At 37.8% G+C, this 55,248-nt stretch carries 70 protein-coding genes and 1 pseudogene (2 of these 71 cut by a window edge); 26 read left to right on the forward strand and 45 right to left on the reverse strand.

What is annotated here, in order from left to right; all coding sequences use genetic code 11:
• From TOL5_RS14415 to TOL5_RS14570, 32 genes are all read right to left on the reverse strand, one after another.
• Nucleotides 1-1,238, reverse strand: the beginning of a protein-coding gene (locus TOL5_RS14415; protein WP_221260431.1) for a tape measure protein. 2,710 nt of this gene lie to the left of the window's left edge; the window shows 1,238 of its 3,948 coding nt (coding positions 1-1,238); it begins with the start codon at nucleotides 1,236-1,238; its stop codon lies off the left edge, out of view.
• 80 nt (nucleotides 1,239-1,318) lie between these two features.
• Nucleotides 1,319-1,969, reverse strand: a complete 651-nt coding sequence (locus TOL5_RS14420) for a hypothetical protein (RefSeq protein WP_221260432.1) — start codon at nucleotides 1,967-1,969, stop codon at nucleotides 1,319-1,321.
• A 38-nt stretch (nucleotides 1,970-2,007) separates the two neighbouring features.
• On the reverse strand, nucleotides 2,008-2,292 hold the full coding sequence (locus TOL5_RS14425) for a hypothetical protein (protein WP_151797378.1): 285 nt from the start codon (nucleotides 2,290-2,292) through the stop codon (nucleotides 2,008-2,010).
• Nucleotides 2,293-2,352: 60 nt separating this feature from the next.
• Nucleotides 2,353-2,910, reverse strand: coding sequence for a hypothetical protein (locus TOL5_RS14430; protein WP_049044629.1), 558 nt, complete (start codon nucleotides 2,908-2,910; stop codon nucleotides 2,353-2,355).
• A gap of 65 nt (nucleotides 2,911-2,975) precedes the next feature.
• On the reverse strand, nucleotides 2,976-3,710 hold the full coding sequence (locus TOL5_RS14435; protein ID WP_221260433.1) for a hypothetical protein: 735 nt from the start codon (nucleotides 3,708-3,710) through the stop codon (nucleotides 2,976-2,978).
• A complete protein-coding gene (locus TOL5_RS14440) occupies nucleotides 3,703-3,873 on the reverse strand; it encodes a hypothetical protein (RefSeq protein ID WP_167387350.1) in 171 nt (56 codons plus the stop codon). The genes TOL5_RS14435 and TOL5_RS14440 overlap by 8 nt, the downstream gene beginning before the upstream one ends.
• A gap of 8 nt (nucleotides 3,874-3,881) precedes the next feature.
• Entirely contained in the window at nucleotides 3,882-4,304 is a 423-nt protein-coding gene (locus tag TOL5_RS14445; RefSeq protein ID WP_198114820.1) for a hypothetical protein, read from the reverse strand.
• Entirely contained in the window at nucleotides 4,279-4,776 is a 498-nt protein-coding gene (locus tag TOL5_RS14450; RefSeq protein WP_221260434.1) for a phage virion morphogenesis protein, read from the reverse strand. Before TOL5_RS14450 ends, TOL5_RS14445 begins: the two co-directional genes overlap by 26 nt.
• Nucleotides 4,777-5,217 carry a gp436 family protein gene (locus TOL5_RS14455; RefSeq protein WP_221260435.1) on the reverse strand — a complete coding sequence of 147 codons (441 nt, stop codon included), beginning with the start codon at nucleotides 5,215-5,217 and terminating at the stop codon, nucleotides 4,777-4,779.
• A gap of 8 nt (nucleotides 5,218-5,225) precedes the next feature.
• Nucleotides 5,226-5,594 carry a hypothetical protein gene (locus tag TOL5_RS14460; RefSeq protein WP_221260436.1) on the reverse strand — a complete coding sequence of 123 codons (369 nt, stop codon included), beginning with the start codon at nucleotides 5,592-5,594 and terminating at the stop codon, nucleotides 5,226-5,228.
• A gap of 10 nt (nucleotides 5,595-5,604) precedes the next feature.
• Entirely contained in the window at nucleotides 5,605-6,681 is a 1,077-nt protein-coding gene (locus TOL5_RS14465) for a major capsid protein (protein ID WP_004824736.1), read from the reverse strand.
• 11 nt (nucleotides 6,682-6,692) lie between these two features.
• Nucleotides 6,693-7,070: a hypothetical protein gene (locus tag TOL5_RS14470; protein WP_009584029.1), complete on the reverse strand. Its 378-nt coding sequence runs from the start codon at nucleotides 7,068-7,070 to the stop codon at nucleotides 6,693-6,695.
• A gap of 3 nt (nucleotides 7,071-7,073) precedes the next feature.
• Entirely contained in the window at nucleotides 7,074-8,033 is a 960-nt protein-coding gene (locus TOL5_RS14475; protein ID WP_151776201.1) for a hypothetical protein, read from the reverse strand.
• Nucleotides 8,034-8,089: 56 nt separating this feature from the next.
• Nucleotides 8,090-8,425 (reverse strand): hypothetical protein, encoded by a 336-nt coding sequence (locus tag TOL5_RS14480; protein WP_004824739.1) that lies wholly within the window; start codon nucleotides 8,423-8,425, stop codon nucleotides 8,090-8,092.
• Complete coding sequence (locus tag TOL5_RS14485) at nucleotides 8,426-9,628, reverse strand: phage minor head protein (protein WP_151776200.1); 1,203 nt, start codon at nucleotides 9,626-9,628, stop codon at nucleotides 8,426-8,428. It abuts the gene before it with no gap.
• A gap of 7 nt (nucleotides 9,629-9,635) precedes the next feature.
• Nucleotides 9,636-11,084, reverse strand: coding sequence for a phage portal protein family protein (locus TOL5_RS14490; protein ID WP_221260437.1), 1,449 nt, complete (start codon nucleotides 11,082-11,084; stop codon nucleotides 9,636-9,638).
• Nucleotides 11,085-11,094: 10 nt separating this feature from the next.
• The gene (terL, locus tag TOL5_RS14495; protein ID WP_174761507.1) at nucleotides 11,095-12,498 is read right to left on the reverse strand and encodes a phage terminase large subunit; all 1,404 of its coding nucleotides are present in this window, start codon (nucleotides 12,496-12,498) and stop codon (nucleotides 11,095-11,097) included.
• Complete coding sequence (locus TOL5_RS14500; RefSeq protein WP_042085261.1) at nucleotides 12,488-12,952, reverse strand: DUF2280 domain-containing protein; 465 nt, start codon at nucleotides 12,950-12,952, stop codon at nucleotides 12,488-12,490. The genes terL and TOL5_RS14500 overlap by 11 nt, the downstream gene beginning before the upstream one ends.
• 58 nt (nucleotides 12,953-13,010) lie before the next feature.
• On the reverse strand, nucleotides 13,011-13,652 hold the full coding sequence (locus TOL5_RS14505) for a putative metallopeptidase (protein WP_221260438.1): 642 nt from the start codon (nucleotides 13,650-13,652) through the stop codon (nucleotides 13,011-13,013).
• A complete protein-coding gene (locus tag TOL5_RS14510; RefSeq protein ID WP_151776196.1) occupies nucleotides 13,603-14,088 on the reverse strand; it encodes a hypothetical protein in 486 nt (161 codons plus the stop codon). Before TOL5_RS14510 ends, TOL5_RS14505 begins: the two co-directional genes overlap by 50 nt.
• A 58-nt stretch (nucleotides 14,089-14,146) precedes the next feature.
• The gene (locus TOL5_RS14515; RefSeq protein WP_058972097.1) at nucleotides 14,147-14,971 is read right to left on the reverse strand and encodes an NPP1 family protein; all 825 of its coding nucleotides are present in this window, start codon (nucleotides 14,969-14,971) and stop codon (nucleotides 14,147-14,149) included.
• Between the two features lie 723 nt (nucleotides 14,972-15,694).
• Nucleotides 15,695-16,384 (reverse strand): hypothetical protein, encoded by a 690-nt coding sequence (locus TOL5_RS14520; protein WP_221260439.1) that lies wholly within the window; start codon nucleotides 16,382-16,384, stop codon nucleotides 15,695-15,697.
• Nucleotides 16,385-16,388: 4 nt separating this feature from the next.
• Nucleotides 16,389-16,787, reverse strand: coding sequence for an endonuclease domain-containing protein (locus TOL5_RS14525; protein WP_221260440.1), 399 nt, complete (start codon nucleotides 16,785-16,787; stop codon nucleotides 16,389-16,391).
• A gap of 2 nt (nucleotides 16,788-16,789) precedes the next feature.
• A complete protein-coding gene (locus tag TOL5_RS14530; RefSeq protein ID WP_221260441.1) occupies nucleotides 16,790-16,957 on the reverse strand; it encodes a hypothetical protein in 168 nt (55 codons plus the stop codon).
• Nucleotides 16,954-18,417: a DNA cytosine methyltransferase gene (locus TOL5_RS14535; RefSeq protein WP_221260442.1), complete on the reverse strand. Its 1,464-nt coding sequence runs from the start codon at nucleotides 18,415-18,417 to the stop codon at nucleotides 16,954-16,956. Before TOL5_RS14535 ends, TOL5_RS14530 begins: the two co-directional genes overlap by 4 nt.
• Nucleotides 18,414-19,361 carry a helix-turn-helix domain-containing protein gene (locus TOL5_RS14540; RefSeq protein ID WP_221260443.1) on the reverse strand — a complete coding sequence of 316 codons (948 nt, stop codon included), beginning with the start codon at nucleotides 19,359-19,361 and terminating at the stop codon, nucleotides 18,414-18,416. Before TOL5_RS14540 ends, TOL5_RS14535 begins: the two co-directional genes overlap by 4 nt.
• The gene (locus tag TOL5_RS14545) at nucleotides 19,358-19,759 is read right to left on the reverse strand and encodes an HNH endonuclease (protein WP_221260444.1); all 402 of its coding nucleotides are present in this window, start codon (nucleotides 19,757-19,759) and stop codon (nucleotides 19,358-19,360) included. The genes TOL5_RS14540 and TOL5_RS14545 overlap by 4 nt, the downstream gene beginning before the upstream one ends.
• Nucleotides 19,752-20,033, reverse strand: a complete 282-nt coding sequence (locus TOL5_RS14550) for a hypothetical protein (RefSeq protein ID WP_221260445.1) — start codon at nucleotides 20,031-20,033, stop codon at nucleotides 19,752-19,754. The genes TOL5_RS14545 and TOL5_RS14550 overlap by 8 nt, the downstream gene beginning before the upstream one ends.
• Nucleotides 20,030-20,338, reverse strand: a complete 309-nt coding sequence (locus TOL5_RS14555; RefSeq protein ID WP_221260446.1) for a hypothetical protein — start codon at nucleotides 20,336-20,338, stop codon at nucleotides 20,030-20,032. The genes TOL5_RS14550 and TOL5_RS14555 overlap by 4 nt, the downstream gene beginning before the upstream one ends.
• Nucleotides 20,335-20,610 (reverse strand): hypothetical protein, encoded by a 276-nt coding sequence (locus TOL5_RS14560; RefSeq protein ID WP_042085224.1) that lies wholly within the window; start codon nucleotides 20,608-20,610, stop codon nucleotides 20,335-20,337. Before TOL5_RS14560 ends, TOL5_RS14555 begins: the two co-directional genes overlap by 4 nt.
• Before the next feature lie 48 nt (nucleotides 20,611-20,658).
• Nucleotides 20,659-21,156, reverse strand: a complete 498-nt coding sequence (locus tag TOL5_RS14565) for a phage regulatory CII family protein (protein ID WP_004824772.1) — start codon at nucleotides 21,154-21,156, stop codon at nucleotides 20,659-20,661.
• Nucleotides 21,157-21,226: 70 nt separating this feature from the next.
• A complete protein-coding gene (locus tag TOL5_RS14570) occupies nucleotides 21,227-21,448 on the reverse strand; it encodes a transcriptional regulator (RefSeq protein ID WP_100884739.1) in 222 nt (73 codons plus the stop codon).
• Between the two features lie 128 nt (nucleotides 21,449-21,576).
• Here TOL5_RS14570 and TOL5_RS14575 point away from each other — a divergent pair, with 128 nt between their 5' ends.
• The 12 genes from TOL5_RS14575 to TOL5_RS14630 all read left to right on the forward strand — a co-directional run bounded on the left by TOL5_RS14575 (nucleotide 21,577) and on the right by TOL5_RS14630 (nucleotide 28,209).
• Nucleotides 21,577-22,350 carry a LexA family transcriptional regulator gene (locus tag TOL5_RS14575; protein WP_100884738.1) on the forward strand — a complete coding sequence of 258 codons (774 nt, stop codon included), beginning with the start codon at nucleotides 21,577-21,579 and terminating at the stop codon, nucleotides 22,348-22,350.
• A 15-nt stretch (nucleotides 22,351-22,365) separates the two neighbouring features.
• Complete coding sequence (locus tag TOL5_RS14580) at nucleotides 22,366-22,671, forward strand: hypothetical protein (RefSeq protein WP_100884737.1); 306 nt, start codon at nucleotides 22,366-22,368, stop codon at nucleotides 22,669-22,671.
• A 224-nt stretch (nucleotides 22,672-22,895) separates the two neighbouring features.
• Nucleotides 22,896-23,366, forward strand: coding sequence for a hypothetical protein (locus TOL5_RS14585; RefSeq protein ID WP_221260447.1), 471 nt, complete (start codon nucleotides 22,896-22,898; stop codon nucleotides 23,364-23,366).
• Nucleotides 23,363-23,671, forward strand: a complete 309-nt coding sequence (locus TOL5_RS14590) for a hypothetical protein (protein ID WP_221260448.1) — start codon at nucleotides 23,363-23,365, stop codon at nucleotides 23,669-23,671. Before TOL5_RS14585 ends, TOL5_RS14590 begins: the two co-directional genes overlap by 4 nt.
• A gap of 11 nt (nucleotides 23,672-23,682) precedes the next feature.
• The gene (locus tag TOL5_RS14595) at nucleotides 23,683-24,846 is read left to right on the forward strand and encodes an ATP-binding protein (protein ID WP_009587070.1); all 1,164 of its coding nucleotides are present in this window, start codon (nucleotides 23,683-23,685) and stop codon (nucleotides 24,844-24,846) included.
• The gene (locus TOL5_RS14600) at nucleotides 24,843-25,529 is read left to right on the forward strand and encodes a 3'-5' exonuclease (RefSeq protein ID WP_009587104.1); all 687 of its coding nucleotides are present in this window, start codon (nucleotides 24,843-24,845) and stop codon (nucleotides 25,527-25,529) included. The genes TOL5_RS14595 and TOL5_RS14600 overlap by 4 nt, the downstream gene beginning before the upstream one ends.
• Nucleotides 25,529-26,617, forward strand: coding sequence for a hypothetical protein (locus tag TOL5_RS14605; protein WP_221260449.1), 1,089 nt, complete (start codon nucleotides 25,529-25,531; stop codon nucleotides 26,615-26,617). Before TOL5_RS14600 ends, TOL5_RS14605 begins: the two co-directional genes overlap by 1 nt.
• Entirely contained in the window at nucleotides 26,599-26,847 is a 249-nt protein-coding gene (locus TOL5_RS14610) for a hypothetical protein (RefSeq protein WP_228135787.1), read from the forward strand. Before TOL5_RS14605 ends, TOL5_RS14610 begins: the two co-directional genes overlap by 19 nt.
• Nucleotides 26,847-27,110: a hypothetical protein gene (locus TOL5_RS14615; protein WP_221260450.1), complete on the forward strand. Its 264-nt coding sequence runs from the start codon at nucleotides 26,847-26,849 to the stop codon at nucleotides 27,108-27,110. The genes TOL5_RS14610 and TOL5_RS14615 overlap by 1 nt, the downstream gene beginning before the upstream one ends.
• An 85-nt stretch (nucleotides 27,111-27,195) precedes the next feature.
• A complete protein-coding gene (locus TOL5_RS14620; protein ID WP_221260451.1) occupies nucleotides 27,196-27,570 on the forward strand; it encodes a hypothetical protein in 375 nt (124 codons plus the stop codon).
• The gene (locus TOL5_RS14625; RefSeq protein ID WP_221260452.1) at nucleotides 27,563-27,925 is read left to right on the forward strand and encodes a hypothetical protein; all 363 of its coding nucleotides are present in this window, start codon (nucleotides 27,563-27,565) and stop codon (nucleotides 27,923-27,925) included. Before TOL5_RS14620 ends, TOL5_RS14625 begins: the two co-directional genes overlap by 8 nt.
• Nucleotides 27,925-28,209 (forward strand): pyocin activator PrtN family protein, encoded by a 285-nt coding sequence (locus TOL5_RS14630; protein WP_151776183.1) that lies wholly within the window; start codon nucleotides 27,925-27,927, stop codon nucleotides 28,207-28,209. Before TOL5_RS14625 ends, TOL5_RS14630 begins: the two co-directional genes overlap by 1 nt.
• 103 nt (nucleotides 28,210-28,312) lie before the next feature.
• Here TOL5_RS14630 and TOL5_RS22730 read toward each other — a convergent pair.
• Nucleotides 28,313-28,378, reverse strand: a pseudogene (locus TOL5_RS22730) (hypothetical protein); the annotation flags it as partial.
• Between the two features lie 83 nt (nucleotides 28,379-28,461).
• Between TOL5_RS22730 and TOL5_RS14635 the strand changes: the two are divergent.
• Genes TOL5_RS14635 through TOL5_RS14645 form a run of 3 tightly spaced genes read left to right on the forward strand, consistent with a single transcriptional unit; the run spans nucleotide 28,462 to nucleotide 30,804 of the window.
• Nucleotides 28,462-29,670 carry a DUF1615 domain-containing protein gene (locus TOL5_RS14635; RefSeq protein WP_004831511.1) on the forward strand — a complete coding sequence of 403 codons (1,209 nt, stop codon included), beginning with the start codon at nucleotides 28,462-28,464 and terminating at the stop codon, nucleotides 29,668-29,670.
• A complete protein-coding gene (locus TOL5_RS14640) occupies nucleotides 29,637-30,284 on the forward strand; it encodes an HAD-IB family phosphatase (protein ID WP_151781053.1) in 648 nt (215 codons plus the stop codon). The genes TOL5_RS14635 and TOL5_RS14640 overlap by 34 nt, the downstream gene beginning before the upstream one ends.
• 28 nt (nucleotides 30,285-30,312) lie before the next feature.
• Entirely contained in the window at nucleotides 30,313-30,804 is a 492-nt protein-coding gene (locus tag TOL5_RS14645) for a hypothetical protein (RefSeq protein WP_227560688.1), read from the forward strand.
• A gap of 73 nt (nucleotides 30,805-30,877) precedes the next feature.
• Here TOL5_RS14645 and proB read toward each other — a convergent pair whose 3' ends face one another.
• Nucleotides 30,878-32,011 (reverse strand): glutamate 5-kinase, encoded by a 1,134-nt coding sequence (gene proB / locus TOL5_RS14650; protein ID WP_004831515.1) that lies wholly within the window; start codon nucleotides 32,009-32,011, stop codon nucleotides 30,878-30,880.
• 58 nt (nucleotides 32,012-32,069) lie between these two features.
• Entirely contained in the window at nucleotides 32,070-33,284 is a 1,215-nt protein-coding gene (gene cgtA, locus TOL5_RS14655; RefSeq protein ID WP_121774049.1) for an Obg family GTPase CgtA, read from the reverse strand.
• Between the two features lie 298 nt (nucleotides 33,285-33,582).
• Between cgtA and prfH the strand changes: the two genes are divergently transcribed.
• Together prfH and TOL5_RS14665 are read left to right on the forward strand one after the other, a co-directional pair.
• Nucleotides 33,583-34,173, forward strand: a complete 591-nt coding sequence (prfH, locus tag TOL5_RS14660; RefSeq protein WP_009586822.1) for a peptide chain release factor H — start codon at nucleotides 33,583-33,585, stop codon at nucleotides 34,171-34,173.
• Nucleotides 34,174-34,393: 220 nt separating this feature from the next.
• Nucleotides 34,394-35,545 carry an IS4-like element ISAbe18 family transposase gene (locus TOL5_RS14665; protein ID WP_005176703.1) on the forward strand — a complete coding sequence of 384 codons (1,152 nt, stop codon included), beginning with the start codon at nucleotides 34,394-34,396 and terminating at the stop codon, nucleotides 35,543-35,545.
• 62 nt (nucleotides 35,546-35,607) lie between these two features.
• Here the strand turns inward: TOL5_RS14665 and TOL5_RS14670 are convergent, their stop codons facing one another.
• Nucleotides 35,608-36,954 carry a dicarboxylate/amino acid:cation symporter gene (locus TOL5_RS14670; protein ID WP_151781054.1) on the reverse strand — a complete coding sequence of 449 codons (1,347 nt, stop codon included), beginning with the start codon at nucleotides 36,952-36,954 and terminating at the stop codon, nucleotides 35,608-35,610.
• Between the two features lie 421 nt (nucleotides 36,955-37,375).
• Here TOL5_RS14670 and TOL5_RS14675 point away from each other — a divergent pair, with 421 nt between their 5' ends.
• Nucleotides 37,376-38,371 (forward strand): glycosyl transferase family protein, encoded by a 996-nt coding sequence (locus TOL5_RS14675; RefSeq protein WP_005030059.1) that lies wholly within the window; start codon nucleotides 37,376-37,378, stop codon nucleotides 38,369-38,371.
• Nucleotides 38,372-38,398: 27 nt separating this feature from the next.
• On the opposite strand, the gene TOL5_RS14680 is transcribed toward TOL5_RS14675, so the two are convergent.
• The 3 genes from TOL5_RS14680 to TOL5_RS14690 form a co-directional block, all read right to left on the reverse strand.
• Nucleotides 38,399-38,845 (reverse strand): hypothetical protein, encoded by a 447-nt coding sequence (locus TOL5_RS14680; protein ID WP_151781055.1) that lies wholly within the window; start codon nucleotides 38,843-38,845, stop codon nucleotides 38,399-38,401.
• A gap of 191 nt (nucleotides 38,846-39,036) precedes the next feature.
• Nucleotides 39,037-39,303, reverse strand: coding sequence for a YeaC family protein (locus TOL5_RS14685; protein WP_004831521.1), 267 nt, complete (start codon nucleotides 39,301-39,303; stop codon nucleotides 39,037-39,039).
• A gap of 2 nt (nucleotides 39,304-39,305) precedes the next feature.
• Complete coding sequence (locus TOL5_RS14690) at nucleotides 39,306-40,244, reverse strand: NAD(+) kinase (RefSeq protein ID WP_004831522.1); 939 nt, start codon at nucleotides 40,242-40,244, stop codon at nucleotides 39,306-39,308.
• 158 nt (nucleotides 40,245-40,402) lie between these two features.
• Here TOL5_RS14690 and mrcB point away from each other — a divergent pair, with 158 nt between their 5' ends.
• Nucleotides 40,403-42,796: a penicillin-binding protein 1B gene (mrcB, locus tag TOL5_RS14695; protein ID WP_221260453.1), complete on the forward strand. Its 2,394-nt coding sequence runs from the start codon at nucleotides 40,403-40,405 to the stop codon at nucleotides 42,794-42,796.
• 53 nt (nucleotides 42,797-42,849) lie between these two features.
• Nucleotides 42,850-43,434 carry a tetratricopeptide repeat protein gene (locus TOL5_RS14700; RefSeq protein ID WP_151781056.1) on the forward strand — a complete coding sequence of 195 codons (585 nt, stop codon included), beginning with the start codon at nucleotides 42,850-42,852 and terminating at the stop codon, nucleotides 43,432-43,434.
• Nucleotides 43,435-43,878: 444 nt separating this feature from the next.
• On the opposite strand, the gene TOL5_RS14705 is transcribed toward TOL5_RS14700, so the two are convergent.
• Nucleotides 43,879-44,832 carry an NUDIX domain-containing protein gene (locus tag TOL5_RS14705; RefSeq protein ID WP_042085186.1) on the reverse strand — a complete coding sequence of 318 codons (954 nt, stop codon included), beginning with the start codon at nucleotides 44,830-44,832 and terminating at the stop codon, nucleotides 43,879-43,881.
• Nucleotides 44,833-44,972: 140 nt separating this feature from the next.
• On the opposite strand from TOL5_RS14705, the gene hemP reads away from it, so the two are divergent.
• Nucleotides 44,973-45,143, forward strand: coding sequence for a hemin uptake protein HemP (gene hemP / locus TOL5_RS14710; protein WP_004721884.1), 171 nt, complete (start codon nucleotides 44,973-44,975; stop codon nucleotides 45,141-45,143).
• 235 nt (nucleotides 45,144-45,378) lie between these two features.
• On the opposite strand, the gene TOL5_RS14715 is transcribed toward hemP, so the two are convergent.
• From TOL5_RS14715 to TOL5_RS14730, 4 genes are all read right to left on the reverse strand, one after another.
• Nucleotides 45,379-46,713 carry a sensor histidine kinase gene (locus TOL5_RS14715; RefSeq protein ID WP_151781057.1) on the reverse strand — a complete coding sequence of 445 codons (1,335 nt, stop codon included), beginning with the start codon at nucleotides 46,711-46,713 and terminating at the stop codon, nucleotides 45,379-45,381.
• A 42-nt stretch (nucleotides 46,714-46,755) separates the two neighbouring features.
• Nucleotides 46,756-47,421, reverse strand: a complete 666-nt coding sequence (locus TOL5_RS14720) for a response regulator transcription factor (RefSeq protein WP_151779051.1) — start codon at nucleotides 47,419-47,421, stop codon at nucleotides 46,756-46,758.
• 145 nt (nucleotides 47,422-47,566) lie between these two features.
• Nucleotides 47,567-47,926, reverse strand: coding sequence for a NirD/YgiW/YdeI family stress tolerance protein (locus TOL5_RS14725; protein ID WP_005030069.1), 360 nt, complete (start codon nucleotides 47,924-47,926; stop codon nucleotides 47,567-47,569).
• 108 nt (nucleotides 47,927-48,034) lie between these two features.
• Entirely contained in the window at nucleotides 48,035-49,792 is a 1,758-nt protein-coding gene (locus TOL5_RS14730) for a GspE/PulE family protein (protein WP_151781058.1), read from the reverse strand.
• Between the two features lie 170 nt (nucleotides 49,793-49,962).
• Between TOL5_RS14730 and TOL5_RS14735 the strand changes: the two genes are divergently transcribed.
• Nucleotides 49,963-51,246, forward strand: a complete 1,284-nt coding sequence (locus TOL5_RS14735) for an MgtC/SapB family protein (protein WP_121774044.1) — start codon at nucleotides 49,963-49,965, stop codon at nucleotides 51,244-51,246.
• A 281-nt stretch (nucleotides 51,247-51,527) separates the two neighbouring features.
• Complete coding sequence (locus TOL5_RS14740) at nucleotides 51,528-52,499, forward strand: hypothetical protein (protein ID WP_151781059.1); 972 nt, start codon at nucleotides 51,528-51,530, stop codon at nucleotides 52,497-52,499.
• 94 nt (nucleotides 52,500-52,593) lie between these two features.
• Here TOL5_RS14740 and TOL5_RS14745 read toward each other — a convergent pair whose 3' ends face one another.
• On the reverse strand, nucleotides 52,594-53,226 hold the full coding sequence (locus tag TOL5_RS14745; protein WP_058970562.1) for a hypothetical protein: 633 nt from the start codon (nucleotides 53,224-53,226) through the stop codon (nucleotides 52,594-52,596).
• An 89-nt stretch (nucleotides 53,227-53,315) separates the two neighbouring features.
• Between TOL5_RS14745 and TOL5_RS14750 the strand changes: the two genes are divergently transcribed.
• From TOL5_RS14750 to TOL5_RS14760, 3 genes are all read left to right on the forward strand, one after another.
• Entirely contained in the window at nucleotides 53,316-53,687 is a 372-nt protein-coding gene (locus tag TOL5_RS14750; RefSeq protein ID WP_004831535.1) for a DUF3144 domain-containing protein, read from the forward strand.
• 53 nt (nucleotides 53,688-53,740) lie between these two features.
• Nucleotides 53,741-54,145, forward strand: a complete 405-nt coding sequence (locus TOL5_RS14755; RefSeq protein WP_004831536.1) for a DUF3144 domain-containing protein — start codon at nucleotides 53,741-53,743, stop codon at nucleotides 54,143-54,145.
• Nucleotides 54,146-54,348: 203 nt separating this feature from the next.
• Nucleotides 54,349-55,248, forward strand: the 5' portion of a protein-coding gene (locus TOL5_RS14760; RefSeq protein ID WP_151781060.1) for an amidohydrolase family protein. 165 nt of this gene lie beyond the right edge of the window; only the first 900 of its 1,065 coding nucleotides appear in the window; it begins with the start codon at nucleotides 54,349-54,351; its stop codon lies off the right edge, out of view.

Genomic DNA, 55,248 nt, shown 5'->3' on the forward strand with positions numbered 1-55,248 from the left:
AATGAAGCTTTACCACTTGCACCTAATTTTCGAATTTCAGCTTCAGACTTGCCAGTGCTTTTGGCCATATCCGATACAACATTATCAGCACCAGTAATAATCGACATCCAAGCATCAGCATCTACTGATCCTTTAGCCATTGATTGAGCTAAGGCATCTTGTGCAGATTGAGCCTGATCAGCACGCGTGGCATTATGAGTAAAAGATAGAGATAAGCTTTCTGTTGCCGATAAAATCTCTTCGGTGTTATAGCCCAGTGATTTCATTGTTCCAGCAGTTGCTAAATACACTTCTTGAGCTTCGGATAACGGTCGATAGGTCGCATTCGCAAGCTCAAGTAATCTTGCTTGTACTAGATTATATTCCTCTGTGCTTGCCGTAGCATTTTTCAAACGAGCAGCCATCTGCTGGGTAGCATCAGAAGTTTGAATAAACTCCTTTGCTGTTAAACCCAATCCTAAAGCCGCTAAACCACCTGCTAAAACCCCAACCGCAGATTTCAAGTTAGCAAATCCGAGTTTTGCTTTTTCAGAAGCAGATTGTGTATTGGCTAATTCTTGATTTGCCTTTACTGAAGCTTCCTTAAACTCTTTAAATGCTTTCTCAGCTTGATCAACTTCCTTTTCAAGCTTATCAACTTCTGATTGAGCTTTTAAAATATCTTGAGGTGTGGCATTTGTAGAAGAAAGTGTTTGAAGTTTTTGCTTTGCTTGATCTAAATCAGTTTTTAAAACCCCTAAAGCTTTTTCAGATACTTTACCAAAACCTGCAAAATTATCTGCTGTGATTTTAGCATTACTCCCTGCATCTTTAATTGTAGTAGTAGCTTTGTTTAAATTACTGGTTAGAGCATCTGCCATCTCGATCGTACTTTTTGGTACGATCTCGATCATATCTTTAGAGACTGTACTTGCTTCTTTTCCAGTCTGTTTTAATTCATCAGCAAGGTCAGAAACTTTTGTTGTGGTTTCACTTGCTTGTTTATCTAAATCACTAGTTGCCTTGGTTACTTCTGAGACAGCACTCTTCGCTGATTCAGCTTTAGGCTTAAGATCATCAGGAACTATTTTACCTACATCTTCGCCAGTTAGTTCTGAAGTATTTTTAAGTTTATCTGCTTCATCTTTAATAGTTTTAAATATAGAACTCACAGTTTCTTCAGACTGTTTAACTGCACTTACTAGACCTTTGTTATCACCATCTAGAACAAGTTTAAATGATAAGTTTTGACCAGCCATAACTTTTCCTCAGGCAACAAAAAACCACCCTTGGGGTGGTTATATATGATTGATTAATTAATCTATGAATTAAAATTTATTCATGATGCTTTATTTTCTTTTGCTTTTGACGCACAGAATTCTTTCATTCTAGAAAAAAGCTCAGAGCCACCTGCAGAATTCATTTCAAATGTTCTATAACTATCGACACCAGTTGTAATTCGTATAAGAATGCGATTACTTTTTTCTATTTGTTGCAAATGTGATTGATTTAAGACTAAAACCCTATTAATTGAAGTTAAATCAGAACTTCCATATTGCAGTGGATCATTATCAAATCGAATCTCATACTCACCGATCGCACCGTCTTTGCTTATGTCTTTAATTTTTATAGGCGTATCAGAGGTAAAAACACCATTTAAACCACCGTGATACGAACAACCAATTGTAATTCCCGCATCAACAGATTTTCCTGTCTCAACATTCAAAGCCTGATTTGATAAATAGTAATTCTCTTTATCAGTCATCTTGTCTGTTTCATTCTTCATCTTCCAATTACTTACAATTGGTTTTTGAACATCATTACTAATTTTAGGATTATCTTTTACTAAATCATTATCTTTTTTGCTCAGTAGAGAATAAGCCATAAATGAAATTGCACCAACAATAATCACCAATATTACGATTAAAATTAATGGATTGTTTTTAAATTCAGCTCCACATGTCCTGCAATGCGTATCAGTAGATTTCATTGGCTTTTTACAGGATTTACATATTTTCACCCCCACAATCAACGCTCCCAAACAATTTTATAGACCACACCATTAACAATAATCACAGTATATTTTTCATTATCGACTGTGTATCTCAAATCTGTGGCAGCACGTGGACGATTATTAGCATCCCTCAAAACATAATGATATACAGATTGTGGGTTTCCGAGTTTACTTCTTACATCCCCTTCTGAACTTCCTATTTCGATAAAATCATAAGATGTTCTAATGGATCTAACCTCTGTTCCTGCAAACGCACCACTTGAAGCAAAAAGCATAAAAGCTAAAAATATTTTTTTCATGATATTCCCCTCATTATTTTGACAGAATATCCATTGAACTAATGTTGTGCAATGTGAAATTTAAGCTTTCTTCATGTTGTCCACATACTTACTATAGGCGTTTTTATCTGCATGATATGAAACTCGCATAGCATTACCCATAGTTAATAATGAGTTCCTTTCATTTCGTTGCGCGGCTTTTAAATATTCTACGAATGCCCCGAAACTGTAATTTAAAATATCTGAATGTCTATGCCCTTTACTGATCAAATACTGAAATGAATCAAACCATGTATGATTTTTAGATGAAGCATTCTTATTGTTAATTTCTTGAATAAAATATGCATAGTTCACATCAATAACGACTTTAAATAATTCAATAAGTTCATTTTTATTATTTAACAATATATCTGGTTTTACTAAAGTAACATCAGATGTTAAAGAACAAATCATTATTATTTGAAATTTGAAATCCTTAAATACTTCTAATAAATTCTCACTGCTAAAATCTAAATTGAGTTTTAAGCGTACAGGCTCAGCAAATTGAGCCCATTGGTCCAGCTCACTCACCTGGACTTGCCTAACTTCAATTTCTTCATATTTTGATGTGCTGTTTAAGGCGAGAAAGAAGTCATTCATTTTAAATTCCTAAATACAGGCACAAAAAAAAGACGCTTTTGCGCCCTCTGTGCCTGCAGTTTAAATTATGCTGCTGGAATCGTGACCACATGACCATATAAGCCAAGTGTAGGATCTAAACCTTTTTCACTTTCTGATAATGCTTGTCCTGAAATTTCATATTGGCCAAGCTCTTCGTGAATGAGTGGAAAAGTTGTTTCTGGTGATTTTTTAGTGCGCCACAAACGCACTGCCATATTTTTACCTGTAGCAGTATTAATTCCTTTAAAGAATAATTCATATTCTTTATTAAATTCACTTGCAATTGTGGTATGGCTAACAACACCAGTTGTATAACTTGCTGTAACAGGATCTGCAATTGCTTCATTAAAAATTACAGTTCCAAACACGGCATCAAGCACATATTTATCGGCTGAAATTGCTGTTGAGCCTGCTTTAAATGAAACCTGTGTAAGACCATAACCATCAAGTTTTATTTCTTGACCAGCTTTAACTGTTCCTAATACCTGATCAGTAACAACCTTGCTTGCAATTTCAGATTTCATACCTGACAAGATGTATTGCAAATTGGGTTGGTCCACTTCTTCAAGTTTACCTTTGAAATTAACACCTGTTTTTTTGGTCAATACAAAGTCTGTTGTTCGTTGACCAGATGTACTTTCTTCATGCTCAAATTGATCAGTCGTGATTTCAAGCTCAAATTCAGGTACGTTCCCGATATGACGCATTTCAGCCGCCACACCATTTGCAATTTCGGATAAGTAAAACTTACCCTGTAAAGAAATATATTCCTTAGCCATCTGTTTTGACCTCTTTGCTTGGTTTTGTTTGAGCAGATGGCTTCACCTCTTCAATGATCTTATCTGCCTCTAATTGTTTTATTTGGGCTTCAGTAAGACCGCCCACAATATCGTCCTTACTAAAACGCCCGACTTTTTGCCGGGCGATGTATTGTTTTGTCATGATGACCTCTAAATAAATTTCTGTGATTCAAATATGACTGTGATGTATGTGCATGTTGGACTGTAACCCTCTTTAACATCAATAAGTGTTAAAGGTCGAGTTGATGAACGAGGTTGCCAACCAGATAAGAGTTTAATCACATCTTCAGTGAGTTCACCCGCTTCATCATTTACAGCATTGCCATTGGTCATTTGAGATTGAGCATTTCGACACGCAACAGAAACCGCCCATTGCTGCCCAAGTTGATTAACTTTGCCCGCACCTGCATCAGCCTTTTTTACAATTCTGGCAAAGTTCACATGAGCTGACGGCGTTATCTGCATCATTTCTGTGATTTTTGCTGAATTATGAGGGGTGTATATTTCCTTAAAACTTGGAATTTCTTTTAGCTTATTTGCAATTTCATCACGAACTGCGAAGAATGAGCTCATTAATAAAATCTCCTACAATGTTCAAAAGTGATTCTTCATTTTCAGGATTTATTCCTAGCTGAGTACGTGGCGGTAAAACAACTTGTTTAACTCTGCGATATTGCCCACCGACATTAAAAGTGATGTATGCGCCATTTTTAGGAAGAATAAGCGCACCAAAATGAAGAGGCGCTGCATATTCAACGTTTGTACCAACCTCAACACCATTCGGCAAAACATTATAGGTATAGGAATTCATCAAAATGCCTTTATCCCTTAATGTTTGACCTCCTTGCATTTCAGCACGCCAGGATTGCACCCAAGGGTTTCCATCAACACCGACACCTTCTATAAACCTTAATTGAACTTGGTCCAGTAGCTCAGATCCAAGTTCATTAAAAAGCTTTGATTCTTCATGCTCATAAGCCCCTAATGATTTAAAGATCGCTTCAAGTGGCGAACTCTCAGCAGTGATTGTTATTGCAATAGCCATTTAACCTTCCTTGATGCTTGGCATCCTGTTGAGAATATCATCTCCAAAAACACCACCTCGATAAGTTGTACCGATTGGCATGGTTGCAGGTGAGTTTTTCGGCTTCTCTTCAGTGACTTCATTATCTTGGTTTAGGATATTGAGCACAGCTTTACCATCAGCAATCCGCTTCAAATAATCAATTTCAGCTTTATAGCGATTCTCTACTTCATCAGTAGGTTGCTGAAAGTAAAGGCGGTATCTTGCAATATTGCATGCTATTCGCTGTAGAGTGCTTGGAATGCTAGGAAGCGGTAAGCTGTACTTTACCGCCACATAACTATCAATTTCCTCTGTAGCGTCCTGTAATGCTTCTGCAATCCCGCCCTCAGGTAACATCGCTTTTAAGTTTTCAACTTCATTACCAAATCGCTTAATCATATCCTCTTCAGTCGCATACATATCGCCACCTATTTGGATTCAGTTGCAGCCTTTTCGGTTTGAGATTGAGGCTGCTCTTTATCCTTTGCAGATTTTGGTTTTGAAGCATTTAAAGCATCCTGCAACTTAACTACTTCTTCTTTCAGTTTTGCAACTTCAGCCTCGGCTTTATCTTTGGCATCAATAAGCAAAAGCTCATTAGCTTTCAGTTTTGCAACTTCAGCAGCAAGTTCAGTCAATTGTTGTGCAGAGCCATCCTGTTTAGTTTTTTCTGTTGCTTTCTCTTCTTCAATAGCACCAGAAACTAAAAGGGCTTGAATTTGTGTATCTTCAAGCCCTTTGATTTCGTCACCAGGTCGATAATGACCAATGGATTGTTTTGCGATGTACTTTGGCATGTAATTCCCCTTAAACAATAAAGCCTGTACCACCACATACACCATTTTTATTCGATGGCACTGCAAGTGGGGCTGATTCAGTCATCAAGAAGATACCGCTTGGATCTTCGCTATACCATTGACGATCAAAATATTTGGCAACCGCACCATTAGCCAACATATTTTTGATTTTACATTGTGCGATTGATCCTTGAGTATCAGAGATAGCACCAAAGTAATCATCTGGAATAAAGCGCTTCACACCATCTTTTAAACGATAAGTTGCGTCATAAACCCACAATTCTTTTTCATCCAAGTAGCCTTTAAATGAAGCGCCTTCTTGAACGTTTAAGCTTGGTTTATATGGCACTGCAATACCAGCATAAGGCTTAACAAAACGTTCTTTAAATTCTTCATTAATGAATAATGCTGCCCAAACTTTGCCTGACATAACATAGAGTTTGGAAGGACCACCATTTGCATCAAGCAAAAGTTTTTCAATTGATTCAATATCAGTTACAGGTTTAGCACCTGCCTGATTCCATGGAGTTAATGGAGTGAAATTTAGCGATGCATCTCGTTCATAATCTACCATGTTATATTCATAATCATCTGATTGAAGTAGATACTTCCCTTTAAGCAATAACTCTGTTGCCATCAACAATACAGAATTATCAATTGCGTCATGGTTTCGCTTCATTACAGCGATCTGAGCAATGACCATTTTTTCCTGTTCAGATAATTGTTGACTACCAGTTGAAATAATTCCTGCTGAACGCAAGCGCTCAATTAATGCTTCATCAAAAGCTGTCGCAGGTGTGACCATGTTTTTAGGTTTGTAATATGCAGGTTGAACGAATTCTACTTTAGCTGCTCGTTTAGTATCGAATGGTTTACCAGGTTGATGAGGTGATACCAGCGGTGCTAAATCATGAACTGTGCTAATTTCTGACAATGGTACTTCATCTCGATCAAATGAAGGACGATTAGGAAATAATTTATCAATTAGCCATGTGTCCATTGGCTTGTAGTTGCTGTGAATTAATGCAAGCTCACCAACATCAAGCAATTCAAGTGGCGCGCCATTAACTGTAAAAGATTGAGGCATTTTAAAAATCCTTATACTTTTGAAAATTCAATATTGTTTAAAGTAGCTTTGGCTCGGGCTGAGTCATATTTAGATACCTCTAAATACTCCCCTGCAATTCGAACAGCTTCGATGCTAAATACACCACCAAAGTAAATCGGGATTTCAATCCCATCTGCTGCCATTTGGGTTGCTTGTTGCGCGGTAACATCTTGACCACATACAACATTCCAAGTTTTTTCATCTGTGGCATGCGTCACCACATTGGAATCAGATAAAACCAATAGATCCCCTGCTTTGTAGGCTGTTGCCGCAGTCACTTTGGCATTTGCACGGCGTAGTTTTTCAATATCTAAATTGAAAGGTCGTGTCTCGCGATTCACACTTCCTAGGTAGGTTTTATTGCTCATTTCTTAAGCCCCTTTTTTCTGGTCAGCGAATGCCTGAGCACCAGATGTAAACTTGTGAGGTTGATCTGAATTAGATGCACCACCCTGCCCACCATTCGCTTGATGACTGAATAAATGAGCAAATTGATTTGGAATATTATTTACTTTTGGTTGTTCAGTGGGTTGTTGTGTACCTGCTGAAAATTGCTTTAATTGCTGAGCTAAGAAGTTAAAAGATACGTCATCCATATCTGTATAGGACTTCTTCTCTTCAGCGCTAAATTGCTTGTTTAGAGATGTTTCCAAAACTGCAATATCATCAGCACGTTTATCAGCTTTGAACTTTTTAAGTTCATTTTGTGCTGCATCGCGCTCTTCTTCAGCTTTCTTTTGAGCGGCTTTCGCCTGTTCGAGTTCAGTCACGTTAGTGTCCTCTTTGTTGAAAGTTTTTGATTTTGGGTTGTGGTTTGCTGCTACAGCGTTGGTATTGTCATCAGCACCTAATGCACAAAACGATACTTCACGAATACGACCGCCACGAAAAACAGTTATTGGTCCTTGATGAACCTTTCCATTTACTGTGACCGATGCACCTGCTTGAATATCCTCAATTGCAGATGGCTCGATACGAACAGACATTTGCCATGGAAAACCATCGTCTGAGTCTTGAGCAACCTGAGTACCAAACTCATTACTCATCAAATCACCAGTAACCTTTAATCCTGTTTGATGATCTATGGAATGTGTGTTGATTGCACCCGCTCTTTGACTTGAACGATGTTCCAGTAATGCTGGAATACGACCTTTTAACTGCATTGAATCAAGATCAAAGATGATTCGATCCCAAAACCAATGGTCAGTAATAACTTCACCGCTATAAGCGACTCCTGAAAACGTTCTTTTCTTTTTGCCATCCTCAGCACTGTCAACACTCAGTTGCCCGAGCTGGAAACAATACTGATTAGGCTTTTCAGCTTCTGGCATTTTTCATGCTCCATTAAAAAACCGCCAATAAAGGCGGTTTTTAGGTTTAAGATTATTTAAATACTTTGAATTAAGGTTAAAAGCTTCTCTTCAAGCTCTTTAGTGTGGTTATAAAATACCGAATCATGACTTTTAAGAGCTACTGATAATGTATTGATGATTCGCAGTTTATCTTTGAGCGAATAATCTTGCTTCAGAGTGGATTTTGAGGCTAAGTAAGCTCCTAATTCGTAGCAACCTTGGTTATCCACTTTTAAAGCGTCAGTTAACAACATTCGTAGATTTGCACGATCTTCTTTAGATTCAGCAACAACCGAATCTATGTTTAATCCAGTTAAGCTCATGCCATTCTTATATAGCAATGTTGCTCCATTTTTCAAAATCAGTTTCATTTAATTCACCAATGCTTTAAGTTTATAAATAACTACCCCGCTCGCTGCTTCAATTGAAACAACTTCAAACGATAGACCTAATCCCAATAATGTGCCCTGACCTGCATTCAATTTAGCTAGATCAATACCCAAGCCTTTTGCATTCTCAATTTGAATCATGATGTTAGATTCACCTGCAATTAGCATAGGAGAGTCTAAAGTGATGACTTTACCCACTTCCATTGATGCAACTTGAGTCAAACTGGAAGATCCTGAAATGACTTCACTCGTATTTGCTGATATTGCTTGAATCTTAGACATATCCTCCTTGATCCATCGTTTAAGCACATCCTCTGCAAGATTGATTGAAGGTTGATTAAGATAGCTTGTAAGCCTGTCATCATTTCCCTGCACATAATCAATAAAAGTCTTGATTGCGCTTGGTCTAATTTCAGGATCTAAAGGAATGACTGTATCTGAAATCACTTTGAATAAATCACGGCTTGAATCTGTCATCGGTGCAAATAGATCAGCCAATCTTGACGATGCAGTCCATTCAGCTTGAACTACTTTCTTTTGCTCTAAGAGATAATCTTTATCTAAAATCGTTTCGCTGATTTTAGTGTCTACTAATTTCGACATATCCCCATAAGTCATAGGACTTGTAGACCATCCCATTTCTTGAGCAACTTCGGGCAGATCTTCATCCGATGTAATACCGTATTTCTTCGCCTGAGCTTCTGTAAGCGCAATTACAGTACATCGGCACATAAAACCCCACGGCGGGTAATACAACAGCCAAAATGGGTCATCTATGTGGCGTATGATTTTGTTTAATGCCAAATGCTCTGGTCTAACCCGACTATCATCAATAGCCGAGTACATCAAATACGGCTTTTTAGTTTTGTTTCGCTGTTGTTGCTCCCAACGCCCATGACTGTAAGCTGTCTGTATATTGGTTCTAAAAACATTACTTAAATATGATTCACTTAGAATAATGTCATTATCAGCAACGTACTTTTTAAAATCCTCAAAAGTCGTACCATCTGCAATGGCTTTATTGACTCCCTTAATCACTGTTTGAATTTGTTCAATACTCGATAAAAACCCGACCGTTGTTGCCAATTGTCGGGTCTTTAAGTCTATTGAATAAAATTCATCAGGTAATACGATCTTTCGGGATTCAGCGAATTTTAATGCTTCAAGAAAAGTAACAGGTTTCATGACTCTCTCACTTGGCAGTTACACAACCTAAAACACCAGCCGTAAACAAAGCCTGTTCTAAATTCGCTGTAAATTCTGATTGTGTTGCACCTGGTATTAACTGCATTAAATTAAAAGCCAACTCTTCAGGCGATTTACTACTTTGAATCAGCTCATTTACTTGTTTCTGATCGAGTAATTTAATCACCTCTTGAGAAGTTGTAAGCTCTTCAACTTCCATCTGATCAGCAGAAAGATTTTGCTTACCTGCTTTAAACTTGAAAGGTAGATTAGGTAATGCTTTGAATTGAGCAGATGATAGCGGTTGAGATTCAACAATATCCCCATCTTGCAAACCATACTCACGTTGAAAATATTGAGGAGTAAAATTTGCTCCAGCATTTTTTAAGTTCGTATCACGTTCAGCTTGATCTTTATTTAAAGCCTTAGGTTTTTCACCTAACATGATTTTATGCTGTTCCCATCCATTCAAATTACACAATGCATTCATTGCCGCTTGTAATGTTGGGGTTACCAAACGAATATCAGATTTTAATTTATCAGCTCTGACATTCTCATGAACCTGCCCTAATGCATAACTCCCTTTTCCATCTGTTCCACTGGTCAACGTTTGCCCTAAAATCACTTTTTGCATTTGTTGAGCTAGTGTCTTGTTAAACATCTCAAATGCAGATCCAGCAGTACCGCTTGCGCCTGAAGTACCTAAAACTTGAACATCATCTTCAGAATCAATTGATAAAACACTTTGAGCATGAGCATTAAGTAATGCTTGGTTCATATCTTCTGTTTCAGTGTCTTTACATTTACCTAAAAGGATCGGTGTTCCAAATCGTTCAAGAAATTTAGCCCAAAACTTGAATCCATTTTGTTTAAAGAAAAACAACCAATACAGCGTTGATAAAAGCGCCTTTCCAAATGGCTGCTCATAAGTTGCTTTACGGCGTGTGAGGAAGAATTTAAATACCTGATCGACTTCCTTTTCATTACCACCACCATCTTGGCGATATATCAATCTTCCATCATTTTTTGGCTCGAACCATTGCATTGGTTTTTCACCCACCCACTTGAATCCTATATAGCCATCAGCTTTTAACTCATAAACTGCCTCTTGAACTGAATATCCAAAGAACAATGCATTTAATGCGCCTGAAGCAATTTCAAAATACCATTCGTCAAATTCTGCCTTTAGCTTGATAGCTTCTGGAGTATCACTAGGTTCAATTCTGAAAGGCGTTGCAAGCAAAGCATCTATTCGCGTTTCAATGGCTTGAGCTATCTCATCATCATCAAGCAATACACTCAATCTGTGACGTGTAATACCTGCCTTTCGCAAGACCTCATCATTATCTGGTCTTCTTCCAAAATGAGTAAAAAAATTTGAAATGGCTTCTTGAGTGTAAAGACTTCCATGGGACAAAGCCTTCTTAGAATCTTTGCCCTTTTTAGACTTTGCCATAATTTTACCTTTAATAAGTTCGACTTCCTGCACCTGCAGGTTTTTTACCAATCCTTGCCTCGTTAAGCTCTGTAAATCCATCACTACAGCCATCTACTTGGTCATCGTGCGTGCCATTAGGAAAATTCCTTAATTCTTCTATTAAGGCTTTGTTCCACTCACCCTTTAACATCTTCACGTTGCCAATATTGACTTGAGCGGCAAAAGGTTGTGCACGAGTAATTTTATCCCCTGAAACCGTTTCAGCTTTTACATTGAATCCGCTGAGCATTGTGATAAAGTTTTTTGCTTGAGACTTACCTGCTTGACCAGGATCTTGAGGCAAACGAATTGCCACTGATTTACCATCCATTTGAGCAGTCTGCTTAATTGTATTCTCAACCCCATCGGGACCCCACCGACCACGAACCATATCAACAATATATATAATGTTTTCTTTAGTCTTTAACATGCGTGGACCTGCTGTCCAATCTCCCTCGTTTTCTGAGGCAGCCAAATCCCAAGCACGAACTTCTTTTATAAATTCTGCAGGAACAGCATCCACAATCTCAATTCGGTCAGGTTTAAAAAAGCCACCTGCAGGTGGTGATGGTAATTGCCGATACTGCCCAGAAAATACATAAGGTGCTGCATCTTCCATAACTCTTAAACGTTCAATCGAATGCTTAGCAGGCCACAATGCGGAACCATCATTTTGTATCGCAGGTAAACACAAGTGTTCCCACTCTTCACCATTTCCACCATCAAGTAACCAGCCTGCAAGATCAGATTCATGCAAACGCTGCATAATTACGATAATCGGCGTATCAGGTGAGTTGGTTCGTGATTCAAGCGTGTTTTGAAACCACTCAATAACGTTACTTCGAATAGTATCTGAACTAGCCTCACTAGCTTTGTGCGGATCATCAATAATGATTGCACCACCAAACTCCTTTCTGATTTTACCTGCACCAAAGCCCGTGATCGTTCCGCCTGTCCCCTGAGCATAGCAGACACCCCCAGCAACAGTACGCCAATCATCTTTAGCTTTAGAATCATCACGCAGTTTAAAATCAGGAAAGATCTTTTTATATGCTGTTTCCTGAACCAAGTTACGAGTCTGAAAAGCATTATTGGCTGCTAAAGTTGCTGAATAACTGATATGGATAAACTCACAATCTGGCACTTTACCAAAGCACCAAGCCATGAAGTTTATAACGGCTAATTCGGTCTTAGAGTAACGCGGTGGAATATTTATAATCAGCCGTTTTGTTTCACCACGAAATACCTTCATCAAAGCATCACAGATAACTCGATGATGCCAGTTGTGCATCCACTTGTATTTCCGTCGCTCTTTGAACATATAGCGTGAAAAAAAATATAAGTCCTCTTGTGCTTCAACTTGAATTGCCAATTCTCTCGCATCAGTATTCATCTAGAATCTCCTTGCGAGCCTCCTTAAACGCTTCAACTGAAACATTTTGATTCTCGGTTTTTATTGCTCCGCCATTTGCGCCTGTATGTTCTTGACGTGTGACACGACCATCAGTCTCCTGAAATGCTTGTTTAAGCAAGTTTTGTTTTAATCTCTTGTTTTTACCTGACTCGTTGTACATCTTTTGAAGTTCATTAAGACGAAATGCTTTATTTGCGATCGCTATATCTTCAATATTTTCTCGAAAATCTTTCCGCGTACGCTCAAACAAATCTTTTAATTTTTTGCTTAGATTACGTCCAGCCACTTTGGTTGGATCGTAAACTGCTACCTGTTGCCGGGTTATCTCAATATTAAAATCTTGCTTTACAGCTTCGACTACTTGTAAAGGGGTTTCAAAGCAAGCAAGAGACTGAACTATAAAGATTTTCACAGGCTCTTTAAGTGCTGCCATAAACTCACCTTCGTATAGCTACGTATAGCAAAATAGCCAAAAAAAAGAGCCTCAAGGCTCAGTTAATTAGACACGTTCCGCAGCATTTTGTTATTTCCAAGTCTGAAACAAACGGCGGGTTTTGAGCGACTGCGACCATGCGCTTAACGTCCTCACTTGCTCCCCAACGTTTGACCACTCCTATAAATTCCTCAACGTCATGACCTGCTAAGTAATGTTTAGGTAAGCCTGTATGATCGCTGTAGAGTATTTCCCCTTCCTCATCACGCTCTACACCAATGTGATACAGCTCATGCTCAATCAAAGCACAAAATTCACGATCGTTCGCACGTTCACAAAAGCTTGCATCAACTGTAATTAGATAAACAGGAACAAACCCAAACCAGTCACGCATTTGTTGCTCTTGCCGAGCTTTACGCCAACCGCCTTGGTTAAACATCACCTTTTCACATTGACCTAATACCATTCTCTTTTTAGCAACGGCGGCAGATGAAGCCCAAGCGAATGCTAAAAATGTTTCATCATCGTGTAATAGCTCTGCTATGTGGTCATGGTCGGGATTATGTAATGTACCGCCAAGCGTTAGAAAGTTGGTTACTACCCATTCTTTTAGATCCGCTGCAGGTGCCAAGCGAATCGCTTCCTCTTCCTCAGCTTGATCTATCAAGTCTGTTGGTGGAAATGGTCTGATCTGTTCCATTGAAAATATGCCTTTTCAAATTTTTAAGCCACTGACTAGAAAAATTAGCTTCGATCTGTAATGGTCCATCTTCCTGAATTTTATATCTTGGCGCAGACTCTATTCTCACAACGGTGTAACCCATATCGGCAGCAACATCGTAACGCTCCATACTCCAAGCTTTATCTTTTAGCTTGCCTTTACGACCTCCCGACCACGGTCCGCCTGAGATCTCAACTAAAATTCTATGTTCAATAAGATGGAAATCGAATCGCCAATGTTTAGTTGATTCAAATTGGAATAATTTTTCATACTTAATATTGAATACAATCAACGATTGCTCAATGTCTTCAAATGCTTCTGAATATTTTTGTGATGCCTTAGGTAATTGTCTTATTCTTGATTTAGTTTTAAGTGGCTTCTTTTTGGTTAGGCTGGTGTATTGGTTAATTTTCATAAATTTTAACCATTATAAAACCACCCAGAGGGTGGTTTTATAATTAATAAATACAGAGTTAATTAAAAACTACATCTTTCCAATCTTTAGGTTTATGTTTGTTTAGAAATTCTGCATCATTTACTCTAGGCACCGTTTCACCCCAATTAGCAGAATTATTTATTATAGATTTAAATTTTGCATTAGCAGTTTTAAAATCGACAACTTCATAATCTTTAGCTCCAAACCATGATTTATCAGGACTAGGATCCTTATTTGTTACAATCTTATTTTTATCACTTCCAGCAAAATCTAAATAATGTGTTGTTTTCTTAATAATATACTTAACACCAAATGCATTTACATTACCTGCCAAATGCCCCGTATCCCCTGCTTTACGTGTGTTTACTCCTTTGTGTTCAGTTGTTGAAACAAATTCTGGTTTATCATTCTTCATCCAAACTATCGCATGCTCCCATTCGTGACGATGTCCTCCAAAATACCCATCATCTTTAACAGCGTACAATCCAAATACACGAGCCTTATATTCAGGTTTATTCTTTGATACAACTTCGTTATAAACTATGTAAGCCTTACTTAATTGGTTAGCATAACCACAATGGCCATTTTTAGCTCCTCCTGTTCCTATGCCATGATTTGCCTTCAATTCCTTTTTGTCTGAATCAAACCAAACAGGTGATGAAGCTAAACAACCATCAGTACCGAACGCAAATACAATACGTCCTTTGTTTAGGTCTACTGGAGATGGTGGCTTATTTTCAGCATTAATTGTTAGACATGCAGCCTCATCAGCTGGACATAAGTGTGTTGGCCAATTCTCTGCAAATGAAGTTAATGGAGTCAAAAATCCAATTGCAAATAATGAGAAAATTGCTTTTTTCATGATTAATACCCTTAATTAATTTTACTAAGTTTCAAAAATAAGACTAAAAAAGCATAAAAAAAATACCTGAAATTAGGTAATATTTAAGTTTGGGTCTATATTATTCAAATAACATATAAAATTTTACTTACAATAAACATCGGATTCGCTCCCCTTGAACTTTATCAAAGTTAAATCACAATAAGTAATACCAAAAACTTATTAATTAAAATCAGGTGTACTATTCGGCTGAACTAATAGCGCATATATAAAGCACGTTCAAGCGCTCTTTTAACTTTAGTCATCTAAACCAGAAATAGGCTTAGCACCCCAACAAGCAAAACAACAGATAAGATCAAATAAGTATTCATTGTGTTAAAGCTTTTAATAAAATTCCACATAGCTATCCCCCAGAAATCGCTATGTAAATTTTAACCTTTTGTCATCTATCTGCAATATATCAATTGGTATAAAAGCAAAAAATTTTAGGCAAAAAAATACCCCGGAACGTTCATGCTTAGGGGTATATAAAACTAATGTTCGGTACCAGTCTTTCCAACTAGTCAATAAATTCACATTAGCAAGTTTCACAGCTATCCACAACATATATTTTCGTTTATTTTTTAAACAAAAAAAAATACCCACTAGATGGAGTCAGTGGGTATGCAAAAACTATTTTGGTCTCGGATAAACCGTAATACGACCAGTATAGAAAAATATACCCTTTATTTTGGGACTATGCAATCATAAATTGTATTCTTCAGACACATAGTGAAAATATCCTCTTAAGTGAGCATCCAGATCAATTCTCCAATCCCCTAATATTTCTAATGCTACCTTTTCATATTTGTCATATGTTCTTAAATAAGCTTTTCGATCAATGCTCATACATGAAATTCGATGTCGCTCTGATTGATTGTAAGCATTTTCTTTTTTCCCTTCGCATTTACAGCACTCAACATGCTTTTTATCAGTTTTTGAAAATACAAACCCTTTTCCATTACATTTGGTGCACATACCTCGTTTAAATAAAAATTGAATAAGTGCTGAACGGGCAACACCTTTTGCAGCTTCTTTAGTTGTTATCTGTTTGGTTTTAAAACCATCCTCTTTAAACTTTAAGCGAATTTCAGAAGTTAGTAGATTATGAAGTAATGCAAAGTGACGATCAGTAGGATTGATTGAACGAACTAATGCCCACAACATTGAATAAACTTCTGGTCTCATATCCTGCATCATTAGAGCAGCACTATTTGCCTTACTTCCAAATGTTGATGATCCACCTACACCGTCCTTAAATCCATCCATTGTTTTTTGTGCTAAGTCGAGCAATGTAAAATCGACTTTTGAGCGACTTGGAGTAAATAATAAACGGCGTAAATCGTGAACTATAGTCTCGTTTCGATGTTTCTCAAATTTTGCTGTTGCAGTCATAAACTCACCCTATTAACCGTCTAATTTCTTCAATCGCTTTACCGCTTTTCACCTGCTCAGTGCTATATCTAAACACTGAATAACCCAACTCTGTGGCTGAGTTATACTTTTCCATATCTGCTATGTAGCCTTTACCCCTTGTATGTCTGCCATTGCTCCAAATACCTCCCTCAACTTCAATTAAAATTTTGGTACCAGTAATGTGAAAATCAGCTCTCCATTTACGATTTTCATTAAACTGATACTCTTGTTCATATCCAATTCCATAAGCTTTGAAATGCTGAATTAATATTGCTTCTCCTTCACTTACAACATGTTCTTTTTTAATCAAATTACGGCGTTTAGGTTTCCTTCGCTTTGTCGCATAATTCTTCAAATAATCAGCAATAGAGATGCTTGACAAAATCAATCCTCCTCCCAATCTTCATATTGATCATAAAGTTCAGATTCATTTTCTTGTTGATCTCTAAAATAAGCACAGCTTGGGCATAAAAACTCTAAATGCTCAGGTTCATATCGAACATCATTAGCAATAAAGCAGTCCATGCATACTGGTATAGGTTCAAGATTCATGCTGCACCTCTTAGAACTTTCTCATGTGCAAAATTCGAAATAACCAAAGCCTTTGCCACATAAGGAGATACTGAATTTCCAACCATTCTGTTTTGCTCAGTCTTTGTTAATTTAATGGTTTGTCCTAACTCATCAATGCCATAACTAAAAATGTATGTGCTTGGAAAACCCTGCGCTTTAAATAATTCAACTGGCTGTAGCATTCTCAAACCAATATCTATGATTTGGTGCAATACACCTTTAATCATCACTAAACCAAAACGTTCTTTTGCCGTTATTGTTCTTAATGGATCACTTAGACTATTCCCATCTTTTTCATTGCCATAAAATGCTGTCAGAAATGCTTGAACTGCTGCAAAGTGACCTGCACTTGAAGTAATGGTGTGTAAGGGTTCTTTTGGATCTTGCCCAATACAACCATTTCTAAGTTTGACTAAGGTTCCAGTCACTAAGCTGTTATGGTCTTTTGCTGTAATGGTACTAACTGGATCAGTTATTTCATTTCCAACTACACCCGTGTAATGCTTTGCCAAAAATGCAGTGACTAAAGCGTGATGTCCACCTTTCACTTGAGCGCAAATTGTGCGTAATGGTTCATTTGCAGGCATACATCGAGGTGTTGATGTATTTGCAATCTCAGTCATTACCGGTGCAATTTGCATAGAACTTGAGATTACAAACGGCTCTGGATTATTAATAATATGACGTACAAGGCCAGTTGCTACACGGCGACATGTGGCGTCTGCTAAAGATTTTTTTCGGTCAAATATACTTGGACAAGGAATCGACCAATCTATGCATTCCGCAGCAGAGCGCCAAGGTTTTAATCTGCCACTTTTTACGGCAACCGAGCTTGGATCTCCATGTGTAGGTTTTGGCCAAACAATTGGTAAACTATCTCGACGAGCTACCATGAAAAACCTTTTCCGAATTGTAGGTGCTCCATAATCACATGCTCTTAATTCACGCCACTGGACCTCATATCCTTGATGACGCAAGGCATTTACAAAACTTCTGAATGTCTCACCTTTATGCTTAGGACAAGGTTTTCCATCTTCAGTGACGCGCCCCCATGTTTTAAATTCCTCAACATTTTCAAGCATGATGACTCTGGGACGTGTTTTTGCTGCCCAACGTAAAGCCACCCAAGCTAATCCTCTAATTTTCTTTTCAACAGGTTTCCCACCTTTGGCTTTAGAAAAGTGTTTACAATCCGGACTTAACCAAACCAAGCCTACTGGTTGATTACCAGTAACCTGAATTGGATCTACATCCCACACCGATTCACAATAATGCTTTGTTTCAGGGTGGTTAGCTCGATGCATCGCAAGGGCTTTTTCATCGTGATTAATCGCTATGTCCACAGGTCTACCAAATGCCTGCTCAAGCCCTGTTGAAGTACCTCCACCACCTGCGAAGTTATCAACGATTAATTCATGGGGTAGTAAATTAAAATTCATACAACTGCCCCTTTACCCTTAGGTTTAAAACCTACGTCAGCCAGGTATGATTTCCAGTTTTGACGTTCTGTTGGATCTGAAAGTTTTGCAGCAATGCGACCCGCTAAATTTTCGTATGACTCACCTGCAGAGCTGTACTTGCTCATAACTTCAGGATGGTGAGCAAGTTTGTTAGCGAACATGTACAGCTGATTAGGGGATGAAAAAACTAGGAAATCAGGATCTGAATTAATTTGCTCAGACTTCGATTTATTTCCGTATTTATGGCGATTTTTTAAAAGCCAGTCTGCAAAGTGGTAAATCATCAAGTCATCACAAAGATTATTTCCAGCATTGAATAATTCGAACGTTTTCTTTTCGCGCTCAAACCAACTTGCTTCGATAATGTCTTTCGGAATCACAGAGGGATCAGCTTGATCTAATTCCAAACGAAGTTTATTAAAACACAGCCACCCATTTTTATTTTTAGATTCATTGGGAGATTCTATTGGGAGATTCTGTGTCCCATTAACGGCACTGTTAGGCATCCCATTATTGGCACTGTTAGGTGTGCCATTAACGGAACTGTTCCAATTTTGGGACTGTTCCATTAACGGTACTGTTTCGGGTGGATTTTCACCCTTAAACTGTTCCGTTTTTGGTACAGTTTCACGCCCATAAATTCCATTTAAACGGTAAACTTTTACCTGCTTTGTTACCCCTTTTCGCTCACCTGTATCGATGATCAAACCATCCTCTACCAACTCAGCGATGATTTTTAAAACTGTTTTTCGTTCAATTTGGGTGTCGACTTCAAGGCGTTTCATGCTTGGATAACACACATGATCTTCACCTGCGCGATCTGCAAGGGAAAGTAAAACGAGACGCTTCAATGGTTTTCTACACCCGCCTTTACGTTCTTTGAGCTCAATTTTCCAAGCCCAAATCGTTGCATCTAGGCTCATAAATCCCCCCGTTCAGGTGCATATTTTGTACCTTTTGACGAGTTGCAGGACTTACACATAGTCTGAAGGTTGTCAAAACTCGAATCTCCACCCTTAATTTCAGGTTTAATGTGATCAAGAGTTAGATTTTTTTGTGAACCGCAAGTTACGCATTTGAACCCATCGCGTTCATAAACCTGCAGTCGAAGTTTTATGCCAATTTTTTTCTTGGTGTATCCTACAAATGTTTTTTGAGCTTCTGGCCAAGAAATAAATTGACCATACTGAGCCTTATGAACAACATTAAGAATTAAATCCGCACAGGTATTGCAAAGAACCACTTCAGGATTAATTTTGCTGTAATAATCTACTGCGTAATCTTCTTGGCAATATTGGCAAATTTCATAATTTTCATTCATGAGTCACCGCCTTTAGGTTTAAGTAAGAACCCACTTTTTCACCTGCCTGCTTTAATTCAAGTAACATGTCTTTAATTCCAAACTGATTAGCTCGACTTATCAAATGAGCTACTGTTGCTGAATCAAGATGTAAAAATGCGACATTCAATCCTTTGGATGCTAATGCCTCAGTAATTGATTCGAGTTCTGATTTAGTGGCTTCACTAATAAAATCGGTTACATCGTTCAAATCTATATCTATTTCCACATCAACATTTTTATACGAAGTCGTCATGCTTCACCCACCTCGTCAGTCATCTGAATGAAACGACCAAACATTAAAATTTTGCCAGCAAGCAATAAACTCGAGATAATTTCACCAGCCTGATAAATGGTTATACGGTGCTCTGTCGTAAGAATTTCTATGAACTCATCTCGTGTTACTGCAGCATTTGATTCATCACGCTTAATTTTGCGTAAATTTGCACGGCGAACATCTAAAATCACATTTAATGATTTCAAAGCAGGCTCATACCATGATTGAGTCCACTGGATCTGTTTATGCTCAGGTGCCTTTTGGAAGTATTGATTTGTAGTCATGAAACCTCCGCGAGAGCTTGTTCGGCTTCGGTTAAGCGGCGTTTGGCTTGGATTTCTGCTGTTGTTGCAGGGCGAATCTCATTAACATCGACCATCTCACCATCTTCGGCATATGGTTCCCCTATGTAACAACAACCAAAAACTGACTCGCTATAGATTGCAAAACAATAGAGCGTGTCATCATCCCCTGATTTTTTTACAATGAAGTCACCCATTTCATAATTTGAGTCAAAGTTGTCTATTTGATTCTGCTGTGCTAAATTCGTTTTCATATTCAATCCTTGCAAGTGTTTGAATTACAAAAAGCCTGATCCACGAAATCAGGCTTTTTCTATTTCTGCACCTGATGTAAATTTTTTCATTTGCTTAAGTGCCGCTTGGTCTACAGCAGTCGCCAATTCAATTAAATTCTGTGTGAGTTGGTGTATTTCTTCATATTCTTGAGGTGTTACCACACCATCTTCATAGGCGTCATAAACAACTTTGTTTGCTTTTCCTGATTTGATGTTGTGTTGCATCATTGCTTCAAAGATAGAAAGCTCATGATGTTTACTTCGATCACACTCAACAGGTAGCAATGCATAACCAAGCTCATGCGCCCAAATTTTTAACAATGCTGGGTTTTGCGTGTAATACAGAATTGCTTCTAATTTTTTGATGCTTGGTAAGTGATTCGGCATATTGATATTTGCGTAATTGCAAACTGTGTTATGCGAATCCCCTATTACTTGGGCAATGTCTTTAGGAGTAAAACCAGGTGTTTTACTTATCATTTGCCAAATAGCGTTTTGAGCTTCTCGGCTTAAATTGATTTCCATATGTGAATCCTTTTAATCATTCACGTTTAATTTTTATGAACAAAAATAGATACTTTGTTCATGTTGTTTCCTAAGCTGTCTCAGTCTTTCCAAGAAAGAAGTCGAATATGCTTTTGTGAGTTAATTTTTTTTCACTTGCATCAACCATTTTTTGGATGGTTTCCATACTTGGTTTTTTTCGGCCATGGATAAGATGTGATTCCATGTATCCATAGGAAATTTTTGTGGTTTCACAAAATTGAATGCGTTGATCTTTATCAAGTCCACGCCAGAAATCGTAAAGGGTCACCATAAATACACCTGAAAGGTAAATTAAATATAAATATACCCACAAGGTAAACAAAAAACAACCTCTCAGGGTATTTATTTTTTCTACCTGATAGGTAAATTACTAACATCTGAATAAAGGTGAACTTTAAAATGACTGAATTGAAGACAATTCATGAAATTAGACTTGGTAATACTAGAAAGCTAATGAAGGAATCTGGCCTAAATCGGACTGAGTTCGCTGAAAAAATTGACATGTCATACAATTTGTTAAGCCAATATGTTGGTAAAAACCCAACCAAGAATATTGGTGACGATACTGTTGAGAAGATTGAGAAGGCTTTTAATAAACCTAAAGGGTATCTCGACCAATCAGATAGCGAATCCATACAGAATTTAGGAAGCTTTAATAAACTTGATATTGAAGCATTTAAAAAACAACACAACATTACTGATAATGCTGATGCTGTTAGATTTTCTAATACTACTGAAATGCTACTTCCTACCCGAAAAAGATGGGTTCCAGTTAAGGCTTATAGCAAGATGGGAATGGATGGCTTTTTCACCGATATGGGTTATGAGGGTAATGGTGGCGATGGTTACATCCCTACTCGGTCTGGTAGTGATAAATCATATGGAATAAAAGGCACAGGTGATTCTATGTATCCTGCAATCCGTAATGGGTGGTATGTAGTTTGTGATCCAGATGCAGAATTAACCCCAACTGAATTTGTTCAAGTTTGCTTAAAAGATGGCCGTTGTACGATTAAGGAATTGATTGGTATTAATAACAATGTCCTAAATTTACTTGCTGTAAATGGTGGAGAAAGAATTACATTTGATATGGATGATGTGGAAAGCATCACTGCAATAACTGAAATAATCCCACCAAGTCAACATAAACAGGAACACCCTGATTCCATGTAATGAAAAGAGGATACTATGATCGCAACACTAAATAAGTCTAAAACTGCGCTAACAATTAATCGTCAAGAGTTTAAATTAGCTTTAGGTAAAATAGGTGCTGGAATTGACAAACAAATAGTCTCACTTAAAAAAGCCAAGCAAAGCTATGATCCTTCTGATATGGCGCGAGAAGTGATTGCTGAAGCTAATATTTTTGAAGCGATTATTGAAGGTTTTAATGAGGCTGAAGAAACAAACTTAAAGCTGACTGATATTACTAATCTTGACGTTGCACAAGGATGGGTAGATGAATTTTTAGAAAAGTATGCTGAAACACAATAACATATTCAAATTATTAAAAAAATACCCACCTCGTGTGGGTTTTTTATTATCTATTAAATAATAATTACAAAAAATACACCTACAAAGTATAAAAATGTTTTAAATATTTTACCTGCAAGGTATTTACTTTATTTTACCTTGTGGGTATATTTTACCTCATACACAAATAAAAAAGCGCACCGACCTCGAAATCAAATGCGCTTTTTCAATACAACAGGTGAATTATGAACACAAAACCAAATTCAATCAATCCCATTGTTACACATCGTACACAGCCTATGGGTTTTCTTAAAGTCGCTGCAATAAGTGGTTTAGTCACTGTTGGTGCTGTTGGTCTTGCGTACGACCAGAAAACGACTGAATACAAGCCACCAGTACCCATCCCAAATGTTACACCCTCTACTTACACCGTTGATGCTTTAAAGCTCACTTCTGAAACTTCAGGGAAAGCAGTTATCAAACTTGATAGCTTTCTAGTTTTAGTCAGCTTTGATTTTGAGACACATCCTGATAGTTACGGCGTACCAGGTTCTGAATTTACAGCCGTTGATATTACAAATTTGGCGGTTGAAAAAATTACAGATGTGAACGGTAACGATTGGAATGATTTCACCGATTACAACGATCACAGAAATATCAATCAGATGATTGTTGGTTATATCGAACGTAATCGATTGGTGGAGGCAGTTCAATGAAAACTTCTACTCAAAATTTCTCAGAATTTCAAGGCAGTGAAAACGGTTTATTCCGTATGCGTCTTGGTCAATCAATCTATGTGCAAAAAGGATCTGATGTTTACTGGGTGAATAGATCAGGTGTTTTGATTTTAGTTTCAGAAGAAACCCACGTAACGAAACCTTGGATTCGTGAAAATTTCGAACGTGAACGCAAATTCCAAAAGCGTAAAGCTAAAGCAGAATTGTTTAACCAACCTTGCTTTAAGCGCACACCGTATTCCGCTAATCAACGTATTGCTTACAACAATACGAAATATAATTAAGGGGTTACATCATGGCTCTAAATATTATTTTCCCAGACCAACCTTTAACAGTTTCTTCGATTATTTTTTACTTATATACAGATCCTGGTTTAGGTAAGAGCTCTATAGCTCATACGGCTGATAAACCTGTTGTGTTTGATTTCGATAAAGGTCAGCACCGTGTAAATGCCAAATTACGCAGAGGTGCGATTGTTCCTGTTCCTCAGTGGTCTGATGTCTCTTTTATGGATGAAAAGGATTTAGCCCCTTTTAATACAATTATTTGTGACACTGTTGGTGCAATGCTCGACTGCATAAAAACTCATTTAAGTAATAACAAGGAGAACTTGCAACGAGACGGAAATCTGACTCTAAAAGCTCAAGGTTTGGCTAATAATTTATTTATGCAAACCGTAAATAAATGGATCTCCTTTGGTAAAGATGTTGTGTTTATTGCACATGCTACAGAAGAAGAATCAGGCAAGGAAAAACTGAAGGTTTTCCGACCTGATTTAGGTGGTAAAAACAGAAACATGCTTTACCGCATGGCTGACATGATGGGTTATATGCATGCCACAACAGATGCAGAAGGTAAAATGGATCGAATTATTTACTTCAATCCAAGCCCTACACATCATGCAAAAAATTCAGGTTATCTTGGGGTTAAAACTCAAAAACCAAATGGAATGACTGAGAACTCAGGGCAAGTATTTGTTCCAGATCTTGAATTTAATGGATTATTCCTAGCTTCATTAATTAAAGAAGCAAAAGACTATATCAACTCAATGACACCTGAACAGCAAGCAGAAGTAAAAGCAATTGGTGAGTTGGAGAATTTCCAACAGTGTTGCACAGAAGCTAATCATTCAGGTGACTTAAATCAATTAACCGAGTCGATAGATTCAGATCATAAATACAAAACTCAAATGTGGCATGCAGTTCAAATTCGTGGTCGTGAACTCAAATGCACTTTTGATAAAGAAAATACAAAGCGTTGGTATAACCCGCCTGATTTTAAAGGGATTAGTGATCAGCAAAGAGATGATTTGCAAGCTTTCATTGATGAAAGAGGTCTTGATGTTAAAACAGTTTGTGAATATCTAGGAATTGACGCACTTACGCAAATTGAGGCAAACAAACTTGATGCTGTTAAAGCTGAAATAGATGAATTGGCTAAAAAAGGTGTTACGGCATGATTGCATTGATTTTAGACACTGAAACCAACAGCTTAAACGGTTATCCAATTGAAATTGCTCATGTACCCTGCTCATTTGAGCAGGGAGTTTTTGAAATTCATCAAAAATCAGCTTTTGATGAATATTTTTCTTGCCCTGAGCCTATCGAACTTGGTTCATTAGCAACTCATCATATTCTTGAGTCTGATATAGCGGACAAGCCGAGTTATGAGGTTTTCCGCTTACCTGAAAATACTGTTTATTTGATTGGCCACAATATTGATTACGACATTCAAGCAATCAAATTGTGTGATTCTTCAATCAATGTAAAAGGCATTTGCACATTAGCTTTGGCGCGTATGGTTTGGGATGAATTAGAAACTCATAACCTTACAGCTTTGTATTACCACGTGATGAGCGGAAATTTAGAAACTGCTCGTAAGCATTTGAGAAATGCACATAACGCGCGCTGGGATATTTATTTCACTGGCGTGATTCTACAAGTAATTGTCGAAAAGCTTGCAATTAAAGACATGAATTCACTTTATCAAATGTCTGAAATTGCCCGAATTCCCAAGCGCATTAACTTTGGTAAACATAGAGGTGAGCTAATTGATGAGCTTCCTGATTCATATATTGCTTGGCTTCTCAAACAACCCGATTTAGATCCATACCTAACTAAAGCTTTAAAAGGACAAAAATAATGCATACTTTTAATGGTGTTGAGGCAATTTCTGCTTTGCAATCAGGCAAAACTGTTTTATGTCGTCATATCGGTGGATTGCTTGATTTTGATGAGCTAAATCAATTCCCTGCTACTGTATTTTTTACAAATGATCATGAGTTCTGTATCAAACGTGAAACTTTAACATTGGCAGATATTAAATTTACAAAGCCTGTTCAACCGCATGATTTAGAGTTTGGGCAAGAAATTTTTATTGTGATGCCAACTTGTATCTTGCGTACAAAATACGATCCTGAGCATGGTGATATATGTTTGAGTGTAGCAAATGGATTTGCTCAGTTGGACGAAGAAAATGCGAAATTACAGCTGCAGGCATTTGGTAAAACTTTTGGCTATATTATTACGGAAATTGAAGTTAAAGACGGTTACAGTGAAAAGCCCAAAAAAGCAAGAAATACTAAGAAATCTGTTGAGCAAGAATCTTCTCAAGTAGTTGAGAAAAAGCCAGTTATATCAATAGAATCAGAATTACAGCTCTACTTAGATGGCTTGCGTGCCTGCACTACTTTGGCTGAGATTGAAACTACTTTATTTAATGTTGATAAAGTGGGTTTTTCAGCTGAACAAATGCTTGAAATTACGATGACTAAGGAGAGAAAAATAGCTGAGTTTAATCAACCAAAAGCTATTGAGTCTCAAGAAAATATATCCATCTCTGAAGATCCAATTACTTCAGAAGATAACTCACCTACATTACATCCGCATCAATCAGTAGTAGATGAGTTGATGGAACGTTTAAAAATCGTCAAAACTCCAACAGAAGCTAATGCTCTCTATAAATACACAGTTCACTGGACCGAGGAAGAGCGTAAGCCAGTTATGAGCGCCATCCATAAACGTTTAGCTGAATTCAACCCACCTGAAAAATCACAATCATCTTTGATGGTTCGTATTCAAGAATCAAAGACATTGATTGATCTTGCAAAGCTTGAAGAGGAAATAATCCAGTGCGACCCGGCTATACATGAGCGTTTATTCAGTTATGCAAATCAAAGACGTACTGAATTGACTCTTAACAATGAATATCCATGGGAAGAGCAAAAATGAAAAAAAGAATAAAAGCTCATCCATTAATGAGTGAAGCCTTTTTAATTTGGCTCACAAAAATTGGGTATAGAGGTGTTTCAGGAGTTGAAGGAATTTCGTTTTATTGCTCTGTAGCTAATAACTATTTCCCAAGAAATGTAATGATTTTTTCAAACGGTCGCATGAATAAACCTGCCATCAAACTGTTTGAAGAATTTAAAAAATATGACCCTTTTAATGAGGTGGCGTGATGGATATTAAAGGTTTTGATATTGAAGGCTCTGTTGATGAAATTGCAGAGCAATTATTCAAGCAAATGATTGGACCTATCTTTAATCACTTAGCCAAAACAGATCCAGAGTTAGCAGTTGAATTTGGTTATTGCATTGCTGGTAATGGAATCGCTTGTTACATGAACAGTCTTGATGATGTTGCTCAGGCAGAAAAGTTAATTATCGAATCTACACAATCTATGGCTGCTGATATTAAGCGACATAGAAATAAAGTTTGCTAAACAGATTAAATAATTCGAGCAAAAATCTGCGCATTATCATCAAAAAAATGGGATTTTGCGCAAATAAATGCACATAGGTGATGAGATGGAAATTAGTAAAGAAAGAGAGGCTTTTGAGGCTGAATTCTCAAAAATTAAAAGCGATATAGCTTTTTGGCTACACACGTGGGATGAAGAAATGCAGGGTTATAACCACCCCGTAATGTGTTGGTTTTGGTACATGTGGCAAGCCAAAAAACAAGCCACCCCTGAAGGGTTTGTTTTGGTGCGTAAAGAATTGCCTGAAGAAATCGCTGAATCTATGGCTTTAGAGCGTGTTGAAAAACCTGTAACTGAAACTGATCCTACTTGGATTAAAATTTCAGAAGATGCATATAAAGGGCGAATTCGAAGCAAAAAATGGGAATTGTGGCGTGATTACAAAGCAATGGTCGAAGCACAGGAGAAAAGTCATGACTGAAAAACCACCTTTAAAGGCTCAAGACTGCCCTGTTCAAATGCCTGTATCTTATTTTGGTGCTACCTATCAAGACTCCCAATGTATTGATGGCTATCTATGGGACTTAGATAGTGGGGATGGTGAATATCTAACAAGTGGTGGCGATATTCCCTGCCCATTCTGCAATCCAGATGATCATCTGAATTACATGAAAAACAATGATGAAGATTTAGTTGTATGTGAAGTTTGCTCAACTGAATTAAGTCAATTTCATTGGTCTGAAACAAATAAACCCTCAGTTAAGTTATATGGATTTTGCACTAAATGTGATTGTAATCAATGGGGTGTAATGAAAGAAGAAAAGGAGGAAGGTTGATGGGTGCAGCTAAAAAAATTGAAGATCCATTTGATACTCTTTTCTTACTTCAAATGAAGTTTAGAAAACCTGTAGTTACTTTAGAAGAATTACTTCCTGAGTATCTTCCGCACCTGTCATTATTACAGGCAAACAAGCGAGCAAATAAATGTGATCTGCCTTTTCCAGTATTTAAACCAGATGGAAAATATTCTCCCTGGTGCGCTCACTTAAATGATGTTGCAATATGGTTGACAGTAGCTCAACAAGAGGCTAAAAAAGATTGGAGCGCAATGCATAGTTAAAATGCTAAGTTATTGATTAATTAATTGGATGGTTGCACCCTATTTGCACCTTGCACCATCCAAAAATCAATAAATACTTAATATTTATAATAATTCATAATATATCTATCCCACCTGCCATAGGGGCAACAATTAAATTATTTGACAGTTGATAGGGACCAATATACATATATATTCATACATTTTTAGACCTTCATAGTATACTGCATCTGCCATAGTGGCTCATCATTTTCTGAGTATGTTTTCTGCGATATGAAAAAATTAGTTCGACATCACGCTTTTATTAAATCTTTCAGCGTGTTAGCTCTTTCTTTAAGTCTAATTGCTTGTGGTAAAGGTTCATGGTTTGCCAATGAAGATGATGAGCAGTTAAAACAGGAACAAATTAAAAAGCTGATTCCAAATCGTGTTAGTCAACGTGACTCTTGGGCAAAAGATATTTTTGATATTTCAAACGAATTAAAGATTCCGACCAACAAAGAAAATGTCTGTACGATCATTGCTGTCGTCGATCAAGAGTCCAACTTTGTCGCCAACCCTGTAGTTCCAGGTTTAGGTGATAAAGCAGTCAAAGAAGTGACCACTCGACTCAATGAAAAATTTGAAGATAAATTAGGTTCAACCATTGGTGGTACAGTCGCATCATACTTTGAAAATGTTTTAAAAAATCAACCATCACCTGATGACAACTATTTAAAACAAATGAGCCGTGTGCGTACAGAAAAAGATTTGGATGTGCTTTATCGTGAAATATTTGACTATATGGCAAAGCATTATCATGTCAGTGCCCTGACCGGTGCTGCCAAATTCGTGGGTCAAGATATTGCCGAAAAAATGAACCCGATCACTACACTGGGATCTATGCAAGTACATATCAATTATGCCAAAGCACACAAGCGCAGCAGCATGAATGTTAATGAGTTACGTGACGATCTTTACACGGAATTTGGTGGTTTGTATTACGGGATTCATCGCTTGATGATGTATCCTGCAAACTATGACAAGCCAATCTATCGTTTTGCAGACTACAACTCAGGGATGTATTCTAGTCGTAATGCTGCCTTTCAAAAAATGATTGATAAGTTGACTAAAGCCGACTTGGCACTGGATGGTGATCTCTTATCATATGATAAAAATGGTGATCCTCGCCCTGCCATCACAGATACAGAAAAAGCACTGACTGCATTATTTGCTCAAAATAATATTCTAGTGACACCAAGACAGCTTCGTAATGACCTCAAGCAAGAGAAAGAACAAGATTTTGAAAAAACCCAAACCTATATCGCTGTTTCTAAACTATATAAAAATCAAACAGGCAAAGAACCAATATATGCCATAATGCCTGAAGTCATTATTTCTGGACCAAAATTGAGTCGTGACTACAACACAAATTGGTATGCGAGCCGCGTAAACGGACGATATGAAACATGTATGCACCGAGCAAAACGTATAAAAATTTAGCTTTATTTGATTTTGATGGAACCCTGTGTAAAAAAGACAGTTTTACAGGGTTTATTTTCTATGCTCTATCCAAAAGGCATATTGTCAAACAAGGCATCAAAATCTTACCTTGGATCCAAGCCTATTATTTAAATATCTACCCAGCGCATGCAATGCGTATAAAGTTGTTTAACGCCATGTTTAAACATGCTGATGCCAATGAGATTTTAGATATCGCCGATGAATATGCTTATCGTCTCATGGGACAATTAGATCCTATCCTTTATCAACAATTGCTCAAACATCAAAATAATGGTGATGATGTCGTTTTAGTCTCTGCTTCTGTCGACATTTATTTAGAGGTCATTTGCCAATTATTAAAAATTGATTTGATTTGTACTGAGACTGAGATTCTTGAGGGAAAATTTACAGGTCATTATGCGACACCAGATTGTAGTTGTGAACAAAAACGTTTGAGAGTTTTAGAAAAATACAATTTAGCGCATTATCAAAAAGTCTTTGCTTATGGAAATAGTGAAGAGGATCTCGACATGCTCAATTTAGCTGATTTTAAATATATGGTTGGTAAAGATCAGTTGCTCCCAAACATTGAAGATGAAAAGAAATTAGCTTGAAAGCTAATATTTTAAATGTGAGCTCATTATGTCGTATATTTATGTCATCACATCATTGACGCAATTCTATCGCTACATTCAGCCTGAATTAGAAAAATATAACATTGAAATGATGATGGAGTACTTTGATTCCAATCAGCAAATTCAAATCAAAGTGATCACAACTGAAAGTCTAAAAACACAACTTTTGGAGTATGATCATCAAAATCTGGGCTTCTATTTTTTAGATAAAGAACAAAAAATCAATAAACACCAAATCTATGATGATGAATATTGTATTTACGCTATTGAAGGACAAGGTGGAAGAGAAACTGAGAATGCTCTAGAAAAAATAACCTTAAGAATGATTTCAAAAACACCTGATAAAAATATAAAACGCTTTTTTAGTGCGATTAAACGCAAATTAAATCAAGATGAGAATTTTGCCCAAGGCATACAAGGTGGTTCTCGCTTACACCAACAGCATTATTATTTAAAATCGTATGTAGGGGAAAAAGTATTTAAATCAGATTTTTTATAATGATAAAGCTCCAGCATTAATACCCAAATAAAAACCCCGCCTTAGCGAGGTCTTATCTGTAAAACTTTAGAAATCAATAAATCGACATATGGTTACGATGTATCATTTCCAACGAACGTGCTTCACCTAATACTTGGTAAACCTTGTCAGAAGCCAGACCTTTGACAATTTCAGCAGAACGAGAACTGAAATTTACTCGCCCAACAGCAACTCGATGACCATGCTGATCGACACACTCAACCACATCACCACGCTCAAAATGCCCTTCAACTGCTTTTACACCAACAGGCAATAAACTACGGTGATTTTCTTTAATGGCTTTAACAGCACCATCATCCAGCACCAAACGCCCTGCTGTTTGTAAATGCGCAGCAAGCCACTGTTGATGAGCTGTTAGACGATCATCATCGGTGATAAACAGTGTACCCAGTAATTCACCCGCCATTAAACGCGCCAATACATGGTCGCTCTCACCACTTGCGATCAGCGTTGGACAGCCTGACTTCGCGGCCAAACGAGCAGCACGAACTTTGGTCAACATACCACCACGACCAAACTTACCGCCACCGCCAGCCATATCAAATAAAGTTTCATCCATTGCGCGAACGGTATGGAACAATTTTGCATTGGGATTGGAACGAGGGTCTGAATCAAACATACCTTGCTGATCAGTCAAAATAATCAGTAAATCTGCATGCACTTGACCCGCAACCATAGCAGCAAGCGTGTCATTGTCACCAAAACGAATTTCGTCGGTGGATACCGTATCATTTTCATTAATGACAGGAATTACCTTCCAATCAATTAGATTCTGCAAGGCATCACATGAGTTTAAGTAACGGCGACGATCTGCAAGATCATCGTGTGTTAACAAGACTTGTGCTGTTTGAATCGAATGTTTCTCTAATACACTTGACCAAGTATGGATTAAGCCCATTTGCCCAATGGCAGCACAAGCTTGTAGACTGGGTAGATCGGTGGGTCGATTCTCTAGCTTCATGCGAACCATCCCTTCAGCCACAGCACCAGAAGACACCAGAATAATCTCATGTCCGGCATTGTGTAGATCTGCAATTTGTTTCGCCCAATGCGAAATTGCATCCAAATCTAAACCTTGCCCATTTGCTGTGAGTAAAGATGATCCGATTTTAACAACGATACGTTTTAAAGCCTTGAGCTGACGTTGCCCATCTACCACTTCTATCATCTTATCCTCGGTCTTTCTTTTCTAAGCGGATACCCGAATATTTGGATATCTTTAGAAATTAGCGTACGTAGTACACTTCCATTTCGCCATCGTCACCATCGTCGTCTTCATCATCATCACCCAAAATACCAGCAAGACGTTGTTGACGGCGCATTTCACGATAAGCTTCTTTTGCAGCAATCGTTTGTTCACGTGTTTCAGCTTCAAGCTGATCACGGAATACTTTCATTTTCGCTGCATACTCTGGATCTTCTTCTTCCAACTCACGTTGTTGTTCGATTTGATCCATGAGGTAATACACAACAGGTTTTGTTCCCTCTTCAAGCAAGCCTGAAGTTTTAAATACAGGACCATCCCATTGTAATTCTTCAAGAATATGATTACACCATTCTTCTTGAGTATCATCATTTAATTGATCAAGTTTGTTTAAAACAAGCACAATCGGTAATTGAGCCAAAGTTGGCGAGAATTTTTTCAATTCTTCCATAATGGCTTTGGCATTGTATGCCGGATCTGAACCGTCAATCGGTTGCACATCAACAATATGCAAAAGAATACGCGTTCGCGCCAAATGTTTAAGGAAACGAATACCAAGACCAGCACCTTCAGCGGCGCCTTCAATCAGCCCAGGAATATCCGCCATAACAAATGAACGATGACGATCCGCATCAACCACACCTAAGTTGGGAACCATTGTGGTAAATGGGTAATCCGCTACTTTAGGTTTTGCTGCGGAAACAGCACGAATAAAGGTTGATTTACCTGCATTCGGCATCCCCAATAAACCGACATCAGCGAGAACTTTAAGCTCAAGGCGAATCTCACGATACTCACCTTTGATCCCATGTGTACATTTACGTGGAGAACGGTTGGTCGATGATTTAAAATGGGTATTGCCCAAACCACCATCACCACCGTGTGCAACTAAAACTTTTTGACCATCTTCAACAAGGTCACCAATAATATCGCCAGACTCTGTATCTACAATGGTGGTTCCCACAGGAACTTTCAGAACAACTGATTCACCACCACGACCAGCACAGTTTGCGCCAGCACCGTTTTTACCACGTTCAGCGCGAAATTTACGGGTATAACGATAATCGACTAAGGTACTGGTATCGTCGTCAGCTTGAATATATACGCTGCCACCACGACCACCATCCCCACCATCTGGACCACCAAATGGTACAAATTTTTCACGGCGAAAACTGGCTACGCCATTGCCACCGTCGCCAGCCTCTACGGTAATGACTGCTTCATCAACAAAGCGCATGCTGCCAATCCTCTAAAATCTTTAAAACCGCATATTCTGCCATATTTTGAAAAATTTCTCGAATAGTATTATTCAACTGAGCATGAATTTTGTTAAACATTTTTTATAATTCATCCAATAAAACTGCCTTTGCTGATATTTTGATTGTTTTTCAGTCAGATATTTTTTTATAATAGGTAAGCTAAAAAATGTCTATGTCTCACTAACAAAAAAACATAGTCGTAAATTTATAAATTTACTTTTTTTAAATCAATACTTTTTATTTTGATCAAATGTTTGATCTAAAGGATGCTCTATATTGTCAATTGTCCAAATCAGTGCTGCGCTTGGACCCGCAGAATGTGAACTTGCAGTTAAATACACTTTGCAAGAAATGCAAAAAGAAGCCCAAAAGCAAAAAATTCAATTCGAAGTGATAGAAAGTAATACTACTCCGCACGGCTATTCATCCGTGATCTGTAATATTAATGACAGCCACCAAAATTGGCTGAACTCTTGGTTAGGAACGATTCAATGGACATTTCACAGTCCAATTCGTCCACATCACAAACGTAAAAATTGGTTTGTAGGTATTAGCCAATTTCAAAGCCCTACGCAACTTCCTGCGGATGATACGATTGTTTTCCAAGCCTGTCGGGCATCTGGTGCTGGCGGGCAACACGTCAACACCACTGACTCCGCTATTCATGCAACCCATACTGCCACAGGAATCAGCGTTAAAGTTATGTCTGAACGCAGTCAACATGCCAATAAGCGTTTAGCAAAAGAGTTAATTGCACTCAAATTACAACAACAGATGGAGAGCCAACAAGCCCATCAGAAACACGCTCAACATTTACAACACACGTTGATTGAGCGAGGTAATGCAGTAAAAAGCTTTAAAAGATAAATCAGATATACGCATGTTGTCGTTAAATGTGAGTAGCGTGAATGTCTAACATCAGTTTGAATTTAAATTTTATAAGAAATGAAGGATGCTTCAACACAGACATTAAAAAAGGAAGCCTCAGCTCACTGCTGTCCCATAGTTTGCTTTAAATAAAAAAACCTGAGTCCTAACAGTTAAAATATGAGTGCAAACAAACACTTTAACGACCAGGATTCAGGTTTTGTCACATCAGAATACCGTATTTCATGAGCTAATTAAACCTGTTGTGCGACAGGATTTTGAACAACTTGCTAAAGTACACCATGTTGGACAGAAATTTAGAGCGGCTTCCCGGTGGGATCAGTTTATTGCCATATTGATGTCTCAATTCTCTTGTAGGCAAAGTCTGAGAGATATTCAATCCAATTTGGAGTGCCAACAGGAAAAGCTGAGTCATCTCGGAGCAAAGTCTATTCCCCGAAGCACGCTGGCACGAATCAATGAGCAGCAGCCTGCTGCCTTGTATCAACAGCTATTTTACAAGTTGCTTAAATACTATGAACACTCAAAAGTAGCTCATAAATTTCGCTTTAAGAATCCCTTGTATTCCTTGGATGCCAGTCATATTGACCTGTCGCTTTCTTTATGTGAATGGGCCAAAGTTCACGACTCAAAAGCCAGCATGAAACTCAGTATAGGATTGAATCACAGCAATGATATTCCTGAGTTTGTTGCAGTTGAAAATGGCAAAGAAAATGACATGGTACAAGGCCGCAAATTCCAGTTTCCTGCTGGCAGCATTGTAGTTTTTGATAAAGGCTATGTCGATTACCAATGGTATGCAAATCTGACTGCTCAAAACATTGGATTTGTCACACGTTTTAGGCCTAAATCTGTGTATCAGGTGATCCAGCAACATCCAGTGCTTGAATCCAAAGGTATTCTAAAAGATGAAACCATTCAGCTGAATAGCGCACATGCCCTAAAAAGAAAAGCCCCAGTGTTAAGAAGAATTGAATATAGAGATCAGCAAAGTGGCAAGCACTTTAGCTTTCTCAGCAATAACTTTCATTTAGCCGCCTCCACCATTGCGGCGATTTATAAAGATCGTTGGAAAGTTGAGCTGTTCTTTAAGGCGATTAAGCAGAATCTCAAATTAAAAGCGTTTCTAGGCCGCAGCAGGAACGCAATTCAGACACAAATCTGGATTGCGATGATCGCCTATTTATTGGTGAGTTTCGCTCGACATTTAGGAAAAACAGGTTGGACAGTTCAACGTTTACTCAGAATAATTCAAGTGAATTTGTTTGAAAGAAGAACTTTAAAAGCTTTATTTTCACCCGATAAAATACCCATAAAACAAGAGGAAGCTCAAATGAGCTTCCTCTTGTGAAAAATTGTGGGACAGCAATGGCCTCAGCTTCCTTTAATACTTTCATTGAATACTTTTAAAACTTAAGCATGTACTTCAGTTTTTTCCTCAAGCATCTTACGATCAACTTCTTCAGGATTGTTCAATGCATCATTGAGTTTTTCAACATCAAGCTTATCCACCCATTTTGCAACGACGATAGTTGCCAAAGAGTTACCCACCAAGTTAGTCAATGCACGTGCTTCAGACATGAAACGGTCAATACCTAAAATCAAAGCCAAACCAGCGACTGGGATATTGCCTACAGCAGCCAAAGTTGCTGCCATTACAATAAAGCCTGAACCAGTTACACCTGCTGCACCTTTCGACGAAATCAACAAGACCGCAAGCAAGGTAATTTCATGCCAAATATCCAGTTGAGTATTGGTTGCTTGTGCAATAAAGATTGCCGCCATAGTCAAATAAATAGAGGTACCATCAAGATTAAATGAATAACCTGTTGGAATGACCAAGCCAACCACAGACTTTTCACAGCCAGCAATTTCAAGCTTTTTCAACATTCGAGGCAATACGGATTCAGAAGACGATGTACCCAATACAATCAATAACTCTTCACGAATCATACGGATCATTTTTAAAATACTAAATCCGCAGAACCGGCTGATTGAACCCAAGATAATGAAAATGAACAATAAACAGGTGATATAGAAGCACAAAATAAGTTGTGCCAGTTGCGCTAAGCTACCAATACCATACTTACCGATGGTAAATGCCATCGCACCAAAGGCACCGATTGGCGCAAGTTTCATAATCATATTCACGATGTTAAAGAACACATGCGAAATTTGATCAATCAATCTTAGAACAGGTTTACCTGCATCTCCTAACTTATGTAAAGCAAAGCCAAACAGTAATGCAAATAAAAGAACTTGTAGAATTTCGCCTTCAGCAAATGCACCGACAACCGTATTAGGAATAATGTGCATAAAGAAATCAACGGTGGATTGTGATGCACCCGATTCCACATATTTGCTGATACCAGAAGTATCCAATGTAGCAGGATCAATATTCATCCCTACACCAGGTTTAGCAATATTGATCACCACCAAACCAATGATTAAGGCAATCGTGGACACAATCTCAAAATACAACAGCGCAATACCACCCGTCTTACCGACCGATTTCATGCTTTCCATACCAGCAATACCACTGACCACGGTACAGAAAATCACAGGTGCGATAATCATTTTAATGAGCTTAATAAAAGCATCACCTAAGGGTTTAAGTTGCTCACCCAAACCTGGAATATTCTTTTCTACACCATTGATCAATTGTGTACCACTTGGGAAGTAGTGACCGACGATCACACCCAAAATAATGGCAACAATCACTTGAAAATAGAGTGATTTATACAGCGGTTTCTTAGCCATGATAATTACTTCTTTCTATATTTCTGTTCGAAGAAATATCCAATATTAATGCGACCATTTGCTGACACAGGCAAAAATTCTGATGAAAACATCAAGAAAATAGATTTTTAGAAAATAAAAATCCGTTCAGAAAACAGCCGTTTTCCAAAACAAAGACAACAAATGACGATGTTTAAGATTTACTCTGTATTGCCCATATGCAAATCAGAATAAATGTAGAACAGGAGATGAAAAATAAAACACTATTCAAGCTTATTTTAATTAATTTTTGAGCATCAATCTCTATGTAAATGTGAATTTTGGCTAACATCTGTCCATTTTTTGCTTAGACCTTAGTCTAATACCACTTAGATCTATACCCTTTCAATTCATTTATGGCATAGTGTACTGCACTGTTTCTTCGGCTTATGACTGCATCCATATGAATACCAAACGCAATCTTTATAAAGACTTTGAACATCCTTTTGCGCAGTTTGTGCGAATCATTGGTAAAGGAAAAAATGGTGCACGATCATTAACTTATGATGAAGCTTATCAAGCTTTTTCGATGATTTTAAAAAATGAAGTGCTTGATGTACAACTAGGTGCATTCTTGATGCTACTTCGTGTTAAAGAAGAATCTGTAGATGAACTCACTGGCTTTGTCCAAGCGACCAAAGACCAATTGAACTTCCAAGCACTTTCTGTGGATTTAGACTGGTCATCTTATGCAGGGAAACGCAAACATTATCCATGGTTTTTGTTGGCAGCTCTGACACTGGCTAAACACGGTTATAAGATCGTCATGCACGGCGCTGCTGGGCATACCATGAATCGTGTTTATACCGAACAAGTTTTAGCGTATTTAGGATTTCCAATTTGCCAAAATGAAACTGAAGTCAAACAACAGTTAGAGACTCAAAATTTTGCTTATTTGCCTTTGGATGTAATCTCACCAATTTTAGCGGATTTGATCAATCTCAGAAATGTCATGGGATTACGCTCTCCAATACATACTCTTGCTCGCCTAATCAACCCGTTCAATGCCAAAGCCACCATGCAAGCTATTTTTCACCCTGCTTATCGTAGCTCACATCAACAGGCAGCTTTTCAACTGGGTTATCAAAATAGCGCAGTGATTAAAGGTGAAGGTGGCGAGTTTGAGCGAAACCCTGATGCAAAAACGCTGATTTGTGGTATCCAAGATGGTGAACTCTATGAATATGAATTACCAAAATTAACGGATAATCGTAGTCCAATAGAAGAACAACTGGATCTGTCTGTGTTTAAAGCTGTTTGGGAAGGTCAGCAAACACATGACTATGGCGAGATTGCCGTTACCGAAACGATGGGGATTGCTTTATATACCATGGGTATTGTAAATAACTACCCTGAAGCCATGAGTAAAGCTCAACATCTTTGGAACACACGTTTCTAAATTGAAGTTTCTACTAAAGTGTGATGATCAATGATCACGCTTTTGTATAAAATAAAAATCAGACCAATAAGGATAACTTTTCCCTGAAGAATGAATATTGAGGAGTTGCAACTGATCACCGATTTGGATCACGTTTTTATTCTGTATATGTGGTCCAGATAAATATGCATCTTTTTGCTGACCAATCAGCTTTGAACAATATAAATGGTGCGTTTTTATTTTTTTTGAAGAGTCAGCTGTATAAGCATTATCAATTTTTATACCAATTAATAGCATCGGATAACCATCATTTTTAATTGATGTATATTGTATGACTGGCGTTTGGAAATTTTGACTTGCAATCACAGTCACATCTAATAAGCATTGAATAGGACTTGCGCCTCTTGTTCGTTCAGCGAATGAGCTGGTCGAAATTGCAGTGATGAAGATTAGACTGAGATGAACAAGCTTTATTGTTTTGAGTAGCTTTAGCACTTTAACCTCTATATTTTTAAGAATTTTTATCTTCCTGAATATCTTTGTCGCCTTTTTACATATTTCTGATTTTTAACATATAGACCGTTTTATACCATCATCATTGCAGCAGCTAAAATATTATTGTTTTTTTATTGAGTATTTGAACCATAAAGTAAGGCTACTTTATGGTTCAAAGGTTTTTTACACAGCTAGATAAAACGAATTGGTTTAAATTCTGGTTCAGGAACATGTGAGTCACATTCCTCACCCTCTTCTTTATGACCTTTATCAATATAACCCGTACGTTCTTTTTCAGGAACATTTTGATGTTCCCAAGCGATTACCGCTTGCATACAAGTTTGACGCTGCTCAGCAGTCAGTGCCACACCATTTGGCCATTTCCCAATTTCTACTGCTGTTTTTAATCGTTCAACGATATCAGCATCTAAAATAGAAAGCATCTGTTCAATATTCATGGTCAATCCCGCTGAAAAGAATCAAAATCTTGATTCCAACCAAGTTTAGTACGACAAGCCATATAGAAGTCATAACCTGGCGGATGTAAAAGTATTAGTTTGAATGGATGTTTGCGAATATGCAAACTATCGCCAACATTTAATGAAACACTGTGTTGTCCATCGGCACTCACCATCGGCAATACACGGTTTTCACGGATCAGTATCTTAATTTCACTCTGCCCACCCACAACGATTGGACGCGAAGACAAGGTATGTGGATGCATCGGAACCAAAGCAATCGCATCCATACTTGGATGGAGAATCGGTCCCCCACCCGATAATGCATATGCTGTCGAACCTGTGGGCGTAGATACAATTAAACCATCACTGTGCTGACGATAAACATATTGCCCATCAATATTCAGTTCGAAATCGATCATATGTACAGACTTACCTGAATGTAGCACCACATCATTCAATGCAATTGCATCATAAATCGTTTCATTTTTACTGCGAATTTCAATTTCAAGTAAGAAACGGCGATCAAGTTGAAATTCACCTTTTAAGACTTGGTCGAGCTTAAAAATCACTTCAGTTGGTTTAATATCCGTTAAAAAGCCCAGTCGACCACGGTTGACACCTAATACGGGAATATTATATTTCACCAATGCACGTGCTGCATGTAATAAGGAGCCATCGCCACCAACAACAATGACTAAATCTACAACCTCACCGAGTAAATTCTTACTGACAGTTTGAGTATTGGTATAGGGGACAAGTTCTGCTGTTGCGGTATCAAAAACCGGATGTAAACCTAAACTCAATAAATGATCGTGTATAAGGCAAAGCGTATCAACCACAGAAGATTTATCTGGTCTTCCAATCAAACCAATGTTACGAAAGGTCTTTGGTGAAATCTGCACAGGTGCTTTAGCTCCACTGAAATTCTGAGATATCATAGCACTTTCAGAATATGTTTATAAAATCATTCATCAACGAAAAATAACAAGAATACCCAAAAAGGCTTTAAATTTGTGTATTTCACAGATTTATTATTGCAAATTTAAGAAAAGCTTCGCATGATTAGCGAAAATAAATTGGGTTTTATTATCTGTATATGAAGAACGAACGTGGTATAGGCTTGATTGCACTGATTTTTTGTGTATTGGTCATTGCAGCATTTTTTGCATTTAGTATCTACTTAATTCGACTCGACAATGTTATTCGGGACAAGTTCGAAGGAAACCGCTGGGACATTCCTGCGAAAGTATTTGCGCGACCATTAGAAATATATGCAACTGCGCCTATTGCACAAACAGAATTTGAACAAGAGCTTAAACTGTTGGGTTATAAAAACAGTGACAGTTATACCAAGTCTGGAACATATATCAGCCAACCCAATTCTGTCTATGTTCATACACGAGGCTTCGACTTTGGCGACAGCGTTGACCCAGAACAAGTTTTACAAGTGACCTTTGCTGGAGATACTGTTTCTGATGTCAAAGCCACCAAGCCAACCAATACAGGAATTGCACGTTTAGAACCGATGTTGATTGGTGGAATCTATCCGCAACATAATGAAGACCGTGTACTGATTAAACTCAACAAGGTTCCAAAACCTTTGATCGAAGCATTAATTGCAACCGAAGATCGTAACTTTTATCGTCATCACGGGATATCTTTCCGTGGTACCGCACGTGCGCTGGTCAGTAACGTGACAGGCGGAAAGCGTCAAGGTGGTTCAACACTCACTCAACAATTGGTGAAGAACTTTTTCTTAACCCCTGAAAAAACCTTGAAACGTAAAGTCAATGAAGCACTCATGTCTCTTTTATTGGAGCTTCATTATAGTAAAGATGAAATTCTTGAAGCCTATTTAAATGAAGTAAACTTGGGGCAAAGCGGGAATTATTCGGTCAATGGTTATGGTTTAGCTTCACAGTTCTATTTTGGATTACCACTCAGTGAACTAAATATTTCACAGCAGGCTTATTTAGTTGGTTTGGTACAAGGACCTACTCTATTTAATCCTTGGAAAAATCCTGAAGGGGCAAAAAAGCGTCGAGATATTGTCTTGAACAATATGTTGGTGATGGGCTACTTAGATCAAGCACAATATGAAAAAGAAATTTCGCGCCCATTGAATGTTGTACGTAAACCAACGCTAGGAACCGCGAAGTTCCCAGACTTTCTCGATATTGTACGTCGTCAACTTAAAACAGAATATCAAGAGTCTGACCTAACCAATCAAGGTTTGAGAATCTTCACAACACTCGATCCAATTGCGCAAACCAAAGTTCAAAATAGCTTTAGAGATACTGTGACTCGATTAGCCAATGCCAATCCATCACGTTTAAAAGACTTACAGGGTGCTGTTTTAGTCACGCGCCCTGAGAATGGTGAATTGATTGCTGCTGTAGGTTCTACACAAGACTTTACTGGTTTTAACCGTACAGTTGATGCCAAGCGTCAAGTAGGTTCTTTGCTCAAACCTGTGATCTATTTAAGCGCTTTGGAGTCAGGGCGATACAACTGGGCATCTCAAATCGAAGATGCGCCGATTAGTTTACCTGTCAATGGCAACCAATCGTGGACACCGAAAAACTATAGTGGTTCTGGTCATGGTTATGTTCCTTTAGCACAAGCACTTGCTAACTCATATAACCTGTCAGCTGTTCGTCTGGGTAATGAATTTGGTATCTCAACATTTAGCAATAATCTGACTAAATTTGGCGTGACCTCGAAAATCCCGAATTATCCATCGATTTTCCTCGGAGCAGTTGATATGTCACCGATGGAAGTGATGAGTATTTATGGCAACTTTGCAACGGGTGGATTTAAATATCCTACTAAAGCCATTCGTACTGTGGTTGATTCAAATGGTCGTCTTCTAGAGCGTTTCGGCTTAAATGTTCAGCAAACCATAGATCCTTCTGCCGCATTCTTATTGAACTATGGTTTACAGCAAGTCATGTCATCGGGTACAGGTAAAGCGGCTTACAATAGCTTACCAGCTGATCTTAAACTTGCAGGTAAATCAGGGACAACCAATGATACTCGTGATTCATGGTTCGCAGGATACTCGGGTAACAACTTAGCTGTCGTGTGGCTCGGATTAGACAATAATAAAATCAATGGGTTGACAGGTTCATCAGGCGCATTGCCTGTCTGGATTAATGTGATGAAACAGTTACGTCAAAAACCTGTGAATTTGCGTCAAACAGATGATATTGCATGGCAATGGATTGATTCACGTACTGGCGAATTGTCTGCCCAAGGCTGTGAAGGTGCAATGTATATTCCACTATTACGTCATACTGTGCCAAATCGTGCGACTGAATGCGGTATGCCACATTACCAAGTGGACCCACAATACGTACCCGATACACAACAAAACGCTTCGCAAACACAGTCTGGTGATAGTATTGACAACTACATTCGTGAGAGTGAAGACAGTATGGAACAGGACTCAAGAGGTCGTATGATTTCAAGTGGGAGTTACAACAACTAAATCCTCTCACTTTGTAGGTAAAGATGGAATGGCTTTTTGAATAGGAATGAATGATGAATCGTAATGTGACCAAGACCACTTATCTAATAAGTTTAATGGGAATATTGGCTTTAGCTGGTTGTCAAACAACACCACAACACACCAAGCCACCAACAAAACCTGTCGAAAAGCCAGATACATCACAGCAAAAAAATAATGTTCCAACGCCTGATGGTGTAAAGATTACACCTTATGAGCGACCTGAAATCAAACGTGAAAAAGTCCCTACTGTCATCGTGCCTCAACAAAAAGCCCAAACTCAAAAATTTGAGGATGGGCAAAGTATTCCCGCCTTTAAGCAATTGATGCAACAAGCCCAAACTGCTTATCAAAAACAACAATGGGATGAAGCAGAACGCTTTGCCTTGAATGCACAACGTTTAGCCCCACAATCCGCAGAAGTTTTTTCTTATTTGGCAAGAATCGCCCAACAAAAAAAGCAATATGCAAACGCTGAGTCCTTAGCACGCCGTGGCTTAAGTTATGCTCAAACAACTGCACAAAAGAAAGTCTTTTGGAATACGATTTTACAGTCAGCACAACAGTTGAAAAATCAAAAGACTGTTGCAGAAGCATCTAAGCAACTGCAAAGCCTCTAAGTTCAAAGTTGAAAAGTGTAGTTTATGTGAGTTCGACGCAACTACACCTTTAGCTTATTAAAAAAAAATGTTCTTAGCGGAGTCTTGCCTCAAACAGTTAGGGATGAGATTTCCGAGTATCGTATTTCACCAAAAATTTTATATAAGATTCAGGTTGAAAATAGAATAGATTTTGCTTTTTCACGAGCCAATTTCACCCCATATTTCTATTGTAGCTGGGAGCATGGTTGCCACCGTTGGTCAAGGGTGATATGAATATCCCCTTTGATCAACGAAAGATTTTTGTTACTTTTCATCTCTAAAAAGTCAGGCATCGACTACGCAAATCAATGAAAACTTTTATCAAAATATGAGGCTATGAAAATGCCTTATTTATACGATACAAACTCTCAATAATGGTATGGATTGGTTTAACTTACTTTTGATGTTTGGTATGAGTTCAAGTTAAAACTGGCTAATCCCTGCAATACCATAAGCACCATACTGTTGTGCAATGCTTAAATCAGTAGGGCTTAACCCTCCCAATGCGAATACAGGTAAATCACTGCTTTTGGCATATTGCGCAAACTGTTCCCATCCCAAAGTATGTGCATCTGGGTGTGTTGCAGTTGGTAGAACAGGGCTAAGAATCACCGCATCGAATCCCAAGCTGTGCGCACGTTGTAAAGACACTAAATCATGACATGCTGCGATACAACGAACACCCAATGGCAATTGCCCCATTTGCAAATCCATCACCTGTTGTTGTTTATAATGCACAGCAGCCACAGCTTTCTGCAAAGATTCTGGCAATTGTGTCCAAATATCAACATTGATGATCAACCGTGACAGATCATGCAGGTTTAACTGCTGGACTTGTTCTACTGCTGATGTGAGTAATTCAGTGCGATAATAAAACAGTGGTTGTGCTGAAGCTTCATTCAGATTACTTTCATTCAGCGCATTAGCATTCACTACACTTTGTTTGTTTCGACATAATTCGCTCAAATCCTCAGAAATTTTAATGTGATGATTCCAAAATAAACGCTGAATGATCGAATGATTGGCTTTAGGGAAATTCAGCCCTAAAAGTTGATCACGGCTGTACCATGTCCATGGTTTTTGAATATCTGCTAAATATTGCTCATTCACAGTGGCATGGAATAAGTGCAAAAATACTTCGACATCATCATATTCATGATGAATCACATCAAAAGCATGCCATTGCTGAATGCCAATCCCCACTTCTTCAAAAATTTCTCGACGACATGCTTCAACAGGTGTTTCCCCTGCTTCAATCTTCCCTCCTGGAAACTCATATTTATTGCCTTGATGTTGGTCAGCATTGCGCCATCCTACAAGGACTTTCCCTCGAAACAGTAATAAAGCAATCGCCACATGAACACTGGGTTTAGACATAGAAATAGAGCCCTCAAGTTTTAATCAATTGTAAGCAAATATAGATTTTTTATAAATGATAAAAATTATCGTTGACAGATCTATTCGATAATGATTATCATTTAAATCACTTAGACAACACCCCACTCGGAGTCAGAATAATGAACGCACCATTTAGCCTATTTACACGTAACACCGAAGCTCACCAATCTCTTCCAATGTTACACTCAAACAACTTATTTGCATTAGGACGCGAAATTCGCATTATGCATGCTGGTGAAGAATATCGTTTACGCTTAACCCGTAATAATCGTCTAATTTTGACTAAATAACGATAAAAACAACTGATTTAAAACAAAAAACGTGGGAACAAGCAGTATGAATCAGCGCATACTGCTTTTTAAGTTTTGGCTGAACAATTTATAAAAGATTATAAAAGATCATGTAAATAGAGTTATTTGATACACAACTGGATGAGCAAATAATGTCATTCATCATTTCTCTATCACTACTCAATTTCATATCTAATATTGTTATGTCCAATATTGTTGTCGTTTCTTTCTGAATCTAAGGTAAATATAAGCGAATTTTTAAGCCACCGTATTTGGAAGCACTAAAATCAATTTTCCCCTGATGCAGATCGATTACAGTTTTACAAATGGATAAGCCTAGACCTGAACCTTGTGTTTGAGTTCCTAAAGCACGAAAGAAACGCTCCCCTAAACGAGCAATAACCTCTTCTGAAACTCCCTCACCATCATTTTGAATTTCAAATAATTTCCAACCTTCAAAATGACCAAGATCAATATAAATATTGCCCTGCTGAGGTGTGTATCGAATTGCATTATCAATTAAATTGCGGATGCAAATAAACATTAATTCTTCATTTACATCGACATTTGCATCTTCACTTTGAATATGAAGTTGGACTTGTTTCTCATCTTTAAATGTCTCTAAGGCAGATAAAACACCATGAGTCATCTTTTCCAAACTGACCCAAGTTTTAGGTAAATCACTTTTATCTGTAGGATCTAATCTGGCGAGTAACAATAAATTTTCAAGTACTTGTGTACCTCGAAATACATCATTTTGGATTAGGCTTAATTGATGACGAATTTCAGGCACTTCAGCATATTTACGTTGTAGCAACTGTAAACGCATATGTATTGCTGATAATGGTGAACGCAGCTCATGTGATGCATCTGCGGTAAACCTTTGTTCTGCGACTAATGCCTGTTCCAGTCGAATAAACATCTGATTAAGCTGATTAACCATCGGTTGTAGTTCTTTAAATTCAGGTTGAGGCTGTTGAATCAAGCTTAAGTCATTTACATTTTTCTCAGCAATTTCTGTTGAAAGCGATTGAATTGATCTAAATTGTTTTTTGACTGAAAAATGTAAAATCAACCATTGGATCGCCCATAAACTCAGTAAAATTAAAAAATAGCTGATTAAGCTTTGCGACAGATCTTTAAAGCGCTCACTCAACGGTTGGATCACATAGACACTTAACCCTGAATCGGGATTTTTTGCATGATAGCTTCGCCAAAGTTGATGATTTGACCAAATAAAATCATAAGCACTGTCTTGATCAGTTATCTTGGCTTGACTGCTTATGCCTAACTCAAACTCTGGGGATTGAGTTAAAAGTTTATCTCCATTAATCAATTGATATTGAATATCAAATTCATCACTGAGCTCATCCAATTGAAAACCCGATGTAGTACTCAAATCTGAAATCAGCAGCATATCTGAAATTTCATCCATGATTTGATCTTGAACATCCATGTTGTGGTAAATAGACAATGCGATGAGTAATAGCAAAGCAAATAGACCCGCCACAATTGAACTCAACATGGATGTTTTAATCAATTTATGCTGTAGCGAGATGGCTTGGCTCATAGATACCCTATTGAAATCATTTAAAATGGATCAACACACTGCTTATTCTTGCGGTGTATTCATTCGATAACCTAATCCTCGTATGGTTTTTATCAAATGATTTCCAATCTTTTTTCGTAGCTGATAGATATAAACTTCAATCGCATTGCTTTCAATTTCATCACCCCATGCATATAAAGAAGCTTCTAATTGTTCACGAGTCACAATATGTTCAGGCTTTTGCATCAGTTTATATAAAATTTGAAATTCTTTTGCTGTTAATGCAATGGCTTGTTGGTCTTGAAAAACTGTTTTTGCCTGAGTGTCTAAAATCAAATTGGCATATTTGATTTCATGTAAATTTGTGGTTTGTGTTTGTCTGAGCTGGGCACGTACTCGCGCTGATAGCTCTTCAAGACTAAAAGGTTTGACCAGATAATCATTTGCACCTAAATCCAAACCTTGTACACGATCTTGAATAGTATCTCGTGCTGTTAGAAAAATTACCGGCGTGTCAGGATATTGCTTTTTTAATCGCTGTAAAATCTCATCTCCTGTCGCCTTTGGTAAACCTCGATCAAGCAAAATGCAATCATATTCATGCTGTTCTATGGCTAAAATGGCGTGATCACCTCGCTCAACCCAATCGACATTATAGCCATCCATTTCTAACCAAGATTGGATACTTTCAGCTTGTGAGCGGTCATCTTCTGCAAGCAATATTCGCATTATCTACCCTCTTTTATCCATATCTAAAAATCATCACTATTGGGTTGATGGCAATATAAGGACCACAAAGATGAGATGCCAATGCATCTCATCTTTGTCGCAAGTTCGATTTTGAATCAAAAATAAGTGATTTTAAACGAAAGCATTAAAAATTCACTGCATCAACATCAATTTCGACTCGCTTGGTTGGCTTGTAGTCGATATCAACTTCACCGATTAAAGTAACTGTAGTATTTGGGGCAATCGGTTTACCTTGCCATAATTCATCATCAATATCGACCGTAATGGTTCCAGTGTTATCACGGAATTGATATTTTTCATCACCAATCGCTTTTACCACATTGCCACGTAACTGTACTTTTGTATCATCTTTTAAGGTTAATGCATGTTTCACAGTGGTTAAATTGGGTGTTAAAGCAGACTGATTCACTGCTGTATTTGCTGAAGCAAAAGAAGTTGCACCAATTAAGCTGATTGCAAGCAATGTTTTAGAAATTAGTTTCATCGTTGACCTCATCAATGTTGATCGTTTCAATAAAGCCATTAAAACAAATCAACATGAGGTGAATCTTAGGATGTCTTTATTTCCAATTTTTTGATGCAAAGCTAAGAATTAATTCAAAGGTACCACTCTTAACACTTCCTCTAAAGTCGTTACACCCTCTAAAACTTTACGCGCGCCTGCTATTCTTAAGGGTTCAATCCCTTCTTTCTTGGCTTGCATTCTAAGATCATCTAAGGTTGCATTGGCACTGATACGCTGTTTTGCCTCTAAGCTGATCGGCATAAACTCATAAATACCAACACGACCTTTATACCCCGTTTGACGACATTCTTCACAACCAACCGCTTTAAAAATAAAATCAGGTGTTTTGGTTTGATAACCAAAGGTTAAATGTTTCCATTCTTGCTCATTGATAAAAGTTTCTTGTTTACAATGTGGACAGAGCTTTCGCACCAAACGTTGAGCAAGCACGCCCAGAATTGTTGCGGCTGTTAAGAATGGTTGTACACCTAGATCATGCAAACGGGTCAAACTTGATGGTGCATCATTGGTATGCAAAGTTGAAAGCACCAAATGACCAGTCAAAGCAGCTTGAATTGCCATATTTGCAGTGTCTTGATCACGAATTTCTCCGACCATAATAATGTCTGGGTCTTGTCGCATTAGCGCGCGAATACCATCTGCAAAACCTAATTCAATCCCTTGATTCACTTGCATCTGGTTAAAGCTCGGCTCTAACATTTCGATCGGGTCCTCAATGGTACAGACATTGACCTCTTCAGTAGCCAATTGCTTTAACGATGAATACAGTGTGGTTGTTTTACCCGAACCTGTGGGTCCAGTGACCAAAATGATCCCGTGACTGTGTTGAGTTAAACCCTGCCATTGTGCCAATAGATGTTCATCAAATCCCAATTGTTGAAAACTACGCACCAAAACTTCTGGATCAAAAATACGCATCACCAACTTTTCACCAAATGCAGTGGGTAATGTAGAGAGACGTAATTCAGTTTCTTGCCCTTTCGGGGTACGGGTTTTTAGACGACCATCTTGTGGTTTTCGCTTTTCTGCGACATTCATCCGCCCTAAGATTTTAATTCGTGAAATAACTGCGGTTAAGGTGTTGGCAGGCATGTTATAAATGGTATGTAAAACACCATCGATACGAAAACGAATTTTGCCCTTTTCCTTTCGTGGTTCCAAATGAATATCGCTGGCACCTTGCTCAAAGGCAAACTGTAAAACCCAATCTACCAATTTAACAATGTGTTGATCATTGGCATCCGGATTTTGCGTATCTCCCAATTGTAACAGTGCTTCTACGCCTTTATTTTCCTTATCATAAGCACTCGATTTTTGTGAATTACTCACAGCTCTACTGACTTGGTAATACTCAGTAAGATAACGCTGTAATTGTTCTGGATTTAACACCACTTTTTCAATTTTTTTTGGGCTGAGGCTGCGTTCTAAATTATGAACCCAATCGGTCATAAAAGGCTGTGCCGTACCAATCAAAATTCGATCTGTATTGACTTCTACAGCCAAAATTTTATTTCTCAATGCAAACTCTTGAGACATGACACTGGTCAAAGACGTGACATCTGCTTTTAACGGATCAATGGTAAATAAATTCAATTGGGCCTTTTCAGCCAACCATTCAGTCAATACAGTTAGTGTCAGTCTTTTTACTGAGTCTTGAGCATCAACTAATTTAAAATTTGCGATCCACTGTAAGGGATGCCATTTTAATTGATCACGTTGCCGATGCGTCGTCTGTACCAATAATTTTTCACGTTCAGTAATTCGACCGTCTTTTAATAATTGTTCTAAACACCAAGCTGTATCGATTTCGAAATTAAATTGCATTGTTATATCCCCAAAACACAGTTTACTATAACAAAATTAACTTTTGTATTTGCTGAATTTTTTCAATTGACCGGTATATTATAGATAAGCCAAAAATAAGCTTTTGATTTAGGAATACTTTACGCTACATTGAAATTAGACAATCTATTCATGGTTCTAGGGGGAGCGCTATGAATTTAATTCCAACAATGTCATTCGATTTCAATTCTTATCATGATTTATTTACGATTATTGCGGCTGCTTTAGGTTGCGGTTTATTGATCGGATTAGAACGTGAACGCAGCAAACAACGTGAAAATCAACGTAGTTTTGCAGGTTTAAGATCATTTGCGATTTGTTCAATCTTTGGCGCTGTATGCTTTTTATTTGGTCCCTATTTTGGCATCGTGGGTGCACTAATCACAGGCGCAGTTGTAGCATACTCAATTAAAAATCAGACCGATGATCCTGGGGTTACGACTGAAATCGCCTTTATTCTGACCTACTTTATTGGTGGAATGTGTCTGTGGAATATACCATTTGCTGCAGGTTTATCTGTCATTTTGACAATCTTATTGATGACCAAACATTCTATGCATGGTATTGCAGGAAAATGGATCACCGAATCTGAATTTAGAGATGGAATCTTTCTGCTGGCATTATTACTGATTGCACTTCCTCTTACCCCGAATAAACCATTGTGGGGTTCAGTTCTTAATCCCTATGTAATTTTAAAGTTACTTACTTTAATTCTGGCTGTGCAAGCACTGGCACATATTGCCAAACGATTATTGTCCACAAAAAATGCTTTGCTTCTGTCTTCTCTAGCATCGGGCTTTGTATCCAGTACGGCAACGGTTGCCAGTTTAGGATTAGAAGTCCGTAACGGACGTGCTGATGCAAAAGCCAATGCTGGTGCTGCACTCATGTCATGTGTAGCGACACTATTGCAATTAATGATTATTGTCATTGGTGTAAGTATTTCTTGGTTTAAAGTGATTGTTTTACCCAGCCTCCTTGCAATCACCGTTTTGGTTATTTTTGCATTATGGCTCATGCGTAATACGCAACCGATCGAAGCGAACAAATCTACTGATAGCCGCATGTTTAGTCTTAAAGAGGCTGCGATTATTGCAGGGTCTTTAACCTTAATTCAAGCAGGTGTTTATGGTTTAAACTTGTTATTGGGTGATGCAGGGCTTATTGCAGGTACACTTCTTGCGTCACTTTTTGAAATTCATGGTGCATTAGCAACCATTGTCATTCAAGGTGAACCAAGTAACGCTGTGTTATCACTTGCATTCCTGTTAGGTTTAGCTGCACATGCAGTAGCGAAATCAATAAATGCTTTGATCAGTGGTGGTGGGCGCTACGCACTTGTTTTTGCTCCAATTCAAATTTTACACATGCTGATCTTTATTGTGATTTTTATATGGGGTCTTCAACATTCGACTGCTTTTATAAATCCTTTTTAAAATAATGATTCAACATCAATAACTCGCCTTTCTCTTTTCTCTTATAAAGTAAGTTATAACTTTAAATATCAATATAAATCATACATCATGGTCATGTTGATTCATCTAAAAACCTACACACTGAAATGATCGATTAAAAAAATGACACGACTAAAATTGATAAAAGACCGAGAAAATACTGGGCTTAAAATAAGTATTGAAAAAATAATAGGTTTCAATATCATGATAACGTGAACTTTTATACACATAAATTTTTAATATTTTATAATTTGGAATAATTCATGAAAATTAAATTACTTTCTTTTGCCATTATTTCTTCATTATTTTTGACTGCATGTGGAGGAGATTCAGATGCTGGGGATTATATCAGCAACAATGATTCGGAGTGGTTTAGCTATGAAACTGGCGGTTCGCTTGACGATGCTTATCTGTTTAACAAAGTAAAATTTAGCTTTAGAAATAAACAAATGTATATCGATGGTGAATATAAGGTAGATGGCTCAACCCAGTTCACTGCATCCGATCTTTTAAGCCAATATTTAGCATCTGATGGATTGTATGATGCAACTAAGAGTAAAACGGATTTGGGCTATCAAAATGCCACGCTTAAATCGAAATCAGCAACTGTTTGGACATTTACACCCTATTCAACACGTAACTACAAGCAATTGGAATTAACTGAAAAATTTGAAACTGTTAATCTAACGGGTAAATTAATTAGCCCATATATCAATGGTTTTGATCATTTTGCTGGTTCAAACAGTGCATTAAGCGATGCAATGGGACCATATCCTGCTTATTACGTCAAAAAGCTACAAGGCAAAACTTTTCCAACAGGTTCAACGTGTTTAAGATCAATATCTTCTTCAACCAATACTGCTTTTGCTGATCTTTATTCTAATGATCCTATCATAGGCTATAACCCGTCAAAATATTTTCAAAATGGTTATATTCAAGCAAAACTGGGCAATTTTAGCTTAGATTTATCTCGTGATATTCAACCGAACACACATATTGCTGCTGTCGCTAAAATTGGCTCAGACTATTATCAAGCCGCTTATTATACTGCTGGTGACTATGAAGTCCTTGCAGATAAAATTCAGCAGTATGAGCAAGATTATCAAGACGCTGTGAACCAGTTTGGGAAATACAGTATCAATGCTCAAATACAACAAGCTTATCTCAATGGTTTAAAATCTGAATGTACTTTGTTTAATACTACAGCAAGCCAAGCAATTGATGCTGTAAAATAAAACAAAGTTGTAAAAGAATAGTCCTGATTAAACAATGATTTCGTCAGGGCTTAATTTTTACTTAATTTAAAAAATCGAAACGTCTTATCATTAATTAACGATATTTTCCAAAAACTTTCCAGACTTGATTATCCGCCAAAGGATCGGCATAGCTGTCATTGCGTTGTTTACGTGGTTTTTCACGGGCATCAACCAACTCAAAATCTTTCTCAGTACCAAGCACCAACCCATTCACATAAAATCGAGTTCTGGTGTATTCGCTTTGCCCATGTTGAAAAATATAAGTACGCAAATCAATAAACTCACGATGCGCAACTAAGGCAGCCGTATCATCACTGTCCAGCCATTGGGTCATTTTACTGATTTGACTTGGCTCAAATTGCCCGCATTTTTCAATCAAAGCAGCAATACCACGAAAGGTTTTAGACTCTTTAGCACGAGTTTTATTGATACGAATTCGATCCACATGAAAGAAGAACAGGGGTAAGTTTAAATGACTCGGTAAATGAATCGCATCTAAAACCTCATCTTCCATAAAGGGTTGATAGAGTGCTTGTGCCCGTTCAATCAATCCAAGCCATTGTTTATAGTAATGCTCTACTTGTGTTTGTGGTGCATAATAAATTGGTAATCCTTCAACATGTGCAAGCTCCGTCGGCGGCCAAATATTTTGGCGTAATAATGCAATATCACTTTTTAAACTTTGTACAGCAATCGCATCTTGCATGACCTACTCCTGAAGTATTTATTATGCTTAGGCTATTTTGAGTATGCTATAGTTATCGCAATGAAACAAGCTTGTGAATAGGAAAGCTTATGTCTGAAAATAATGATTTTTTTGAAGAAACTGAACAAGTTGACTCAGATGAAAGTTTTTACGAACGTGCTGATGAGTTTATAGCACTTGCCAATCAATTCGCTGATGCTGATCATCAAGTCTCTCATCTCAGCGCAAATCCAGGCAGTGTCAGTGCCTCTTTTATGTACGCTAATGCTCGCTATAGTGTTTGGCATGCAGCTTGCTCTTATCAAAATGCACCAGACTTTAAAGCTGATCGACAAGTGATCCTAGATTATTACACCGAACAATTTAAATTGATGCTTGAAGACCATCTTGACGAGTATCAGGAAAATTTCGAAAGTTATTTTCCCCAATCTGATACGGATGAAGTAAAGCGTTTCGTTTGAACACTGGATTGCCTATAATAGCTCACCAATGAAATACCTAATGTGGAAAAACCATGTCTCAAAAAATCAACGCGACTGATATCACTGAAGAAGAAGCTTTAAATGCTGTTTTTTTTGAGCGTGCAGATGAGTTTATCAAACAAGCCAATGAATTCTGTCGCCCAGTCAAGGGAAAACAAGCAAAGCCTGAAGAGCTTCGTGGTCAAGTCAGTGCTGCGATGTTGTTTGCGACTGCTCGTTTTAACACTTGGGTTGCTGCCAATAATTTCAAAGATGGCAATGAAATGCGTGATGCAAAAGAACAAGTTATGTCTTATGTATTACAGCAATTTCAAATGATGCTTGAAGACAATTATGATGAATATTGTGAGCAATTTGAAAACTATCTGCGTTTCCGAAAAGATGAAGATTTTCATACGCACAAACATGATCACGATGGGCATGATCATCAGCATTGATGGTTTTAGTTGATCACTTGTTTCAGAAAAATATGACGCTAGCCTCTGTATATTAGAGGCTAAATCCTTCTTCTTGATAAAATTAATACGTCAAAATCGCTAATCATCTATATTTCTAATGCAATATTTACGAACAAATAATATTCATGTTTTATAAAAATATTGTATGGTATGTGCATAATAAATAACAATTTGGACGTTATATGCATACACTTAATTTTCCACTCATTGATCCACATATTCATCAGTGGGATCCGTATAGCACGCCTCATGCAGCTGCTTTTGCTGTGAAGCTTTTAGGTCAGCGCCCTTTTCTGTTAGATAAAATGGTTCGTTTGGTTAAACCCAAAGATTTGATTGAGACTGTTGGGTTGACCGAGCATATTACACGCCCTTATTTGCCACAGGATTATAAAAATGATCTACAGCACTATGCCGTTGAACAGGTTGTTCATATCGAAGCAAGTTGGGCAAAACATAAAGGTAAAGGTGTAGTTGGTGAAACAGAATTTATTGAGTCCTTACCATTTAATGAAGATACAGTGAAACTGGGTGGTATTGTTGCTACCGCTGACCCTTGTGATAGCAATTTTAAGAAAATTTTAAAACTGCATCAAAAAGCATCTAAACGATTACGTGGTATACGGCGTATGGCTGCCTTCCATGAAGATAAAGGTGTGCATAATTGGACAGACACACCACACTTGTATACCCAAAAGAAATTTTTAAAAGGCTTTGAACAACTGGCTCAACATAACCTTAGTTTTGATGCGTGGGTATATTCTCAGCAAATTGCAGATGTGATTGAACTTGCAAAAATTTTTCCTGAAACCTCCATCGTTTTAGATCATTTGGGAACACCAGCAGGATTATTTGGCAAGGTGGGTCAAAATACCGGATTGTCTAAAACAGCACGGGAAAACATCTTTTATCAATGGCAGGAAGATATTGCAGAATTATCTACTCTTCCAAATGTCTATACAAAAATGTCGGGGCTATTTATGCCTGTCCTCGGGCATCAATTTTATAAAAACAAACAATTGGCATCGAAACAGCAAATTATTGATCTTGTTGCCCCACTTATTCTGCATGCTTTAGAAAGT

The sequence above is a fragment of the Acinetobacter sp. Tol 5 genome (assembly GCF_019702905.1).
In the GTDB taxonomy this organism is placed as follows: domain Bacteria; phylum Pseudomonadota; class Gammaproteobacteria; order Pseudomonadales; family Moraxellaceae; genus Acinetobacter; species Acinetobacter bereziniae.

Excerpts from the sequence above, each read along its gene's own strand:
- TOL5_RS14420 (WP_221260432.1), bottom strand. The coding sequence starts at position 1,969 with ATGAAATCTACTGATACGCATTGCAGGACATGTGGAGCTGAATTTAAA.
- TOL5_RS14425 (WP_151797378.1), bottom strand. The coding sequence starts at position 2,292 with ATGAAAAAAATATTTTTAGCTTTTATGCTTTTTGCTTCAAGTGGTGCG.
- TOL5_RS14430 (WP_049044629.1), bottom strand. The coding sequence starts at position 2,910 with ATGAATGACTTCTTTCTCGCCTTAAACAGCACATCAAAATATGAAGAA.
- TOL5_RS14435 (WP_221260433.1), bottom strand. The coding sequence starts at position 3,710 with ATGGCTAAGGAATATATTTCTTTACAGGGTAAGTTTTACTTATCCGAA.
- TOL5_RS14440 (WP_167387350.1), bottom strand. The coding sequence starts at position 3,873 with ATGACAAAACAATACATCGCCCGGCAAAAAGTCGGGCGTTTTAGTAAG.
- TOL5_RS14445 (WP_198114820.1), bottom strand. The coding sequence starts at position 4,304 with ATGAGCTCATTCTTCGCAGTTCGTGATGAAATTGCAAATAAGCTAAAA.
- TOL5_RS14450 (WP_221260434.1), bottom strand. The coding sequence starts at position 4,776 with ATGGCTATTGCAATAACAATCACTGCTGAGAGTTCGCCACTTGAAGCG.
- TOL5_RS14455 (WP_221260435.1), bottom strand. The coding sequence starts at position 5,217 with ATGTATGCGACTGAAGAGGATATGATTAAGCGATTTGGTAATGAAGTT.
- TOL5_RS14460 (WP_221260436.1), bottom strand. The coding sequence starts at position 5,594 with ATGCCAAAGTACATCGCAAAACAATCCATTGGTCATTATCGACCTGGT.
- TOL5_RS14465 (WP_004824736.1), bottom strand. The coding sequence starts at position 6,681 with ATGCCTCAATCTTTTACAGTTAATGGCGCGCCACTTGAATTGCTTGAT.
- TOL5_RS14470 (WP_009584029.1), bottom strand. The coding sequence starts at position 7,070 with ATGAGCAATAAAACCTACCTAGGAAGTGTGAATCGCGAGACACGACCT.
- TOL5_RS14475 (WP_151776201.1), bottom strand. The coding sequence starts at position 8,033 with ATGCCAGAAGCTGAAAAGCCTAATCAGTATTGTTTCCAGCTCGGGCAA.
- TOL5_RS14480 (WP_004824739.1), bottom strand. The coding sequence starts at position 8,425 with ATGAAACTGATTTTGAAAAATGGAGCAACATTGCTATATAAGAATGGC.
- TOL5_RS14485 (WP_151776200.1), bottom strand. The coding sequence starts at position 9,628 with ATGAAACCTGTTACTTTTCTTGAAGCATTAAAATTCGCTGAATCCCGA.
- TOL5_RS14490 (WP_221260437.1), bottom strand. The coding sequence starts at position 11,084 with ATGGCAAAGTCTAAAAAGGGCAAAGATTCTAAGAAGGCTTTGTCCCAT.
- terL (WP_174761507.1), bottom strand. The coding sequence starts at position 12,498 with ATGAATACTGATGCGAGAGAATTGGCAATTCAAGTTGAAGCACAAGAG.
- TOL5_RS14500 (WP_042085261.1), bottom strand. The coding sequence starts at position 12,952 with ATGGCAGCACTTAAAGAGCCTGTGAAAATCTTTATAGTTCAGTCTCTT.
- TOL5_RS14505 (WP_221260438.1), bottom strand. The coding sequence starts at position 13,652 with ATGGAACAGATCAGACCATTTCCACCAACAGACTTGATAGATCAAGCT.
- TOL5_RS14510 (WP_151776196.1), bottom strand. The coding sequence starts at position 14,088 with ATGAAAATTAACCAATACACCAGCCTAACCAAAAAGAAGCCACTTAAA.
- TOL5_RS14515 (WP_058972097.1), bottom strand. The coding sequence starts at position 14,971 with ATGAAAAAAGCAATTTTCTCATTATTTGCAATTGGATTTTTGACTCCA.
- TOL5_RS14520 (WP_221260439.1), bottom strand. The coding sequence starts at position 16,384 with ATGACTGCAACAGCAAAATTTGAGAAACATCGAAACGAGACTATAGTT.
- TOL5_RS14530 (WP_221260441.1), bottom strand. The coding sequence starts at position 16,957 with ATGAATCTTGAACCTATACCAGTATGCATGGACTGCTTTATTGCTAAT.
- TOL5_RS14535 (WP_221260442.1), bottom strand. The coding sequence starts at position 18,417 with ATGAATTTTAATTTACTACCCCATGAATTAATCGTTGATAACTTCGCA.
- TOL5_RS14540 (WP_221260443.1), bottom strand. The coding sequence starts at position 19,361 with ATGAGCCTAGATGCAACGATTTGGGCTTGGAAAATTGAGCTCAAAGAA.
- TOL5_RS14545 (WP_221260444.1), bottom strand. The coding sequence starts at position 19,759 with ATGAATGAAAATTATGAAATTTGCCAATATTGCCAAGAAGATTACGCA.
- TOL5_RS14550 (WP_221260445.1), bottom strand. The coding sequence starts at position 20,033 with ATGACGACTTCGTATAAAAATGTTGATGTGGAAATAGATATAGATTTG.
- TOL5_RS14555 (WP_221260446.1), bottom strand. The coding sequence starts at position 20,338 with ATGACTACAAATCAATACTTCCAAAAGGCACCTGAGCATAAACAGATC.
- TOL5_RS14560 (WP_042085224.1), bottom strand. The coding sequence starts at position 20,610 with ATGAAAACGAATTTAGCACAGCAGAATCAAATAGACAACTTTGACTCA.
- TOL5_RS14565 (WP_004824772.1), bottom strand. The coding sequence starts at position 21,156 with ATGGAAATCAATTTAAGCCGAGAAGCTCAAAACGCTATTTGGCAAATG.
- TOL5_RS14570 (WP_100884739.1), bottom strand. The coding sequence starts at position 21,448 with ATGGTGACCCTTTACGATTTCTGGCGTGGACTTGATAAAGATCAACGC.
- TOL5_RS14575 (WP_100884738.1), top strand. The coding sequence starts at position 21,577 with ATGACTGAATTGAAGACAATTCATGAAATTAGACTTGGTAATACTAGA.
- TOL5_RS14580 (WP_100884737.1), top strand. The coding sequence starts at position 22,366 with ATGATCGCAACACTAAATAAGTCTAAAACTGCGCTAACAATTAATCGT.
- TOL5_RS14585 (WP_221260447.1), top strand. The coding sequence starts at position 22,896 with ATGAACACAAAACCAAATTCAATCAATCCCATTGTTACACATCGTACA.
- TOL5_RS14590 (WP_221260448.1), top strand. The coding sequence starts at position 23,363 with ATGAAAACTTCTACTCAAAATTTCTCAGAATTTCAAGGCAGTGAAAAC.
- TOL5_RS14595 (WP_009587070.1), top strand. The coding sequence starts at position 23,683 with ATGGCTCTAAATATTATTTTCCCAGACCAACCTTTAACAGTTTCTTCG.
- TOL5_RS14600 (WP_009587104.1), top strand. The coding sequence starts at position 24,843 with ATGATTGCATTGATTTTAGACACTGAAACCAACAGCTTAAACGGTTAT.
- TOL5_RS14605 (WP_221260449.1), top strand. The coding sequence starts at position 25,529 with ATGCATACTTTTAATGGTGTTGAGGCAATTTCTGCTTTGCAATCAGGC.
- TOL5_RS14610 (WP_228135787.1), top strand. The coding sequence starts at position 26,599 with ATGGGAAGAGCAAAAATGAAAAAAAGAATAAAAGCTCATCCATTAATG.
- TOL5_RS14615 (WP_221260450.1), top strand. The coding sequence starts at position 26,847 with ATGGATATTAAAGGTTTTGATATTGAAGGCTCTGTTGATGAAATTGCA.
- TOL5_RS14620 (WP_221260451.1), top strand. The coding sequence starts at position 27,196 with ATGGAAATTAGTAAAGAAAGAGAGGCTTTTGAGGCTGAATTCTCAAAA.
- TOL5_RS14625 (WP_221260452.1), top strand. The coding sequence starts at position 27,563 with ATGACTGAAAAACCACCTTTAAAGGCTCAAGACTGCCCTGTTCAAATG.
- TOL5_RS14630 (WP_151776183.1), top strand. The coding sequence starts at position 27,925 with ATGGGTGCAGCTAAAAAAATTGAAGATCCATTTGATACTCTTTTCTTA.
- TOL5_RS14635 (WP_004831511.1), top strand. The coding sequence starts at position 28,462 with ATGAAAAAATTAGTTCGACATCACGCTTTTATTAAATCTTTCAGCGTG.
- TOL5_RS14640 (WP_151781053.1), top strand. The coding sequence starts at position 29,637 with ATGTATGCACCGAGCAAAACGTATAAAAATTTAGCTTTATTTGATTTT.
- TOL5_RS14645 (WP_227560688.1), top strand. The coding sequence starts at position 30,313 with ATGTCGTATATTTATGTCATCACATCATTGACGCAATTCTATCGCTAC.
- proB (WP_004831515.1), bottom strand. The coding sequence starts at position 32,011 with ATGATAGAAGTGGTAGATGGGCAACGTCAGCTCAAGGCTTTAAAACGT.
- cgtA (WP_121774049.1), bottom strand. The coding sequence starts at position 33,284 with ATGCGCTTTGTTGATGAAGCAGTCATTACCGTAGAGGCTGGCGACGGT.
- TOL5_RS14670 (WP_151781054.1), bottom strand. The coding sequence starts at position 36,954 with ATGGCTAAGAAACCGCTGTATAAATCACTCTATTTTCAAGTGATTGTT.
- TOL5_RS14675 (WP_005030059.1), top strand. The coding sequence starts at position 37,376 with ATGAATACCAAACGCAATCTTTATAAAGACTTTGAACATCCTTTTGCG.
- TOL5_RS14685 (WP_004831521.1), bottom strand. The coding sequence starts at position 39,303 with ATGAATATTGAACAGATGCTTTCTATTTTAGATGCTGATATCGTTGAA.
- TOL5_RS14690 (WP_004831522.1), bottom strand. The coding sequence starts at position 40,244 with ATGATATCTCAGAATTTCAGTGGAGCTAAAGCACCTGTGCAGATTTCA.
- mrcB (WP_221260453.1), top strand. The coding sequence starts at position 40,403 with ATGAAGAACGAACGTGGTATAGGCTTGATTGCACTGATTTTTTGTGTA.
- TOL5_RS14700 (WP_151781056.1), top strand. The coding sequence starts at position 42,850 with ATGAATCGTAATGTGACCAAGACCACTTATCTAATAAGTTTAATGGGA.
- TOL5_RS14705 (WP_042085186.1), bottom strand. The coding sequence starts at position 44,832 with ATGTCTAAACCCAGTGTTCATGTGGCGATTGCTTTATTACTGTTTCGA.
- hemP (WP_004721884.1), top strand. The coding sequence starts at position 44,973 with ATGAACGCACCATTTAGCCTATTTACACGTAACACCGAAGCTCACCAA.
- TOL5_RS14715 (WP_151781057.1), bottom strand. The coding sequence starts at position 46,713 with ATGAGCCAAGCCATCTCGCTACAGCATAAATTGATTAAAACATCCATG.
- TOL5_RS14720 (WP_151779051.1), bottom strand. The coding sequence starts at position 47,421 with ATGCGAATATTGCTTGCAGAAGATGACCGCTCACAAGCTGAAAGTATC.
- TOL5_RS14725 (WP_005030069.1), bottom strand. The coding sequence starts at position 47,926 with ATGAAACTAATTTCTAAAACATTGCTTGCAATCAGCTTAATTGGTGCA.
- TOL5_RS14730 (WP_151781058.1), bottom strand. The coding sequence starts at position 49,792 with ATGCAATTTAATTTCGAAATCGATACAGCTTGGTGTTTAGAACAATTA.
- TOL5_RS14735 (WP_121774044.1), top strand. The coding sequence starts at position 49,963 with ATGAATTTAATTCCAACAATGTCATTCGATTTCAATTCTTATCATGAT.
- TOL5_RS14740 (WP_151781059.1), top strand. The coding sequence starts at position 51,528 with ATGAAAATTAAATTACTTTCTTTTGCCATTATTTCTTCATTATTTTTG.
- TOL5_RS14745 (WP_058970562.1), bottom strand. The coding sequence starts at position 53,226 with ATGCAAGATGCGATTGCTGTACAAAGTTTAAAAAGTGATATTGCATTA.
- TOL5_RS14750 (WP_004831535.1), top strand. The coding sequence starts at position 53,316 with ATGTCTGAAAATAATGATTTTTTTGAAGAAACTGAACAAGTTGACTCA.
- TOL5_RS14755 (WP_004831536.1), top strand. The coding sequence starts at position 53,741 with ATGTCTCAAAAAATCAACGCGACTGATATCACTGAAGAAGAAGCTTTA.